The organism is Streptomyces sp. NPDC057694 (assembly GCF_042799415.1).
In the GTDB taxonomy this organism is placed as follows: Bacteria; Actinomycetota; Actinomycetes; order Streptomycetales; family Streptomycetaceae; genus Streptomyces.
On the sequence record NZ_JBHVIX010000003.1, the window covers coordinates 430,819 to 487,865 of the forward strand.

Sequence of the window (57,047 nt, forward strand, 5' to 3'; positions counted from 1 at the left end):
CGTCGAAGGGGGGGTATGTATTCACGGTTCTGGTCTGCGGGGGGGGTGGATGGTGGGTTGGTGCTCTTTGGCCGGGGTGGGGTCCGGGGAGCGGCACGGCGCGAGGTCGTACGGGGGCTACGGTGCCGGGTTCACGGCGCCAGGTTGGTGCCCAGGCGGGCGCCGGCCGGGGAGCCGACCTGCGTCACGCCGTAGTACTTGGCCGTCGACAGGCCGAGCCCGCCGCTGTTGCTCGGCACGTAGAGCAGCGTGCCGTTGCCCGTGTCCTCGCCCGCCACACCGAGCACCAGGTCGGCCCGGCCGTAGCCGGACAGGTCGGTGAGCGCGGCCGACGAACCGAGGTTGTCGTTCGTCTCGGTCGAGCCGGGGACGCCGGGCTCGTCCTGCGAGATCGCGATCGCGCCCGTGCCGGTCAGGCCGGCCGAGGAGCCCTTCAGGAGCAGCGACGTACCCGCGTTGGACTGGTTCTTGCCGCTGCGGGTGATGTCCTCGTTCGGGGCGCCGGTGAGCACGTCCGCGTAGCCGTCGTTGTTGTAGTCGCCGACCGCGACCGAGGCGCCCATGGCGTCGCCGGCCTCGGAGGCGCCGGGGACGCCGGTGGTGGACTGGTGGATCGTCGTGACCTTGGTGCCGAGGCCGGTGCCCGCCACGCCGTAGACCGCGGTGACCTGGCCGCCCGAGTGGGCCGCCGACTCGGAGGTGTAGGGCTGGCCGATGACGATGTCGTCGACGCCGTCGCCGTTGATGTCGCCGGAGGCGATGGAGCGGCCGCCCTTGACCGTGAGCGTCGCGGCCTTGCGCAGGCCGCCCGCGCCGCCCTTGTACCAGACGACCTTGCCGAGGTTCGCGCCGTCGCGGTAGTTGAGCGCGACGTCCGCGTAGCCGTCCCGGTTGAAGTCGCCGGACGTGGCGTCCTCGTAGGTCAGCTTGTCCTCGGAAGTGGTGATCATGGAGTCGCTGTCCCAGCCGTCGCCGTACCGGGCCGACCAGGTGCCGCCGAAGCCGGTGGAGGCGGCGAAGACGTCCGCCGTGCCGTCCGCGTTGAAGTCGCCGACCGCGACGGCCGAGCCGAACCGGGCGCCCGACAGGTCGTAGCTCGCGTCCAGGTTCACGCCGGTGCCGGTGGTGAAGCCCGGGCCGTACACGATGGTGTAGGCGCCGCGGTCCTTGTGCCCTGTGGTGTCGTCCTCGCCGGGCTGGCCGACGACGAGGTCGGTGTAGCCGTCGCCGTTGACGTCGCCCGTCGCTGTGGACGCGCCGAACTCGTCACCGCTCTCGCCCGCGCCCGGGATGTCCCCGGTGGACTGCGAGATGAGCTTCTTGCCGGTGGTCGTCGGGCCGGAGACGCCGCCGGGGACGATGGCGACCTGGCCGCCGCTCGCGCCCTTCGGGAGGCCCGCGACGATGTCCGAGGTGGCGTCGCCCGTCAGGTTCTGCGAGGGCAGCGCGTGGGAGATGCCCGCCGTGGCGGCCTGCGTGGCGATGCGGCTCAGCTTCGGGTACAGGTTCGCGCCCGGGCAGAGCGTGGAGTTGGTGTCCTTGTGGCCGAAGACGCGGGGCAGCGTGATGGTCTTGCCGAGCGCCACCTTGTTGCCGTCGGTGCCGAGGTCGCCGTTGGACGTCAGGGTCACCTTGTCGGTCGCCGTGAGGCCGTACTGGCCGAACTTCCAGGCGACGACCCGGGAGATCGCGTCGAGCGCGGCCTTGGTGGGCTTGGCCGACTCGAAGTTGCCGATGTAGGAGATGCCGACCGTGTCGGTGTTGAACCCGTAGTCGTGGGCGCCGTGCACCGGCAGGTCCATGCCGCCGCTGCGGCCCTCGAAGATCTGGCCGCAGCGGTCGACCACGAAGTTGTAGCCGATGTCGTAGTAGCCCTTGGCGATGTGCTCCTGCTGGATCTCGCGCAGCCGCTTCGCGGACTGGGCGCAGGGCACCGCGTTGTCGGAGTCGACGCCGGTGTGGTGCACGACGGCGGCCTTGATCTCCGCGTCGTACGACGGCGTTCCGTCGTAGTTGGTGCCGGCGCCCCACTGGGCCTGCGTGATGATCCGCGGCTTGACGACCGTCGACGGGAGGGGCGCGGGGGGCGTCTCGGACGCGGAGGCGCTGGGTGAGGCGGAGGTCGTGGCCGTGTCGCTCGGCGCGACCGAGGCCGGCGCGGAGGACTCGGGAGCCGTCGCGGTCGCCGTGGCCGTCGTCGCCGAGGGGTCCGGGGTCCCGGCCGGGGCCGTCGTCTCCTCGGAGTACGCGGCCGGCTCGATGCCCGCGCTGCGGCCCTTGGCGGAGCCGGTGCCCGGGTCGATCAGCTTGACGTCCATGCCGGAGGGCAGGTCGGACGCCTTGCCGTCGGCGTCGACGACCCGCACCTCGACGCCGTCCGCGTCGGCCTTCGTCGGCACGGACGCGGTGCCGCCGCGCAGGGCGGCCCGCTCGCGCTCGGCGCCGTCCGCGTCGATGGTCTCCTTCGGCAGCGTCGTCCACGCGCTCCAGTCGCCCGACTCCGCGTCGCGCGAGCGGAACTGGGCCGAGCCGTCGATCTTGTCCTCGGGGTCCTTCCAGGTCACCGTCACCGCGCTGAACAGCTGCGTCGACTTCTGCGGTACGACCTTGCGGTCGCTCTTCGTCTGCATGCTCACGGAGTGCACGGTCGCGGCCCGGTGGGCGGGCACGCCGTCGACGCCGGTCCCCGGGTCGGCCATCGCGTACGTGACCACGCCCGCGCCGCCCAGCGCGACGGCCCCGACCGTGATCCAGGCTCTGCGCTTGAGACTGAGCGGCTTGTACGCGTGCGCGGCGCGCGCGTCAGGCGCTTTTCCTCGCGAATGTCGCGGGCTCACTTGCCCCACCCCTTGAATAAGTCCACAGAAGAATTTCCCACCTGCCCCGCGCGTCCCGCGGGTAGTTGTCCTATCCAGCGAAAGACAGCCGGGGAACGTCACACGTTGTGCTGATGTGCTGTACGTCACTCAAGGGGTCCGGGCATAAGAGCTGTGTAGGCATATGCCTAAGAAGGGGTAAAGCTCGCCAATCACGCAGCCAAAGAATGCGTCTAACCTCGGTTTCCCCTCCCTCGCGTGGGTGAATTCACGCAGGTCAAGAGGGCCGTCGGCGATCTAGGTTCGGCAGTGATCGGCTCATGCCGCCATCCGCCCTGGAGAGGTCATGTCCTACACCTCCGCCCCCGTCCCCGCCCCCCACCCCGCTCCCACCGCCGTCCCCGCCGAGACCCTGTTCCCCCGCGAGGAGTGCGCGCCCCGCGCCGTCTACGACGCGATCCGCGACGAACTCCTCCTCGACGGCCGCAGCCGTCTCAACCTCGCCACCTTCGGCACGACCTGGATGGAGGACGAGGCCCGGCTGCTGATGGCCGAGACCGCCGACAAGAACCTCGTCGACACCGACGAGTACCCGCAGGTCGCCGACATGGAGGCGCGCTGCGTGCGGATGCTCGCCGACCTGTGGCACGCCCCCGACGCGGCCCGCGCCACCGGCTGCTCCACCACCGGCTCCAGCGAGGCCGCCATGCTCGCCGGGCTCGCGCTCAAGCGGCGCTGGGAGCACCGCCGCCGCGCCGCGGGACGGGACACCGAACGCCCCAACATCGTCGCGGGCGCCAACGTCCAGGTCTGCTGGAAGAAGTTCTGCTCGTACTTCGACGTCGAGGCGCGGCTCGTCCCGCTCGCGCCCGGCCGGCTGCACCTCACCCCGGAGATGCTCGCCGAGTACTGCGACGACCGCACCATCGGCGTGGTCGGCATCCTCGGCTCGACCTTCGACGGGTCGTACGAGCCGATCGCCGACCTGTGCCTCGCCCTCGACGGCATCCAGGCCGCCACCGGCCACGACATCCCCGTCCACGTCGACGGCGCGTCCGGCGCCCTGGTCGCCCCCTTCCTCGACCCCGATCTCCTCTGGGACTTCCAGCTCCCGCGCGTCGCCTCGATCAACACCTCGGGACACAAGTACGGGCAGGTCTTCCCCGGGCTCGGCTGGGCCCTGTGGCGGGACGCGGCGGCGCTGCCCGCCGAACTCGTCCACCACGTCGACTACTTGGGCGGCGAGATGAACACCTTCTCGCTCACCTTCACCCGCCCCGCCTCGCACGTCGCCGCGCAGTACTACACCTTCCACCGGTACGGGCACGCCGGGCTGCGCCGGCTGCACCTGGAGTCCCGGCGCACCGCGCGCGGCCTCGCCGCCGGCATCGCCGACCTCGACCTCTTCGAACTCCTCAGTGACGGCGACGAGTTGCCCGCCTTCGCCTTCCGCCTCACCGACCGGGCCCACGCCCTCGGCCTGCACGAGCGCGGCATCGCGCTGGCCATGCGGGCCCGCGGCTGGCAGGTCCCGGCGTATCCGCTGCCGACCGGACTGACCGACACCTGGGTGCTCCGCGTCGTCGTGCGCACCGGGTTCACGCCCCGGCTCGCCGCGCTCTTCCTCGACGATCTGCGCAACGCGGCGCGCACGGTCATGCGGGCCACCGTCGGCGTCCCCGCGGAGAGGGGAGCCGCGCTCGCCCTCGGCTGACCGAGGGGCGGACGGGGGCAGACGGGGGGCAGGCGTGGGGTGGGCGCGGGCCCGGGGCGCGCCCGTTCCACGCCTGCTCCCGGACGGCCGAATCCCGGAAAGGGTTGTACGAACGCGCTCAACTCGCGCTGTGAGAAGGGACATGCGCGACACCCGTGACAGCGGGGACCGCCCACCCGCTTGGTGAGTACACGGAGCGAAGCCAATGGGGGGCTCACCATGCCAGAGGGCGCGAACCACACGCCGGCCGCCGACATGCGACGGCACGCGGCGGCGTTCGTCGCGCGCGTCGCCTCGTCCCGACTGCCGCTGGACTACTCCGTCGCCAGCCTGCGCGTCGTCGACTTCCTCATCGACGGGCTGCGGAAGGGCACCACGGAACGCGGCCGTCTCGACGGCGTCCTGTTCGAACTCGGCGCGTACGTCGGCGAGGTGCTCGCCCGCCGGGCCGGTGCCGTGTGGGTGGACCTCGACGCCGGCCAGCGCGCCTACTTCGGGCAGGGAGTGGGCGTACGGATGCCGGACGGACGGGTGTGGAACCCGCTGGGCAAGGTCGTCAACCGCTACGAGGTCGGCCCGGAGGAGTCGCTGCGCACCTTCTACCTGACCCTCCCCGGCCGGACGGCGCGACGGACCGCGGAACCGGGCGGCCGGGAGTGCGCCGCGCTGTGACATTTCTGTGCGGGACGGCGCTGATCGACTCGGGGAACGTGGACGGCTGAGGCGCCGCCGTCCTGAGTGACGTACGAAGAGGAAAGCGGTTGGGGCAGGGAGGGGAGCCTCGTCGCGGGCAGGCCTTCGACGAGGAACTGGGCGCCGCCGTCGCGCGGGCTCAGACGGGCGACGAGAGCGCCTTCGCCGTGGCCTACCGGCTCGTGCAGCCGGGACTGCTCGGCTATCTGCGCGGGCTCGTCGGCGACGAGGCCGAGGACGTCGCCTCCGACGCCTGGCTGGAGATCGCCCGGGACCTCGGGCGCTTCCGCGGCGACGGCGCGGGATTCCGCGGCTGGACCGCGACCATAGCCCGCTACCGCGCCCTCGACCTGCTGCGCCGTCAGCAGGTGCGGCCCCGCTCGTCCGGCACCGAACAGGACGTGCTCGATCTGCCCGCCGTCCACAACACCGCCGAGCAGGCCTTCGAGATCCTCTCCACCGAACGCGCCCTCGCCCTGGTCGCGGGACTGCCCCGCGACCAGGCCGAGGCGGTGCTGCTGCGCGTCGTCGTCGGCCTCGACGGGCCCGCCGCCGCGCGCGTGCTCGGCAAGCGGCCCGGCGCCGTGCGCACGGCGGCGTACCGGGGGCTGAAGCGGCTCGCACGGCAGCTCGCGACCGAGGACGGCACGCACGATCAGGACGAACAGGGCGCAGAAGGCGGCGAGGAGTGACGGATGACGGTCCTCGCGCGCTGGGTGGGTCGAGATGACTGACGAACACGCCCACACCCTGGGCGAGGCGCTGGCCGCGGCGGTCCGGCCGCGACAGGCGGACGGGACGTCCGGTGAGCGGCAGGCGCTCGCCGCGTTCCGCGCCGCGCGCGACGCGGGCGCCCTCACGGCGCCGCCCCGCCGCCGCGACGACTGGCGGCCCCGGCGCGGGCGCGCACGGTGGTCCGCGCGGGCCGCCGTGGGCGCGGTCGTCGCGAGCCTCGCGGTGGGCGGGGTCGCGGTGGCCGGCATCGGCACCGTGACCGGCCCCGACACACACCGCGAGCGCTCCCGGCCCGCCCCCGCGACGACGACGTCGCCGGCCCCGGCCCCGGCCGCGCCGCGGACCACGGCTCCCGCGAAGCCGACGACCGGCGTCCTGCCACCGCGTCCGGAACAGGCCGATGACGAGCAAGCGCGTTGCAAGTCGTACGAGAACGGGCACGGCCTGAACCGGTCGGAGCGGGCGGCCGAGGGCTGCGCGACGCCCTCGGTGAGCAGTCCGGCGCCGGGGAACGCGGGGGCGGGGCACGGCTCGGGGAAGACTCCGCCCGGTCTCGCCCGTGGCCACGACAAGGACTGACCCGGGGATCCGGCGTGCGGGACGCCCTGGCACGCGGGGCCGGGCATACGGGACGGCCGAGGTCGCCACCCCCCACAGGAGAGACCCCGGCCGCCGCGCGGTACGGGTCGCGAGCGGCCCGTACTCCCTTCAGCGCCGAGGGTGCGTTTTCTGTCACACCCCGCTGTGCGCGTCGATGGTTGCCCGTTGTACAAACATGGACGCGGCGGCGTTTCAGGCCGTAGCGTGCTGATTCGCGCTGGGGGCGCACGAGACCAAGTGGGCAGGGACTGGGAGTGCTGGGGGACGACGCGGAGCTGACCGCCGCGGTGCTTGCGGCACAGGACGGGGACGAGGCCGCGTTCCGGACTGTGTACCGCGCCGTGCATCCGAGGCTGCTCGGATATCTACGCACGCTCGTCGGCGAGCCCGATGCCGAGGACGTCGCGTCGGAGTCCTGGCTGCAGATAGCCAGGGACCTTGACCGGTTCGAGGGCGACGCCGACCGGTTTCGCGGCTGGGCCGCCCGGATCGCGCGCAATCGCGCCCTGGACCACATACGCATGCGGGGACGCCGGCCCGCCATAGGCGGTGACGAGACCGAGCTCACCGGCAGACCCGCTTCCTCCGACACCGCGGGCGAGGCGATGGAGTCCCTCGCCACCGGCGACGCCATGGCGCTGATCGCCCAACTGCCGCAGGACCAGGCCGAGGCCGTCGTGCTGCGCGTCGTCGTCGGGCTGGACGCGAAGAGCGCGGCGCAGACCCTCGGCAAGCGGCCGGGAGCCGTCCGCACGGCCGCCCACCGCGGCCTGAAGCGGCTCGCGGAACTCCTCGGCACGGACATTCCGGAGACCCCGGGAACGCCCGGCCCCCTCGTCGCGCTGCCGCAGCCGAGGCAACCGAGAACAAGCACGGTGACGTCCGCCGGTGTGACGCAATCGCGTACGCGGACGCAGAAGGACATGTGATGGCCGACGAGCACTACAGGTGGCTGGACCGCGACACGGCGGAGCGTGTGCTGCGCGGAGAGCCGCTGGAGGCCGTCGGTGACGACGACGCGCGACGGGCCGGCCGGCTGACCGGGACACTGGACGCGCTGAGCGCCGTCCCTTCCGGTCCCGGCGGTGAACTCCCGGGCGAGGAAGCCGCGTTGACGGCTTTCCGTGAGGCCCGCGCCGAGTCCGCGATGGACGCCGCCGTGACCTCCGTGGGCAGTCCCGCGACCGCTGCCGGGCGGGCCGGACGGCACCGCGCGGGCGCCGCCGTCCGTCCGGCGGGCAACCGTCGGTGGGGCCGTCCGGTGCGCTTCGGGCTCGCCGCGGCCTTCGCCGCGTGCATGGTCGGCGGGGTCGCCGTCGCCGCCGGGACCGGGGTGCTGCCCTCGCCGTTCGGCGACCGGGGCAACCCGGTGCCCGCCTCCTCGGTGTCCGCCGCCCACTCCGACCGGCCGCTCTCCACGGGGTCCCCGAGCCCCACGGGCGGCGGTGACAAGACGCTGCCGGACGGCTCCGCGAACCCCGACAGGCCGTCCACCGGCCCGGACCGCAAGGAGCCGGCCCCGAAGGACAAGGGCACCTCGCCCACCCCGAAACCCGGACCGACCGAGAACGGCAGGGCGGCCGAGGCGTTGCGCCGCGAACTCACCAAGGGCTGCGTCAAGTACCGCGCCGGGCGGCTGACCGCCACGGAGAAGCAGCGTCTGCGGGACTCGGCGGAGAGATACGGACGGGGACCCGCCGACATCGCCAGAATCTGCGACCGGGTGCTCGCCGACGCCGACGACCACACCTCCGGGGCCGACGGCCAGGACGGCGGCCCGGACGGCGACGAGGACAGCGGGAGCAACGGACCCGGCAACGGCTACGGATTCGGCAACGGCCCCGGCAACAACACCCACACCAACAGCGTCGGCAGCGGCGACGACGACATTCGCTTCCACACCGTCACACCCGGCACGAGCCCGAACCCGTCCTACAGCGCGGCCCCGCAGCTCCCCACCGCAGCGCCCTCACCGTCCGCCTCTTAAGGCGTTGACCTGCGAAAACGCGGCCCCCAGAAATCCCCGTAGAAAAATCTACGCAACGGGTGTGACGTTTTTGGGGCCTGTGACGCAGTACTGAGTGAGCCGACTGGTCATCGGCCGCGCACGAGCCGGGGTTCCCCCCGTACCTTCGGCTCAGTGCCACTGGCGTGGGTGGGACACGTTCCCCCGGTCCCACCCACGCCGCTCAACATCTCCCGCCGCCCCTCCTCACCAGTAGACGACGACCTTGTCGCCGGTGCGGACCTGGGCGAACAGGCTCGCGATCTTCGCCTCGTCCCTGACGTTCACGCAGCCGTGCGAGGCGCCGGCGTAACCGCGGGCCGCGAAGTCCGACGAGTAGTGCACCGCCTGGCCCCCGCTGAAGAACATCGCGTACGGCATCGGCGTGTGGTAGATCGTCGAGACGTGGTGCCGGGACTTGAAGTCCACGTGGAAGACGCCCTCGCGGGTGGGGGTGTACTGGGACCCGAACCGCACGTCCGTCGTCATCAGCCGCTTGCCGTCCACCATCCACGACAGCGTCCTGCTGGTCTTGCTGATGCACAGCGCCCGGCCCGTCATGCAGCGCGGATCCGGCTTCGCCGCGGGCTGGCCGCCAGAGGCGTACAGCTCGTCCCTGTTCGGCTCGTGCGTCATCTTCAGCAGCCGCTGCCAGGTCACGGTGTCGGTCGTCCCCGTGCGCGGCAGCCCGCGCTTGCCCTGGAAGCCCTTGACCGCCTCGGTCGTCGAGGCTCCGTACGTCCCCGTCGGCCCGTCGAACAGCCACGCCACCTGCCGCAGCCGCGCCTGCAACTCCCGCACCTCCTGCCCCTTGGCACCCGGCGCCCACAGGGTCCTGCCCGGCTGAGCGGGCGCGGAGGCCGACGCGGACGCGGATCCGGACGGCTTGGCGTCACCGCCCGACGTGCCCGAAGCCGACCCGGACGCCGATGCCGATGCCGACGCGGACGAAGGCGCCTTGGCCGACGGGTTCGACGACGATCCCTCCACCACCTGAGCCTTACAGCCGCCGACAAGGGCGAGCACCCCGGCGGCGGCGAGAATTCTCCTTAGGACAGCTGTCCGCATGACGTCCCCCGTCTGTCGCGTCGTTCTCCTGTGTCTCTACTGATGCTTCCCGCCGCCGAAACGTTGCGAACTGCCGCTACAGTCCGTCCCGAGGGTCGATGACTACTGGTAAGTAACCGCTGGAGGCACCACCATGGCGCGCGCAACCGAGTCCGGACTGCCCATCGAGCCGGTCTACGGCCCGACAGCTCTCGACGGCTGGGACCCGGATCAGCAGCTCGGCGAACCGGGCGCGTACCCCTTCACACGCGGCGTCTACCCGACCATGTACACCGGCCGTCCCTGGACGATGCGCCAGTACGCGGGCTTCGGCACGGCGGTGGAGTCCAACGCCCGCTACCAGCAGCTCATCGCCAACGGCACGACGGGCCTGTCGGTCGCCTTCGACCTGCCGACCCAGATGGGCCACGACAGCGACGCGCCCCTCGCCTCGGGCGAGGTCGGCAAGGTCGGTGTCGCCATCGACTCGGTCGACGACATGCGGGTGCTCTTCGACGGCATCCCCCTGGACAAGGTGTCGACGTCGATGACGATCAACGCCCCCGCCGCCCTCCTGCTGCTCATGTACCAACTGGTGGGTGAGGAGCAGGGAGTGCCGGCGGAGAAGCTCACCGGCACGATCCAGAACGACGTGCTCAAGGAGTACATCGCCCGCGGCACCTACATCTTCCCGCCCAAGCCCTCCCTCCGGCTGATCGCGGACATCTTCAAGTACTGCAAGGCCGAGATCCCGAAGTGGAACACCATCTCGATCTCCGGCTACCACATGGCGGAGGCGGGGGCCTCGCCCGCGCAGGAGATCGCCTTCACCCTCGCCGACGGCATCGAGTACGTGCGCACCGCCGTCGCCGCCGGCATGGACGTCGACGACTTCGCCCCGCGCCTGTCCTTCTTCTTCGTGGCCCGGACGACGATCCTCGAGGAGGTCGCCAAGTTCCGTGCCGCGCGCCGCATCTGGGCCCGGGTGATGAAGGAGGAGTTCGGCGCCGAGAACCCCAAGTCGCTGATGCTCCGCTTCCACACCCAGACGGCCGGCGTCCAGCTGACCGCCCAGCAGCCGGAGGTCAACCTGGTCCGGGTCGCCGTCCAGGGCCTCGGCGCCGTCCTCGGCGGCACCCAGTCGCTGCACACCAACTCCTTCGACGAGGCCATCGCGCTGCCGACCGACAAGTCCGCCCGGCTCGCCCTGCGCACCCAGCAGGTCCTCGCCTACGAGACCGACGTGACCGCCACCGTCGACCCCTTCGCCGGGTCCTACGTGGTGGAGAAGATGACCGACGACGTGGAGGCGGCCGCCCTCGCCCTCATGGAGCGGGTCGAGGACCTGGGCGGCGCGGTCAGCGCGATCGAGCACGGCTTCCAGAAGTCCGAGATCGAGCGCTCCGCCTACCGCATCGCGCAGGAGACCGACTCCGGCGAGCGCGTCGTGGTCGGCGTCAACCGCTACCAGCTCGACGAGGAGGAGCCCTACGAGCCGCTCCGCGTCGACCCCGCCATCGAGGCCCAGCAGGCCGAGCGCCTGGCGCGGCTGCGCGCCGAGCGCGACCAGAAGGCGGTGGACTCCGCGCTGGCCGCCCTGAAGGAGGCCGCCGGGTCCGACGCGGACACCGCCAACGTGCTCTACCCGATGAAGGACGCCCTGCGCGCCCGCGCCACCGTCGGCGAGGTCTGCGACGCGCTGCGCGAGGTGTGGGGCACCTACGTCCCCTCGGACACCTTCTGACCTGCACTTCCTTGATCTTCTCGGTGACCGCTCCCGTGATGTGAAACCCCTGCGCGGAGTGTCGTACCCATGTGCGACACTCCGGGCATGCTGGGTGTCATCGATCTTCCGACCTATCTCGCGGGTCTCGTCCTCATCATCCTTCTCCCGGGGCCGAACTCGCTGTATGTGCTCTCCCTCGCCGCCCGCCGGGGCATCCGCACCGGCTACAAGGGGGCCGCCGGAGTCTGGTGCGGGGACACCGTGCTGATGACCCTGTCCGCCGCCGGAGTCGCCTCCCTGCTCCAGGCCAACGCCGTGATCTTCAGCATCGTGAAGTACGCGGGCGCCGGCTATCTCACCTGGCTCGCGATCGGCATGCTGCGCGCCGCCGTGTCGATGTGGCGCACCCGGCGCGAGCGGCTCGCCGCCGAGGTGTCCGGGGACGCGGCCAAGGAGGCCCAGGAGCGTCCGTTCCGCCGTGCCTTCGTGATCAGCCTCCTCAACCCGAAGGCGATCCTGTTCTTCATCGCCTTCTTCGTACAGTTCGTGGACCCCTCCTATGCCTACCCGGCGCTCTCCTTCGTGGTCCTCGGTGCCTTCGCCCAGGTCGCGAGCGTGCTGTACCTCTCGGCGCTGATCTTCAGCGGCACCCGCCTCGCCGCCGCCTTCCGCCGCCGCAGGCGGCTGTCGGCCGGTGCCACCTCGGCGGCCGGGGTGCTGTTCCTGGGCTTCGCCGTGAAGCTGTCGCTGGCCAGCGTGTAGGGCTCCGGCGGGCGGGACTCGCTCGAGTGATCCGGGGCGGATCTCCTGCACTGCCGGTTACGCTCGTGGAGTGTGACTCCCCAAGGAGGATGCCGTGGCTGCCGTACTGCACGAGATGACGATCGATGAAGCTGCCGACCGTCTGTCCAAGGCGCTGCCCAGGCACCGTGTGGAGGTCCTCAAGGGGAACATCGTCGGGACACCGCCGCCGGACGGACCGCACCAGGAAACTGTGGGAGAGCTCGTCTACCTCTTCCGGCAAGTTGGAGGGCGAGACGCCGGGGTCAAGGGGCTGCCCGGCATCGGCCTCTGGCTCGGCACCGGACCGGACGACCGCGCCGAGCCGGACTGGGCGATCGTCGAGGCCGACTACAAGGACGCTCACGTCAAGCAGAACTACTACGCCGCGAACGTCTTCCGACTCGTTCTCGAAGTGACCTCGTCCAACTGGGAGAACGACCTCATCACGAAGGTCGAGTCCTACGCCGGGGCACGCATCCCGGTCTACGTCGTCGCCGATCGCAAGCACGACCAGGTGGTGCTGTACAGCGAACCGCTGGGTGATTCCTACGCCGAGCGCACCGTCTACAAGCGAGGGGAGACGGTCCCCGTGCCGGAGAGCGTCGGCGTGACGCTGGAGCTGCCCGTCGACGTCCTCCTCGACGGTGACGGCGACTGACGTCACCCTTTCCCGACGCCGACCCCCGCCAGATACTCCACCACCCCCTCCGCCGCATCCCCGGCCCACCCGACATAGCCGTCCGGCCGCACCAGGAAGACACCGGTGCCGTACGCCTCGTACGCCGGGACCGTGACCGTGCGGACCGACTCGCTGTCCAGTTGTGGCAGCGCGGCACCGTCCACCCCCACCGCGAGCAGCGTCCAGTGCGGGCCGCGGAAGGCGTCGAAGAGGCGGATGCCGCCGGGCCGGCCGTCCGGCGCCCGGTCGCCCGCCCGCAGCGCGTCCTCGGACAGCTCCCCGCGAGTCTCCACGGTCAGCGCCGACTCCCGGTAGCCGATGCCCAGTTGGCGCAGTTCGCCGCCGCGCCGGACCGGGGTCTTCGAGCGGTGGATGCGGGTGCTGACACCGAGAATGCCCGCCGCGACCGGTATCCGCTCCTCCTCATAGGTGTCCAGCAGCGACTCGGGGGCACCGGCGAGGACGGCCGCCAGCTTCCACGACAGGTTGTACGCGTCCTGCACGCTCGTGTTCAGCCCCTGGCCGCCCGCCGGGGAGTGGATGTGCGCGGCGTCGCCCGCCAGGAAGACCCGGCCCGAGCGGAAGCGGTCCGCCAGTGCCGCCCGCGCCCGGAAGTCCGAGGCCCAGAGCACCTCGGCGACGTGCTCCTCGGCGAGCACCGTACGGGCCGCGAGGAGCTTGGCCACGCCCGCCGGCGAGGTGTCGGGGAGTGCCGACTCGTCCGCGTACTGCGCGGCCAGCTGGAAGACCCGGCCGCCGTCCGGCGCCGACGGCAGCGGGCAGAACGCCACCGTGCCCTCCGCCGCCTTCGGCCACACGTGCCAGTGCGTGTCCGGGACCGGGGCGTCGTCCGTGATCCGCACGTCCGCGACCAGCATCGGCTTCGCGTCCACCGTCTCCCCGGTCATGCCGATGCCGAGGGCCGCGCGGACCGTGGAGCGGCCGCCGTCCGCCGCCACCGCGTACCGCGCGCGGACCGTCGAGCCGTCCGCGAGCGTCGCCGTCACACCGGCCGGGTCCTGCGCGAGGTCCGTCAGCGCGGCACCGAACCGCACCCCGCCGCCCAGCTCCCGCAGCCGTGCGTACAGCACCTCCTGCGTGCGGGCCTGCGGTATCAGCCAGCCATTGGGGAACGGCACCTGCTCGCTCGGCTCGGAGCGCTCCATCATGTCCCACTCCTGGCCGGGTGCGTCGCCCTCCCAGATCCGCATCGTCGGGTACTCCGTGCCGGCCGCGCGGACGGCGTCCAGCACCCCGAGGTCGTACAGCACCTCCTGCGTGCGCGGTTGCAGTCCCTTGCCGCGCGAGCCGGGGAACAGGCCGTCCGCCCGCTCCACCAGCAGGGCGTCCACCCCGCGCCGGGCCAGATCCGCCGCCAGCACCAGGCCTGTCGGGCCCGCGCCCACGATCAGCACGTCTGTCATCGTCGCCACGTCCGTCATCGCCACCCTCTCCTTAACGTCGTTAAGTTCGATGTGCCGAGCATCGCCTTAACGGCGTTAAACTGTCAAGCGTGGCCGACGAAAAGAACCCGAAAGACGCCAAGAAGCCGAAGCTCGACAAGGCGCACGTAGCCGACACCGCCCTGGATCTGCTGAACGACGTGGGTCTGGAAGGGCTGACGCTGCGCGCCATCGCCAAGGAGCTGAACGTGCAGGCGCCCGCCCTGTACTGGCACTTCAAGAACAAGCAGGCGCTGCTCGACGAGATGGCGACCGTGATGTTCCGGCGGATGGTCGGCGCCGGAGAGGCGGGCGTCGCCCATGAGCCCCAGGGCTCCTGGCAGGAGTGGCTGATGCTCGGCAGCCGCCAGTTGCGCGCCACGCTGCTGCGCTATCGCGACGGCGCCCGGGTCTTCAGCGGCTCACAGTTCACCGGGACCGACCACGGCCCCGGCATGGAGGCGAATCTGCGCTTCCTGACGGAGGCCGGATTCGGCGCGGACCAGGCCGCCTGGGCGAGTTCCACCGTATGGATGTTCACGCTCGGGTTCGTCACCGAGGAGCAGGGTGTGCAGCCGCTGCCCGGCGAGCGGCGCCCCGGCTACGACGTGGCGGAGCGCGCCGAGATGCTGGCCGACTATCCGCTCGCCGCGGCCGCGGGAGAGCACCTGTTCACCGGGTTCGACGAGCGGTTCGAGGAAGGGCTGCGGCTGATCGTCGCGGGGATCGAGGCGCGGTACGGGGTGCGCTGAGGAGCGCCCCGGATCACGGGGCGAGCGCCCCGCGCAGCCGCGGCGTCGCCCACCGCTCCACGTACCGGTTCACCAGCCAGGCGAGGACCAGCATCGACGCCACCGTCCCCGCGATCGTGACCGACGACGGCAGCCCGACGCGCCGGTGCAGGAAGCCGATCACCACCCAGCCCAGGTGCTCGTGGACCAGGTAGAAGGGGTACGTCAGCGCGCCCGCCGTCGTGAGCCAGCGCCAGTTCGCCCAGGTCAGCCGGCCCGTGGCGATCGCCGCGACCGCCGCGAAGCCCAGCGTGACCACCGCGACGATGCCGAGCGACGAGCGCTGCGAGAAAGCGTGCGGGTCCGGCGCGTGCCACAGGCCCGCCACCGCGTAGTGCTGGCCGATCGCCCAGCCGACCGCGACGATTCCCCAGGCCAGGACGTCCCGCCGGTCGCGGTGGACCAGGTACAGGCCGATGCCGCCGATGAAGAACGGCGCGTACTCGGGCATGAGGAGCACCCCGAGGAACGGCTCGCCCGAGGCCTGGGCCAGCGCCGCCGCCAGGGTCCACACCGCGCAGAACAGCACGACGCGCTGCCGGGTCGCGCCCGGCAGCACCACGCACAGGGCGAACAGGGCGTAGAAGCGCAGCTCCGCCCACAGGGTCCAGCACACGCCCAGCACCCGGTCGGCGCCCAGTGGTTGCTGGAGCATCGTGAGGTTCAGCAGCGCGTCGCTGGGCGAGACCGTCGCGTAGGCGACCATCGGCAGCGCGAAGACGGCCGTCACCAGGACGACCGCCACCCAGTACGCGGGAAAGAGCCGGGCCACGCGGGACGCGAAGAACGACCGCAGCGGCCGGCCCCAGCCGCTGCGGCAGATGACGAAACCGCTGATGACGAAGAAGACCTGCACGCCCAGGCAGCCGTACGCGAACAGGCCACTCAGCGTGGGGAACTGCTCGCGCGGCGACGTGCCCCAGGCGGTGGCGACGTCACCGCCCCGGCCGCCGTAGTGATAGGCCGCGACCATCAGCGCGGCGACCAGCCGCAGCCCGTCCAGGGCGCGCAGCCGGCCGTCGCCCCCGCCCCGCGGGCGGGAGGGTGTCGGCAGCCGGTCCGTCCCGTCGCCGCCGGACGGTACGGCGGTCGTCGGCGCGGTGTCCGGCGTGCTGACGACCGTCTCGGTCACGGGTGCTGCTCCCTGCTGTGCGTCGTGGTGCCGCGAAGGCGGCGGCGGGTCACAGCCCACACTAGGCAGCGGCACAGCAGGAGTTGGAGCGTGGCGGGACCGGTTCGCCGACTGCTCGTGAGAACGTCATCCGCCGGTCACCCGTTGTCGGCCACCCGTTGTCAGCCGAGAAGGCGGCGCAGGTTCAGCCGGCCCCACAGCATGCTCGTCGCGAACGACAGCGCCATGACCGTGGCGAGCAGACCGACCAGGATCAGTCCCGCCACCGGACCGCTCCAGTCCGGCGACACCAGCGGCCGGACGATCTCCTCGACGAACAGCACGTGCACCATGTACGCGCCCAGCGCGGCGCCGGCCAGCTTCTGCAGCAACGGCCGCCACTTCTCCGGGATGTTGACCCGGCTGACCAGCAGCAGCACACAGATGAAGCTGACGGCCACGAACAGGTGGGCGTTCGGGATCACGTAGTGGACCTGCGTGTTGTACCAGAGGCACGCCGCCATGGCGATCGGCAGCAGGACCAGCAGCGCCTTGCGCCACCGCACGACCCCGGCCGGAATGGCGAAGAGCATCGCGCCGCCGACCGCGTACACCACCGAGTACGTGCTGAACCCCCAGGCCACGGTGGGCATTTCGTGGCCGGTGGTCTCCGTGATGGTGCTCAGCACGCTGGGCAGCACGGCGATGCCTAGCAGCACGGCGCCCAGGCCCCACGGACGCTTGCCCGCCCGGATCAGCATCGCGAACGCGAGGAGCACGATGATCGGGATGTACGTGTACATGAACCACAGGTGGTACGCGGGCTCCACCGAACCGACGAGGGAGTCCGCCGCCAGCTCGGTCATGGGCCGCTCGTTGCGGTCGCGCAGCCACGCCCACAGCAGATACACCGCGGTCCACGCGAAGAGCGGCACCGTGTTGCGCACGAGCCGCTTCCACATGCGGGCGCTGTCCTTCGGCGGCGCGCCCACGAGCACCGCCCACCCGGCTATCGCGAAGTACATCGGGACGGCGAACGGGTTGATCGCCTCGGCGACGTGCCCCGCCCAGTACGAACCGGCGCCGTTCGCCGGGTCGTTGCCCGTGGAGCGGATGAACTGGGAGCCGACGTGCCCCAGCATGACGATGGCGGAGCACAGCAGCCGCATCAGGTCGACGTCGAAGCGGTGCTCGCGCGGCGCGGCCGGCTGCACCACGACGGCCGGGGCGGCAGCGGCGGCCTGGGTCTCCGCGGTCTCGGGCGGGCTGAGGGTCGTCTCGGGTTGCACGGCGCGCCTTTCGGAGGCGGGAGGGTGAGGGACGGGGGCGGTGCCGCTCCGCGCGGTCATCGCCGGGGGGTGCGCCGGACGGTCCTGCCGACCACGCGCCGGGCCCGGCGAGCCTGGAGCTTCGCGCGGGCCTGCGGTCCGGCGCCGGGCAGGTCCAGTTCGGCCAGGCGCGGCTCGGGGAAGTAGTGGCCGGGCAGCCCGGCGAGGTGCTCACGCAGATAGGCCTCGGCCTGCTCGCGCGACTGCTCCAGGAGGGCGGGCTGCATGCAGAAGCCGATCGTGCGCACCAGCGGCGGCAGCGACGCGGGCGCCGTGCCGACGAGGGCCGCGCTCTCGCCGGCCGCCAGGTCGGGCACCACATGGTCGACGATCGCCAGCGGGACGCGGTTGCTGTTCTGGTACGGCTTCAGCCGCTCCATCACCAGCGCCGTGCCGACCCTGCCGACCGGGACGTCGTAGTACGCCGACGCCGTCACCATCGCCGTGGAGAAACAGCCGACGACCAGCTCCGGCCGGACGTGCTCGTACAGCGTCTCGGCGAGCAACGGCGCGTCGAGCACGGCGAGTCGGACCCCCGCGTCGGCGGCCGCCTTGCTCAGCGCCGCCGAATAGCTGGGCGGCGCCGTCGGGTGGGGCTTGAACACGATCGACCGGTGCCCGGCCCGTGCGGCGGCGCCGAGCATCCGGACATGGAGGTCCTCCTCCTCGTCCGCGCTGAGGATGTTGATCGCCGCCAGATACTGCCCCAACAGCACGGCGGTGGGCGCCTGTTCGCGTACGGGCGTCAGGCGCGGGTCGTCGGCGGCCTCCGCGGCGATCTCGTCGAGCACCGCCCGGAACGCCTCGTCCGGGACGACCTCGGGTGCCACGTCGAACTCGGAGAGCAGCAGCGGGCGCAGCCCCGGCACCAGGTCGAGCTGGAGCAGCCGTTGGATGCGCGAGCCGATGGACAGCGGCAGCCGCTCGCGGGTCGGGCCGTAGCTCATCAGCCCGTCCGCGTACACGTGCACGGCGCTCTCCGAGAAGATCGCGGCCAGCGCGCGGCCCGGGTTGACCTGGATCGACTCGACGGCGATCTCGACCTTCTCGCGCGGGCCGATGTCCCAGGCCAGCCGGAACGCCCGCTGCCACAGCGTCGCGTCGTCGCCGCGCGGACCCCAGACGCTGGGGTGGTGCGGGCGGATCGCCTCGTTCCAGCTGACCACCTGGTCGAAGCGGCGGACGATCGGCGCGTAGCCGTGCATCTCGTCGAGGCGCAGCGCGGTCTCCGGCACCGTCGCGTTCTGGGAGACCAGCAGGATGCGCCGGGTCCCCTCGCGCGCGCCGAACTGCCCCGCGTCGAGTGCGGCGGCCAGCGTGGCCGCTCCGTACAGCGTCGAGACCTGGAAGATCTGGGTGGTGCGGTGAGCGCTCTGTGTCAGGTGGGTGCTGTGAGCGCTGTGGGTGCTGTCACGCATGGGTCAGGCAGCCTTCCGGCCGTCACGCAGGCGGCTGAGGGTGCGGCTCCGCTTGCTGTCGATCGATCTGAGGGTCTCCTCCAGCACCTGCTCGGGCATGCGGTGGAGGGCGGCGCGGGCCTCGCGGCGCAGGCGCCGGGCCGCCGTGGTGTCGTACTCGTCCGCCTTGCCCAGGTGGAAGGCGATCATCGCGCAGTACGTCCGCACGGCCTTGGGGAGGAAGCGCTCGGCCTCGGGGTCGTTCTTCACGTCCTCCAGCAGGAGGTCGTAGGCCGGGATGAAGTCCAGCTGGCGGTCGTCCTTGATCTGGGTCAGGGAGGTCGCCACGCCCCGCCGGTAGAAGATCCCGTGCAGGCCCACGGCCGCGTACGTCTGCGCCTTCAGATGCAGGCGCCAGATCCACAACCGGTCCTCGGCCGTGCGCAGTTGGGTCGCGAAGCGCATCCCGCCGTCGTCGAAGAGATGCCCGCTGTAGATGCCCGCCCAGACGAAGGGATAGTCGACCATCGTCTCGCGGTGGGCCGGCGCTATGCCGTCCCGGGCCGCGAACACGGTGTCGCGGGCGCCGGCCGGAGGTCTTCGCACGACCCGGTCCCGGCCGGTGGCCTGGACGTGGTCGGTGCGGGCGAAGTCGCAGCCCAACTCCTGTATTCGGTCCACGAGTTCGGGCAGGTATCCGGGCGCGTACCAGTCGTCGCCGTCGAGGAACGTGAGGTAGTCGCCGTGCGCCGCGTCGATGCCGGTGTTGCGGGCCTGCGCGATGCCCCGGTTCTCCTCGTGCCGCAGCACGCGGGCGTTGGGGAGCTTCCGCGCCCAGCTGTCGATGATCTGCGGAGTGGAGTCCGTGGAGCAGTCGTCGACGATCAGGAACTCGAAGTCGGGGTGCACGTTGCCGACGAGACTTCGCAAGGTGCTCTCGGCGAAGGCCCCCACATTGTGCATGGGGACGATGACGGAAAGTATCGGCACGCGTGCCACTCCAAAAAATGTTCGAGTCTGTGGCGGGTCGTGCACAGGTTAGGGATGTTCCCGGTGTGAACGGTGACCGGAGAAGCGCCGTTGGGTGAACTCTGGTTACGAGGCAGATGAACTGTCGGGAATTCGGAAGATCCCGCGCAGTTCGGCGATGTTCGCCTGTGTCGTCTTCCACAGCGATTCCTGCGCGGCGCGCACGTCCGCCACGGCGGCGTCGGGGTCGTCGAGGACCGCGGCCGCCCGCTCCGCGAGCCGCGGCCCGAGGTCCCGGTCGTGCACCGACAGACCCCAGCCGGGGCGGTCGATGTCCGACAGGAAGTACGCGAGCTTCGGATGGGAGACGAGGCTGAGGATCGGGGTGCCGCAGCCGAACGGGATCATGCCCGCGTGCCCGCGCATCCCGATCACCAGGCGCGCCCGGCGGTACAGATCGCGGATCGCGTCGTTCGACAGCGCGTAGAGCCGCTCGACGGGCAGGCTCAGACCGTGCTCGCGGCGCAGGTCGTGCACGAACTTCTCGTCGGCCGGCATGTGGGCCGCGTACCGCACGTCGGCCCGCCCGCGCAGCTGCCGCAGCGCGCTCGCCATCTCGGCGAGGAAGTGGCCGTAGTCGTGGCCGAAGCGCAGCCCCGACCGGTCGTACGCGCAGTTGACGAGGACGGTGTCGGAGCGCGGCGCCCGCTCGGCGGGCGGCACGAGCAGGTCGCCCACCGTGGTCGGGCACGGCTGGTGGCGCACCCGGTCGCGCAGCTCCTCGGGGAGCAGCTCCCGCACCCGGTCGATCGAGCCGTGGTTGCGCAGCCCGAAGAACGCCGACCGCTCCACGAGCACCCGCAGGCTCTCGGCGAACCGGGTCCTGCGGTACTGCTGCCCGTCGAACACGTTGTAGCCGACCGCGAACACCGCGAGCGGCGCCGTGAGCCGGCCGAGGAGGGCGTCCGGCACGTTCCACTGCCAGTGGCTGGTGCTGTTGGGCGAGGTGTCCGGCAGGAAGAGCCCGCCGCCGCCCACGACGACCCCGCGCCGCGCGTTCAGCCGCTCCAGCGCCTCCTCGTCCACCAGCAGGTGCGCGTGCTGCTGGTGCCAGCGGCGCGGACCCGTGTCCGTACCGAAGCACTGACGCACGGCCTCGGGCAGCACCTTGTCGCCCGCGTTCTCGTCGCCCTCCGCGAACAGCGCGACGTGCGCGAGCTGTTCGGCGGCGGGTGCCGGGCCGGGCGCCGCGTCGGGTGCTTCGCGCGTACGTACGTACCAGGCGTGGCACCCGGCGTCGGTCGGGTCGGCGGTCAGGCCCTGGCGGGCGTAGTCGTGCGCGTCCGCCTCCCGGCCGCACAGCCAGGCCAGGCGGGCCAGCTGGGCGAAGGCGCGGGGCGCGGTGTCGGGGGAGGCGGCGGCCAGCAGCAGATGGGTCTCCGCCTCGGCGTAGCGGGACAGCGCCATCAGGCACAGCCCCAGCGTCTCGTGGCAGCGCGGCGCGTCCGCCCGGTCGTCGAGCACCGGGGCGAGGACCGCGACGGCCTCGTCGTAGCGGCCCTGCTGCCGGTACACGTCGGCGACCGTGCGGGCCAGATCGAGCGAGGGACGGCTCGCCAGCAGCGGCGGCGCGAGATGCGCGACCAGCTCGGGGTGCTTGCCGCCGGGCAGCGCGCGGTACGCGGCCCGGAACGCGTCGTCGTCCAGCTCGAAGCGGCGCCGCGCCTCGTCGGCCGGGCCGTAGCCGGGCGCGTCCGCCGGATGACTGAAGTGCAGCACCGCGACCTGCGGCGGCACCGGCAGATCGTCGTGCAGCCGACGGGTGAGGAAGTCGTAGCGGGCGTCGACCGGGACGAGGACGCCGTCCGGCAGCGCGTCCGCCGTGTCTTTCATGTCCGCCCGCTGGACGACCAGCAGCCCGTCCGGCAGCACCGAGCGCCGCTCGGCGTCCGACGCGTCGCACCACACCTGCGGCACGGCGGCCACCCCGCGCCGCAGCCGCAGCAGTTCACCGAGGTCACCGAGGACGACCATCGCCGGGTCGAGGGCGATCACGGTGTCGTGGTCCGGCAGCCGGAACACCTCCGCCCGCGAGTCCGCGCGGCGGGTGATCAGTCGCGGATGCAGCCGGCGCAGCGGCTCGAACTCGGTGTCGGGGAGCCCGGGATGGAGGACCACCACGTCCTCGCACACGGCCGGATTGGTGAGCACCAGGCTGCGCAGCAGCGTGGCCAAGGCGGGCAGTGTGCCGGTGTCGGCGTGGACGGCGAACGCGATCCGCCGCTTGCCGGTGACGGCGGAGCGGTCGTCGGCGCGGGAAAGGGTCATCGCAGGGCGGTCCTCATCGTGCTGTCGTCTCGTTGCGTCGAGTGGTCCGCGACCCACGCGGCCTCCGCCGGGCGCATCGCACCCGCGCCGGACGCCGGGAAGCCGATGAGGTCGAGGCGGGGGCTGACGTCCAGGAAGTCCAGCAGGCGCAGGACCGTGAAGGCGGTGCTCGCGTCCTCGCCCCACGCGGACTCGCCGAGCAGCGCGGGGTCGGTCAGCGGGCGGCGCAGCGACACATCGCCGATGTGCTCCTGCGCACCGGGCACGAGCCGCTGCCGGACGATCCGGCGCCAGCGCGGCGCCGCCTCGTCGAACACCAGCCGGATCCCGGTCGCCGCGGTCCACGGGGGGCCGTCCCACGGGGTGGCGCCGCGCGGGGTCAGGGCATGCAGATCGGTACGGGCGCCGGCGCGGAACGCGTCGCAGCGCACCACCACGTCGTAGCCGTCGAGCACGCCGCCGGGCACCTCGGCGCTGCTCGCGACCACGCACACGGTCCTGCCGGTGAGCAGCGCGCGCAGGCCCGCCACCCCCACCGGCGTGACGGCGTCGGGCAGCGCGGCGGGCACGGCGTCGCGCTCCACCAGCCGCCGGTAGGTGCCGTACAGCTCCGCGAGGCGGCGCACCGCGGGGTCGCCCGCGCCGTCCCGGGCCGTGCGCTGCCGGACCAGGGCGGCAAGTCGCGGGGTGAGTTCGGCGGGCGGCGCGGAGGAGTCCGCGGTGCCGTCGGACACGAGACCGGCCAACTCGTCCAGCGCCGCGCGCCGTTGACGCAGGGTGTCGATCCTGCGGACGGTTCCCGGGGCCCCCTCGCCGCCCGGGACCAGGGCGAGATAACGCTCGTACGACTCCAGCGCCTCGTCGTCGCGGCCGAGCCCGTCCAGGGCCGCGCCGTGCAGCCGCCAGGCCGCCCGGGAGCGCTGCCGCAGCCGGGTCGCGGTCCCGGCGACGCTCAGGGCCAGCTCCGCCGACGCGTCCCCGCCGGCCTCCAGGGCCCGTTCTCCGACGGTGAGCAGGGCGTCGAAGGGGTCGGCCGCGGGGCCGTCCAAGGAGGCCGTCAGGGTGCCGATCGCCTGGGTGAGGCGGGTCTGCCGGGGGATGAGCGGGCCCGGGGCCGCGAGGTAGGCGCCGCACCGGTGGACGCTGTCCGCGTACAGGGCCGACCTGGCGGCGTCGCGCTGCCGCGCCTTGAAGAGTCCCGCCAGGGGGTTCGTCATGCGCTCACCGTTCTTGTGTTCTCCCAGTCGTTCCCCCGGTCCGCGCCGAGCACGGCCGGAGGCCTGAATGTGCCGCACCGCACGGCGGCCCGGGCGGCTTTCCGGTGTCCGGCGAGTGAACTCTCCCCACGCTTGCGCTCCGCGCTCCTGGGTTGTCGTTCGTCCGCGGCCCGGTGGGGGCTGGTCGCGCAGTTCCCCGCGCCCCTTAACGGGTTGTCGGTCGGGTGCGGGCCGGTGGCCGCTTCTCGCGCAGTTCCCCGCGCCCCTGAGGCAGGCGCTTCGCGCCGCCTCCCCCCTCCCCTTGAGGCTGCGCTTCGCGCCGCCTCCACCCGGTGCAGGGGGCGCGCCTCTGATGAGATGGCGCACGAAGTGCGCATCTCAGGGGCGCGGGGAACTGCGCGAGAAGCGGCCACCGGCCGTCAGCCGACAACGAACCCAGGAGCGCGGGGAACCGCCGCCGTCGTCGCGGTCAGCGCTTCACCGACCGCCACGTCCTGCGCGCCCGCCGCGCAACCCGCCGCGCGGTGGAGTTGCGCGGCAGGAACGCCAGGCGTTGCGGAATGCCGCCGGGCAGCCCGAGCGACGTCAGGCGGCGCTTCTTGAAGTACCGCTGGACACGGCTGTCGAAGTGCTGGGACAGGAACCGTTCGGCCGCCGGTCGCAGCGCAGGCAGCACCTGCGGCTGCATCGCGAAGCTCACCGCTGTCACCAGACCTTCGAGCCGCTTGGGCGGCAGCGGATCGGCCGGCGTCTCCGCCTCCAGGTCCGGCAGCAGCGCGTCGGCGAGGACGACCGGCACCCGGTTGCTGTTCTGGAACGGCGCCAGGCGTTCGAGCAGCGTCCCGGTGCCGATGCGGGCGACGGGCAGCCCGTAGAACGCGGACGCGGTGAACAGAGCCGTCGAGAAGCAGCCGACGACCAGCGCGGGCCGGGCCTTGGCGAACAGCACCTCGGCGAGCACCGGCCGGTCGATCACGGTGAGTTCGACGCCGAGCCGCTCCGCCTCGGCCTCCAGGGCCAGTTCGTAGTCGGCCGGGGCCGTCGGGTGCGGCTTGAAGACGAGGGAGCGGTGACCGCGCGCGACGGCCCCGCGCATCATCCGCACATGCAGCTTCGTCTCCTCGGCGGGCGTGAGGATGTCCAGGGCCGACAGGTACTGGCCGAGCAGCAGCGCGGCCCCGTCGGGCACGGCCGGCACCTCGCCGCTCGCGCCGGTCAGGGAGCCCATCACCTTCAGGAAGTTCTCGGCGGGCACGATCTCCGGCCGCACGCCGAACTCGCTGAGCAGCACCGGTTCGAGCCCCGGCACCAGATCCAGGTGGAGCAGCCGCCGTACGCGCGTCCCCACCAGCGGGTCGATCTTGTTGCGGGTGGGGCCGTAGCTCATCAGCCCGTCCGCGTACGCGTGGATCGGCGCGCCCGTGAAGATCTGGGCGAACCCCAGCGCCGGGTTGACCTGGAGGGACTCCAGGACCAGTTCGAGCCGGTCGTCGCCGAGCCGCCACAGCATCCGCAGATAGCGCTCGAGGAGCGGGATGTCGTCCTGGCGCGGGCTCCAGGCCGCCGGGTGCAGCGGGCTGATGGCGTCGTTGAAGCAGAGCACGTCGTCGAAGTGCTTGCGCAGCGCGGCGAACCCGGGCATCTCGTGCACGCCCGGCGAGGTCTCGGGCACCGACGCGTTGTTGAACACCAGCAGGATGCGCCGGTCCGGTTCGTCGAAGCGGTCCGCCTCGATCGCCGCGGCGAGCGTGGCCGCGCCGTACAGCGTGGAGGCGCAGAAGATCTGGGTGGTACGGGGCATCAGGCGGCCGCCTTCGCTGAGGTGACCCGCCGCCGCAGTCTGCGCAGCCGCGCGGCGCGGTCCAGGTCCATGGTGTCGAGGACGTCGGCGAGGAGCGGCTGGGGCATCCGCTCCAGCGCCGCCGCGCTCAGCGCGCGCAGTCGCTTGGCGACGGCGGGCTCGAACTTCTCGATCTCCGCCAGATGGTGGGCGATGATCGCGCAGTACGTGCGGACGGCCTTGGGCAGCAGCTTGTCGGCGTCCCGGTCCTGCGCCGTCTCGGCGAGGACCTCGTCGAAGGCGCGGATGAAGTCGAGCTGGCGCACGTCGCCGATCTGCGTCAGCGACGTCGTCACCCCGCGCCGGTAGAAGACGCCGAGCAGGCTGACGGCGGCGAACGACTCGGCCTCCCGGTGCAGTTGCCAGATCCACGGACGGTCCTCGGCGGTGCGGAGCCCGTCCGTGAAGTGCAGCAGCCCGCGCTCCAGCAGCCGCCGGTGGTAGGCGCCGGCCCACGCGTACGCGTAGTCGACGGAGGTGGTGCGGTCGGCGGGCAGGATCGCCTCGCGCGGCACGAGGGCCTCGCCCCGCACCCCCACCGGCACCCGGGAGACCGAGCGGGCCCGCCCCTTGGTTTGCACATGGTCGGTGCGCACGAAGTCGACGCCCAACTCCTCGATGGCCCCGACGAGTTCGGCCAGGTACCCCGGAGCGAGCCAGTCGTCGCCGTCGAGGAACGTCAGGTACTCGCCTCTCGCGGCGTCCAGGCCCGTGTTGCGGGCGGTCGCCAGACCTCCGTTCTTCTCGTGTCTGACCAGGACGGCGCCGGGCAGCTCGCGTTCCGCACGCGCGAGTATCGCCGGGGTCTCGTCCGTGGAGCAGTCGTCGACGAGAATGAATTCGAAATCGTCGCGTGTGTTTGTGCGAAGACTCCTGAGGGTGTCGGGCGCGTATTGCTGCACGTTGTAGAACGGCACGATGACGGAGAGCTTGACCACCCGTCGGACGCTAAGGGACGGCCTGACATGCGGATTGGCCGACGGTTAGATGTCGGATGAACGACATGTGTCGGAATGGTGAACCGCCGCCGCCCCAGCCGAATTCCGGGGCTGATTCGCCATTCGGAGATCTGTTGTTAACCGTTTGTTGCGTTCAGGTTGGGCCGCGGCTCGGAATCCCTTTCTACGTTTCTCGACGTGCCAGTAAGCAGCAATACGAGGACCGAAAAGGCGCCCGAGGGAACGCTCAGGGCCGCCGTGCTCGCCGACTCCGACACCCGATGGAAGTGGGGCTCGCTCACCGCCGCCCGCCTGCTCGGCGACGACGCGCGGCTCGACGGATACCTGCTGCGCGGCCGCGCCACCCCGACGCCCCGCCAGCTCGACGAGGTCGGCGTCCGCGCCGACCGCATGAGCGAGGTCACCGCGGTCGAGTTCCTGCGGGAGATGGAACGCGCGCCCCAGGAGTACGACGTGGTCGTCCTCGCCCTCGTCGGCGGAGCCGTCCAGGCCGTACTGCACGGACTCGCCCACGCCTGGCGCGAGGTGCCCGACCGGCCGGTGGTCGTCACCGGCTACGTCGGCGTCGTCTACGAGAAGCTCGCCGACGGCCTGCTGCTGCGTCACGGCGCGGACGTCGTCCTCGCCAACTCGGCCTACGACGCGGAGCGCTTCCGCGCCGTGTACGAGGGAGTGGGCGCCGACGCCACCGCGGTGACCGAGTGCGCGCTGCCGTTCCTCGGCGGCACGCCCTACACGGCGGAGCACGACCCGTACACGGTCGTCTTCGCGGCGCAGCCGTCCGTGCCGGACACCCCGGCCGACCGGATGTACCTCCTCGAACGCCTGGTGCGGCACGCCAGGCAGCACCCCGACCGCGAGGTGCTGCTCAAGCTGCGCAGCAAGCCCGGCGAGCACACCACGCACATCGAGGAGATCCCCTACCAGAAGCTCGCGCAGCGCATCGAGACGCCCGCCAACTTCCGTCTCGTGTACGGGAACATGGGCGAGGTCCTGGACCGCACCGACCTGCTCGTCACGGTCAGCTCCACCGCCGCCCTCGAAGCCCTGCACCGGCGCATCCCGACCGCCCTCCTCACCGACCTCGGCGTCCGCGAGGCACTGGGCAACCACCACTTCACCGGCTCCGGCTGCCTCGTCTCCTGGGACCGGCTCGACGCGGGGCTGCGCCCCGAGCCCGACCCCGCCTGGGTAGCCCGGCAGGGCGTCGCCGCCGACGGTACGTACGGCCGCGCCTTCGACGGCGCGCGCGCCACGGTCGCCGCCCTGCTCGGCCGCGACCGCCCGGCCCTCGCGCCGTACTACTCGACCACCACCGCGCCCGGCTACTTGCCGCGCGTCCTGGCCCGCCACCACCTCGCGCCCGACGGCAGCCCGCTGCCCGGCGCCCCGGCGGCCGGCAAGGACCCGGGGGCCGTCCGGCAGATCGTCCGCCGGGCCGCCCGCGGCGCCTACCGGCACGGCGTGCAGCGCGTGGCCCCCGTCATCCGGCGGATGGGCGAGCTGTGACCCCCCACATCCCAGAACTTCCCGACCTCCCCGAACTCCCTGAAGGAGTAGCGCACATGACCGACCCGGAAGCGGTCCAGGCCGCCCCCGTCCGCCGCGTCCTCGCCGTGATCCCGGCGCGCGGCGGCTCCAAGGGCGTACCGGCCAAGAACCTCGCCCCGGTCGGCGGCGTACCCCTGGTCGCCCGCGCCGTGCGCGAGTGCCTGGCCACCCGGCACGTCACGGACGTCGTCGTCTCCACCGACGACGCGGCCATCGCGGCCGCCGCGCGGGAGGCGGGCGCCGAGGTCGTGACCCGGCCCACCGCCATCGCCGGCGACAAGGCGACCTCCGAGGCGGCCGTGCTGCACGCCATGGACGCCCACGAGGCGCTCCAGGGCGCGGCCGTGGACGTGGTGCTGCTCGTGCAGTGCACCAGCCCGTTCATCGTCCGCGAGGACATCGACGGGGTGGTCGCCGCCATCGTCGAGGACGGCGCCGACAGCGCCCTCACCGTCGCCCCCTTCCACGGCTTCGTGTGGCGCGACGCCGCCGATGAGCCACAGGCCGTCGCCGCCGAGCGGGCCGCCGCCGTGGGCGGCACCGGCACCCTCCTCACCGAGGCGCCCGCCACCGGCGGCGGTTACGGCGTCAACCACGACAAGTCCTTCCGGCCGCGCCGCCAGGACCGCCCCCAGGACCTCCTGGAGACCGGCGCCGTGTACGCGATGGAGGCCACCGGCTTCCGACGCCACGAGCACCGCTTCTTCGGCCGTACGGACCTGGTGCGCACCGACCCCGCGCGCGTCCTGGAGATCGACGACCCGCACGACCTGGCCCGCGCCCGCGCGCTGGCCCCCCTCTTCGACCAGCGCACCCTCCCCACCCGGGAGGACATCGACGCGGTCGTCCTCGACTTCGACGGCACCCAGACCGACGACAAGGTGCTGATCGACTCCGACGGACGGGAGTTCGTCACCGTGCACCGCGGTGACGGCCTCGGCATCGCGGCCCTCCGCAAGAGCGGCCTGACGATGCTGATCCTGTCCACGGAGGTGAACCCGGTGGTCGCCGCCCGGGCCCGGAAGCTCAAGATCCCGGTCCTGCACGGCATCGACCGCAAGGACCTCGCACTGAAGCAGTGGTGCGAGGAGCAGGGCATCGCGCCGGAGCGCGTGCTCTACGTCGGCAACGACGTCAACGACCTCCCGTGCTTCGCCGTCGCCGGCTGGCCCGTGGCGGTCGCGAGCGCCCACGACGTCGTACGCGGCGCCGCACGCGCGGTCACCACCTTCCCCGGTGGTGAGGGCGCGATCCGAGAGATCGCCAGCTGGATCCTCGGCCCCTCTCTCGACACCCTCGAAACCAAGTAAGGAACGCATCCCTCATGTCTGCTCTCCCCACCCTGAACTCCCGCCTGCGCACGTTCGGTTCGCGGACCGCGGGCCCCGGCCACCCCGTCTACATCACGGGTGAGATCGGCATCAACCACAACGGCAGCCTGGAGAACGCGTTCAAGCTGATCGACGTCGCCGCCGAGGCCGGCTGCGACGCCGTCAAGTTCCAGAAGCGCACCCCCGAGATCTGCACCCCGCGCGACCAGTGGGACATCGAGCGGGACACCCCCTGGGGCCGGATGACGTACATCGACTACCGCCACCGCGTCGAGTTCGGCGAGGACGAGTACCGCCAGATCGACGAGCACTGCAAGAAGCGCGGCATCGACTGGTTCGCCTCCCCGTGGGACACCGAGGCCGTCGCCTTCCTGGAGAAGTTCGACGTCCCCGCCCACAAGGTCGCCTCCGCGTCGCTCACCGACGACGAGCTGCTGCGCGCCCTGCGCGCCACCGGCCGCACCGTCATCCTCTCGACCGGCATGTCGACCCCGAAGCAGATCCGCCACGCGGTCGAGGTCCTCGGCTCGGACAACATCCTCATGTGCCACGCCACGTCGACGTACCCGTCGGTGGCCGAGGAGCTCAACCTCCGCGTCATCAACACCCTCCAGGCCGAGTACCCGAACGTCCCGATCGGCTACTCCGGTCACGAGACGGGCCTGCAGACGACGCTGGCGGCCGTCGCCCTCGGCGCCACCTTCGTCGAGCGCCACATCACCCTCGACCGCGCCATGTGGGGCTCCGACCAGGCCGCCTCGGTGGAGCCGCAGGGCCTCCAGCGCCTGGTCCGCGACATCCGCACCATCGAGGCCTCCCTCGGTGACGGCGTCAAGAAGGTCTACGAGTCCGAGCTCGGCCCGATGAAGAAGCTGCGCCGCGTCACGGGCGTCGTCGCCGAGTCGGAGATCGCCGTCGCCGCCGGCGAGCCCGTCGGCGTCTGATCCACGGGTTCATCAAGCCACGGTCGGTCCGGCGCGGTTGACGCGCCGGGCCGACCCGGCGTCCCTCGGGAGGGCCGCAGCATGTCCGGCAGAACGCTGTGCTTCGTCGAGAGCCCGGTACAGCTCCTCAACGTTCTCGAATGGGCCCACCTCGACGGCGGCCACGCCACCGTCGTCGTCCTCTCGCCCACCGATCCGATGACCCGCGGCCAGCTCCGCCGCGTCGCCGAACTCGCCCGCGAGGAAGGCCACACGGTGCGCTGGGAGGAGGCGCGCGGCGGCGCGTCCGCGCCCTTCCAGACCATCGGCGGCCTCGCCGGGCCGCTGCGCGCGGCGGACCGGATAGTGCTCGGCGACCCGTTCTCCCGCTACGTACAGCTGCTGCTCACCATCACCCGCGCCCGCGAACTGGTCGTGGTCGACGACGGCACCGCCACCATGGAGTTCGTCAGCCAGCTCGCGGGCGGCCGGCGCCTGGTGCGCTGGCACCGGCGCGGCGGCCGTCCCGGGCCGCGCGACCTCGTCTTCGGCCCGGTCGCCTCGGTGGCCCGCCGCCGGCTCACGCCGAGCGCCGGGGGCCGCAGGGCGGTCTCGCTGTTCACCTCGATGCCGGTGGAGGGGGTGCCGGAGGGGGTGACGGTGACCTCGAACCGGTACGCCTGGACGCGGGCCCGGTTCGGTCCTCCGCGCCTCACCCGCGGTGCGGACCTGGTCGGAACGTCCCTGGTGGAGACGGGAGTTGTCGACCTCGACCGCTATCTCGTAGCGGTCGCGGATCTGGCCGCCGCGCACGGCGCCACCCGCTACTTCGCGCACCGTCGCGAGAGCTCCGACAAACTCCACCGCCTCGCCACCGAGACCGGCCTGGAGGTCGTCCGTCCCGACCTCCCCCTCGAACTCATCGCCCGTCGCGGCCCCATCGGCCGTACGATCCTCAGCTTCCCCTCGACGGTCGTCCACACCCTGCCGATCGCCCTGGAGGGCACGGGTGTGAAGGTCGCCGTCTGCGAGATCGACCCGGCGTGGCTGACGGAGGGCGTCTCCGCCCATGCCCAGGGCTTCCTCGCCGGAATCGCAGACTCGGCCCGAGACGTCCGAACCGTGTAGCCCCGGCTGCGGGCCGGTGGGGGCTGGTCGCGCAGTTCCCCGCGCCCCTGGGTTGTCCGTTCGTCTGCGGCCCGGTGGGGCTTCTCGCGCAGTTCCCCGCGCCCCTGAGATGCGCACTTCGTGCGCCATCTCATCAGGGGCGCGCCCCCTGCCCATCGGAGGCGCGCGTAGCGCAGCCTCTGGGGGAGGCGGCGCGAAGCGCCTGCCTCAGGGGCGCGGGGAACTGCGCGAGAAGCGGCCACCGGCCCGCGCACGACCGACAACCCGATAAGGGGCGCGGGGAACTGCGCGACCGGCGCCCATCAGAGGCTCCGGGCCACGACGTCCCCGTAGCCGGTGGTCGCCCGGATGGTGAGCCCGGCAGCGGCACCGTCGGCGTTCCGCAGAGAGTTGCTCACACGCCCGTAGGAGGTCCCGGCGTCGAGCGTCGCGGAGACCCCGTGCGCGGCCCCGACGGTCACGTCACCGGCCTCGGTGCGCAGGCTGACCGTGCCACGGGTGGCCTCGCCGACACTCAGGTCACCCTTCATGGTGCTGATCTCGGCGTCCCCGGTGAGCCGCCCGACCGTGATGTCACCGGCCTTGAGTTCGAGCCGGACACGCGCGGCCTCGTCGAGCTTCACCGGACCCAGCGCACTCGCGAAGGTGACGTCCCCGAGCCGCCCGACCCCGCGCAGCTCGCCGGCGCCCGCCGTCGCCTCGACGTCCGAGCCGGCCGGCAGCTGCACGGTCACCTCGACGGTGCCGGACGGGCCGAAGAGCCGGTTCTCCGCGGCCGGGGCCGTGATCCGCAGCCGGCCGTCGGCGTAGCCGACCTCGATCTGCTCGGCCGCCTTCACGTCGCGGCCCTTGCCGGCGTCGGCGGGCCGCACCTCGACGACGGTGTCCGCCCGGTCGGCGGCGATGAACCGGATCCGGCCCGCGGGGATGTCGAGAACGGCGGAGATGGTGGCGGGGGTGGCGAACTTCTGCATCGCTGACTCCTTGAATCGCTGTTTCCGATGAGAGAAACGCTACGTTGCGTTCATGGGATCAGCAACGGCTTCGTTGCGTAATAGGTCAGTAATGCCAGCTCAAAGCCGCAATTTCGTTGCATCGGGCTCGCGGGTAACGCAACAAACACCACACCGAGCGTTGCAATAGATTGAGAGTGAACGCTATAGTCGCCACGGCAGACGGCGGTCAGGACCACGGACGAAGGAGACGGCGATGCCGGGAGGCAGGCTCACCCAGCAGGAACGGCAGCAGATCGCGCTGGGACTGGCCGACGGCCTCGCCTACGCCGAGATCGCCCGGCGCCTGGACCGCCCCACCTCGACCGTCACCCGCGAAGTGATGCGCAACGGCGGCCCGACCGCCTACCGCGCCGACCTCGCCCACCGCGCCACCGAGCAGCGCGCCCACCGGCGCAAGCCGGCCGCGCCCCGGGGCGCCCAGCCGTCCGCGCGGCCCGGCGGGCGCGACGACGAGGCGGTGCGCGAGTTCGAGGAGACCTTCACCACCGTCATGATGGCCTCGGGCATGCCCAAGATGATGGCCCGCGTGCTGTCCAGCATCTGCCTCAGCGACGAGGGCAGCCTCACCGCGGCCGAACTCGTCCAGCGGCTCCAGGTCAGCCCGGCGTCCGTCTCCAAGGCGATCGCCTTCATCGAGGGCCTCGGCATGGTGCGCCGGGAGCGCGACGAGCGCCGCCGCGAGCGTTACGTCGTCGACGACGACATCTGGTACCAGTCGATGGTCGCCAGCGCACAGGCCACCGCCCGGATCGTCGGCATCGCCCGCGAGGGGTCCGGCCTCCTCGGCCCGGCCACTCCGGTCGGCGTCCGCCTGGAGAACATCGCCCGCTTCCTCGACTTCGTCTCCGAGAACACCGCCCGCGCCGCGGAGCAGGCCCGCTCGATCCTCCACACGAAGCCGCCCGAGTCCGGTTCGCAAGACGCCGATGAGCCGACTCCCGGCGACTGACGGCCGAACGTCCTCCACAACCGGCCCGACCGCAGGTCGAAAGAGTCTGCATACCCCCTCTGCGCGATCGACATGCGCAGCTCCGCCAGATTTCTTACGTCAATCTGGCTGAACTTTTGTTGATCGCGCGTCAGTTGGCCCAGGCGTCGCCCTACCCTTCACAGGGTGAACCAGATGATGTCCCGAGAATCCGAGGCCGACCAGCCGGGTGAAGCCGCCGGGGAACCCGCCCCGGGCGCCGTGCTCCCCGGCACGCTGCCCGAAGCCCTGCGCGCCGAACTCATCGCCTTCCGGCGCGACTTGCACATGCACCCCGAGCTGGGCAATCAGGAGTTCCGCACCACCGCCGCGCTCAAGACCCGCCTGGAGAAGGCGGGGCTCGTACCGCGCGTGCTCGGCATGGGGACGGGGCTCATCTGTGACATCGGCACCGAGGAGGGCGAGCGGCGCGGCGGGCGCGGCATGTTCGCGCTGCGCGCCGACATCGACGCCCTGCCCATCCCGGACACCAAGGTCACCTGCGCCTACCGGTCCACCGTGCCCGACCGCGCCCACGCCTGCGGGCACGACGTGCACACCACGGTCGTGCTCGGCGCCGGACTGGTCCTCGCCGACCTGCACGACCGGGGCCTGCTGCCGCACCCCGTGCGGCTGATCTTCCAGCCCGCCGAGGAAGTGCTGCCCGGCGGCGCCCCCGACGCGATCGAGTGCGGGGTCCTGGACGGCGTACGGAAGATCGTCGGAGTGCACTGCGACCCCAAGGTCGACGCCGGGCGGATCGGCCTGCGGGCCGGGGCCATCACCTCGGCGTGCGACCGCCTGGAGGTCACGCTCGACGGGCCCGGCGGGCACACCGCGCGCCCGCACCTGACCACCGACCTCGTCGTCGCCGCCGCCAAGGTCGCCACCGAGGTGCCCGCCCTGGTCGGCCGCCGGGTCGACGCGCGCTCCGGGCTCTCCGTCACCTGGGGACGCCTGGAGACCGGCCACGCCTGCAATGTGATCCCGCAGCACGCCGAGCTGTCCGGCACCGTGCGCTGCCTGGACCTGGAGACCTGGCGGCAGGCGCCCGACCTGGTGCACGCGGCCATCCAGGAGATCGCCGACCTGTACCGCGCGAAGCCGGTCGTGAACTACGTGCGCGGAGTGCCGCCCGTCGTCAACGACCCGGCGGTGACCGAGCTGCTGCACGCCGCGATGACCGCCCGCCTCGGCGCCGACTCCGTCGAGGACACCCAGCAGAGCCTGGGCGGCGAGGACTTCTCCTGGTACCTGGAGCACGTCCCCGGCGCCATGGCCCGGCTCGGCGTGAAGACCCCGGGGGACCGGGTCAGCCGGGACCTGCACCAGGGCGACTTCGACGCCGACGAGTACGCGATCACCGTGGGCGTGGAGATGTTCACGGCCGCCGCGCTGCTGGACGCCGAGCTCGCCTGACCGTCTGCCGGGTGACGGTGCGTCGGCGCGTGCCGCTTGCGTCGTGGTCGCTCGCGCAGTTCCCCGCGCCCCTGAAGGCAGCGCTTCGCGCGCCTTCCCTGGGCGAGCGAAGCTCGCCTCAGGGGCGCGGGGAACTGCGCGAGAAGCGGCCACCGGCCCGCGGGCGAGAGGCAACCCCAGGGGCGCGGGGAACTGCGCGACCAGCCACGACGAAAGCCGCACCCGAACACCCTCCGAAATGCCCCCGTACGTCCCCGGCGTCACCCCCCGACACCCAGATGTAACCCACCCCCGCCACGATCCGATAACGGCGGAGCCCAACCGGGTTCCCCGCCCCTTCTACGCGCGTTACGCTCCGCCGAACTCAACGCCCTTCGCGGCGTGTTGACGAAGGAGCAGCCCATCATGCGTCGTACTCGTACGTCCCGGCTCACGCGGACCGCCGTGGTCGTCACCGGTCTCGCCCTCGCCGCCACCGCCTGCGGCGGCACCAGCGGGGACAAGGCGGCCTCCGAGGGGAAGAGCAAGAACCTCGGCATCGGCCTCGCCTATGACGTCGGCGGCAAGGGTGACCAGTCCTTCAACGACGCCGCGTACGCGGGCATGAAGAAGGCCTCCGACGAGTTCGGCTACAAGAGCACGGACCTGGAGCCGAACGACGGCGAGTCCGACGCCGACAAGATCGCCCGCCTGGAGTCGATGGCCAAGCAGGGCTACAACCCCGTCATCGGGGTCGGCTTCGCCTACGCGCCCGCCGTCAAGGCCGCCGCGGCGAAGTACCCCAAGGTCTCCTTCGGCATCGTCGACGACTCCACCATCAGCGCGAAGAACGTCGCGGACCTCGTCTTCAGCGAGGAGCAGGCGTCCTACCTGGCGGGCGTCGCCGCCGCCAAGGCCACCAAGTCGGACGTGGTCGGCTTCGTCGGCGGTGTGGACGTGCCGCTGATCCACAAGTTCGGCGCGGGCTTCGAGCAGGGCGTCAAGGACACCAACAGCAAGATCAAGGTGATCCCCCAGTACCTGACCGAGACCGCGGCGGAGGGCGGCTTCTCCAGCCCGGACAAGGGCAAGACCGCCGCCGAGGGTCAGATCGAGAAGGGCGCCGACGTGGTCTACCACGCGGCCGGCCTGTCCGGTCAGGGCGTCATCCAGGCCGCCGCCGAGCACAAGGTGTGGGCGATCGGCGTGGACTCCGACCAGTACGAGCAGGAAGCCCTGGCCAAGTACAAGGACTACATCCTCACCTCGGCCACCAAGGACGTCGGCGGCGCGGTCTACAAGCTCGCCAAGTCGGTGAAGGACGGCAAGCCGCTGTCCGGCGTCACCCGGTTCGACCTGAAGCAGGGCGGCGTCGGCATCACCGACACCAACCCCAAGTTCAAGTCCATCGCCGGTCTCGCGGACGCGGTCGCCAAGGCCAAGCAGGACATCGTCGACGGAAAGATCACCGTCGCGACGAAGTAGCGGCCCTCGGGTTCACGGGCGGGGCGCGGGCCGGTTCGACCGGTCGGCGCCCCGCTTTGCTGCGTCGCGGACGCATCGGATCCACCACGCGCCACCGTGCCCGACTTAAGGCTTTCAGTACAGCCCGATAACAGTGGGGAGAAGGGGGTTTTATGTTCTGTCTACGCGCGTTAATCTGCGGCGAAGTCAGCGCCGTCCGGAACGCCGTCGGTGCAGGTACGAAGGAGCTCACCCCATGCGCCGCGTTTCCCGAATAGCTCTCGCAGGCACCGCGACCATCGCCCTCGCCGGGTCGCTCGCCGCTTGCGGCGGCACGTCCTCCGACGCCTCGAAGCAGAGCGACGGCGGCAAGTCCAAGGGTCTCGCCATCTCCTACGACGTCGGCGGCAAGGGTGACCAGTCCTTCAACGACGCCGCGTACGAGGGCCTGAAGCAGTCCGAGAAGGCCTTCGGCTACAAGGGTACCGACGTCGAGCCGAGCGACGGCGAGTCCGACGCCGACAAGACCGCGCGCCTGGTCGCCCTCGCCAAGCAGGGCTACAACCCCATCGTCGGCATCGGCTACGCCTACGCGCCGGCCGTCAAGGAAGCCGCGAAGAAGTACCCGAACGTCACCTTCGGCATCGTCGACGACTCGACGGTCCAGGAGAAGAACGTCGCGGACCTCGTCTTCAGCGAGCAGGAGGCCTCCTACCTGGCGGGCGTCACCGCCGCCAAGGCCACCAAGTCGAACGTCGTGGGCTTCGTCGGCGGTGTGGACGTGCCGCTCATCCACAAGTTCGAGGCCGGCTTCGAGCAGGGCGTCAAGGACACCAACAAGAAGGCCAAGGTCGTCTCGCAGTTCCTGACCGAGACCGCGGCCGACGGCGGCTTCTCCAGCCCCGACAAGGGCAAGACCGCCGCCGAGGGCCAGATCGACAAGGGCGCCGACGTGGTCTACCACGCGGCCGGCCTGTCCGGTCAGGGCGTCATCCAGGCCGCCGCCGAGCACAAGGTGTGGGCGATCGGTGTCGACTCCGACCAGTACAAGCAGGAAGCCCTCGCCAAGTACAAGAAGTACATCCTGACCTCGGCGACGAAGGACGTCGCCAAGGCCGTGTACAACCTGGCGAAGTCGGTCCAGGATGGCAAGCCCGAGACCGGTGTCATCACCGGTGACCTCAAGTCCGGCGAGGTCGCCCTGGCCGGCTCGAACCCGGAGTTCGCGGGCAACGCGGACCTGCAGAAGGCTCTCAAGACTGCCCAGGAGAAGATCGTCAGCGGCGAGATCAAGGTCAACAGCAAGTAGCCGTAACCAGCGGGACACATCCGGGGAACGGGGTGCGGGGAGGCTGAGAACGGCGCCTTCCCTCACCCCGTTTGTCCGGATTGTGCCCAACTCGCAGTGCCGTAGGGGCTCTACGCGCGTAGCAACAGGCGTCGGCAGCCCCCTGTCCATTCCACAGGAGTGTGCGCCATCAACGCGTCCAGCAGCCCGCCGGCCGTCGAACTGACCGGCATCACCAAACGCTTCCCCGGCGTCGTCGCCAACCACGACATCCACCTCACCGTCCACAAGGGCACCGTGCACGCCCTGGTCGGGGAGAACGGTGCGGGCAAGTCGACGCTGATGAAGATCCTCTACGGCATGCAGAAGCCGGACGAGGGCACCATCGCCATCGACGGCCAGACCGTCTCGTACGCCTCGCCCGCCGACGCCATCGCGCGCGGCATCGGCATGGTGCACCAGCACTTCATGCTCGCCGACAACCTCACGGTCCTGGAGAACGTGGCGCTCGGCAGCGAGAAGCTGTACGGGATCGGGGCGAAGGCCCGGAAGAAGATCCTGGAGATATCCGAGCGCTACGGCCTCGGCGTGCGCCCGGACGTCCTCGTCGAGGACCTCGGCGTCGCCGACCGCCAGCGCGTGGAGATCCTCAAGGTCCTCTACCGCGGCGCCACCACGCTGATCCTGGACGAGCCGACCGCCGTGCTCGTGCCGCAGGAGGTCGACGCGCTCTTCGACAACCTGCGCGAGCTCAAGGCCGAGGGCCTGTCCGTCATCTTCATCTCGCACAAGCTCGGCGAAGTGCTCTCCGTGGCCGACGAGATCACCGTCATCCGGCGCGGCACCACGGTCGGCACCGCCGTCCCCGCCGAGACCACCCCGCGCCAGCTCGCCGAGCTGATGGTCGGCTCCGAACTGCCGACCCCGGAGACCTCCGAGTCCACGGTCACCGACCGCCCGGTGCTCACCGTCAAGGACCTGCGCCTGGACGCCGAGGGCGGCCGTCCGCTGCTCGACGACATCTCCTTCACCATCCACGCCGGTGAGGTCCTCGGCCTCGCGGGCGTCGAGGGCAACGGCCAGACCGAGCTGATCGACGCGATCATCGGCCTCAAGCACGCCGACTCCGGCACCATCGCGCTGGAGACCGACGAGATCACCGCGTGGTCCACCCGCAAGCGCCGCGAGGGGGGCGTCGGGTACATCCCCGAGGACCGCCACCGCCACGGACTCCTCCTGGAGTCCCCGCTGTGGGAGAACCGGATCCTCGGCCACGTCACCGAGAAGCCCAACGCGCGCGGCGTGCTGCTCGACATCAAGGCCGCCCAGGCCGACACCCGGCGCATCGTCGAGGAGTACGACGTGCGCACCCCCGGCATCGACGTCACCGCCGCCTCGCTGTCCGGCGGCAACCAGCAGAAGCTGATCGTCGGCCGCGAGATGAGCCACAACCCGCGCTTCCTCATCGCCGCCCACCCCACGCGCGGCGTGGACGTCGGCGCGCAGGCCCAGATCTGGGACCAGATCCGCGAGGCCCGCCGCGAAGGACTCGCGGTGCTGCTGATCTCCGCCGACCTCGACGAGCTGATCGGCCTCTCCGACACCCTCCGCGTGATCTACCGCGGCAGGCTCGTCGCCGACGCCGACCCGGCCACCATCACGCCGGAGGAGCTGGGTTCGGCGATGACCGGCGCGGCCTCCGGCCACCTGGAACACGTAAGCGAAGACGCCGAAGCCCCGGCGACCCGTCAGCCGGAGGACCAGTCCTGATGGCCATGAAGAACACGTTCGACAAGGAGCGGCTGCTCCTCGGGGCGGCCGGTCCGGTCATCGCCCTGGTGACGTCGGTCGTCCTGACCTCGATCGTGCTGGTGCTGTCGGGCAAGAGCCCGTTCCAGCCGTACACGATCATGTTCACGCAGGCCACGTACTCCGACGTACAGGTCCTGATCATCAACCAGGCGGCCATGTACTACCTGGCCGCCCTCGCGGTGGCCATCGGCTTCCGGATGAACCTGTTCAACATCGGCGTCGACGGCCAGTACCGGCTCGCCGCGATGGTCGCCGCCATCGTCGGCGCGAAGGTGGCGCTGCCCGCCGCCCTCCAGCTGCCGATGCTGATCATCGTCGCGATGCTCACCGGCGCCATGTGGGCCGGTATCGCGGGCATCCTGAAGGTCACGCGCGGCGTCAGCGAGGTCGTCGCGACGATCATGCTGAACTCGATCGCGTCCGGCCTGATCGGCTACCTCTACCTGCCCGACATCTTCGGCGTGCAGGTCGGCAACAACAAGACGACCGGCACCATGCACGAGTCCGGCTGGTTCCCCGGCATCAACATGGGCGCCTCGGGCGAGATCTACGGCTTCGTGGTCATCGCCGCGCTGCTCGGCGTCGTCTACTGGTTCGTGCTCAACCGCACCCGCTTCGGCTTCGACCTGCGCGCCACCGGCTCCTCCGAGTCGGCCGCGGCCGCCTCCGGCGTCGACGCCAAGCGCATGGTGCTCACCGCGATGCTGGTCTCCGGCGGCCTCGCCGGCCTGGCCGGCATGCCGCTGCTGCTCGGCGAGGCGCACACCTACAGCCTCACCTTCCCGACCACCATCGGCTTCACCGGCATCACGATCGCCCTGCTCGGCCGCAACAGCCCGGTCGGCATCGCCTTCGCGTCCCTCCTGATCGCCTGGCTCGACAAGGCCTCGCAGCAGCTCGACTTCGAGGGCTACGACAAGGAGATCGCGACGATCATGCAGGGGATCATCGTGATCGCCGTGGTCGTCTCCTACGAGTCCGTACGCGTCTGGGGGCAGCGCCGCCAGCAGCGCCGGGTCGGCATCGAGCTCGGCACCGCGCTCGCGCAGCCCACCACCGACGGCACCAACGACACCAAGAAGGAGGTGGCTGCCCGATGAGCACGGCTACGGTCCTCGACAAGAAGCCCGCGTCGCAGCCCGCACCCGGCGGCCGCCGCAGAATGTCCCTCCCCGTCACGATGATCGTCATCGCCGGGGTCCTGGCGCTGACCTCCCTGGTCCGGCTGATCACCGACGCGGACGGCATCACGAACGTCAGCCAGATGGCGACGGCCCTCCAGCTCGCCGTGCCGATCGGCCTCGCCGGTCTCGGCGGTCTGTGGGCCGAGCGCGCGGGCGTGGTCAACATCGGCCTCGAAGGCATGCTGATCCTCGGCACCTGGTTCGGTGCCTGGGCCGGCTACCAGTGGGGCCCGTGGGTCGGCATCCTCGCCGGCATCATCGGCGGCGCCATCGGCGGCCTGCTGCACGCGGTCGTCACGGTCACCTTCAACGTGAACCACATCGTCTCCGGTGTGGCCATCAACATCCTCGCGCTCGGCGTCACCCGCTACCTCTCCAACTTCACGTTCGAGGGCGTCGAGGGCGGCACCACCAAGCAGTCCCCGCCGGTCGACTCGCTCGGCACGATCACCGTCCCGGGTCTCTCCGACTGGCTGACGACCCTGAACGAGAAACACTGGTTCCTGATCTCGGACATCGCCGGCCTGCTGGGCGGTCTGGTCACGGACCTGTCCCCGCTGACGATCATCGCCGTCGCGCTCATCCCGTTCACCTGGTGGGTCCTGTGGCGCACCTCGTTCGGCCTGCGCCTGCGCTCCTGCGGCGAGAACCCGGTCGCGGCCGAATCGCTCGGCGTGAACGTCATCAAGTACAAGTACATCGCCGTGATCATCTCGGGCGGTCTCGCGGGCCTCGGCGGCGCGTTCCTGTCGATCGTCGCCAACCCCTTCTACCTGGAGGGCCAGACCGCCGGTAAGGGCTACATCGGCCTCGCCGCGATGATCTTCGGCAACTGGATGCCGGGCGGACTCGCCCTCGGCGCCGGCCTGTTCGGCTACACCGACAGCCTCAAGCTGCGCGGCGGCACGGAGAACGTGCACGCGCTGCTGCTCCTCGTCGCCCTGCTCCTGGTGATCGGTGCGGTCTGGATGCTGGTGCGGAAGAAGTACGTCGCCGGCGCGGTCTGCGCGGTCGTCGCCGTCGGCACGGCAGTCTGGTACGCCACCACGGACGACGTGCCGACCCAGCTCGTCACGGCGACCCCGTACATCGTCACGCTGCTCGTCCTGTCCTTCTCGGCGCAGCGCCTGCGCATGCCGAAGGCGGACGGCCAGCCGTACCGGAAGGGCCAGGGCACGTGACGACGGAAGCCGACTGGGAGGAACTGCGCCAGGCGGCCCGCGAGGCCATGTCCCGCGCGTACGCCCCGTACTCGGGCTTCCCGGTCGGCGCGGCGGCCCGCGTCGACGACGGCCGCACCGTCACCGGCTGCAACGTCGAGAACGCGTCGTACGGTCTCGGCCTGTGCGCCGAGTGCGGCCTCGTCTCGCAGCTCGCCGCGACGGGCGGCGGCCGCCTCACGCACTTCACGTGCGTGGACGGCAAGGGCGAGATCCTGATGCCGTGCGGCCGCTGCCGCCAGCTGCTGTACGAGTTCGGCGGCGCCGGCCTCCTTCTGGAGACGTCCGCCGGGGTGCGCCCCCTGGGCGAGATGCTGCCCGACGCGTTCGGCCCGGAACACCTCGACTGACCGTCTCGCGCCACGACTTGCGGCCGCTCCTCCTTCGGGAGGGGCGGCCGTTCGCGTACGGCTACTTCTTGTAGAACTCCCACAAGGTGCGCGGGCCGAATCGCTCACCTCCCGGGCTTCTTGGCGGGCAGCTCGCCGTGATGGGCTCAGAGGAGATCGCGATTCGTCTTGTCAACTACCTATAAGGGAGAAGGCCGGGATGTCCGAGAACGAAGCGGTGCTGGTGACCGGTGCCGGAGCGACGACCCCCGTGGGCGGCGACGCCGCGGCGACCTGGGCCGCGCTGCTGGCGGGGAAGTCCGGGGTGCGCGCCCTGGCCGAGGAATGGGCCGAGGAGCTGCCGGTGCACGTCGCCGCGCCGCTCGCCCAGGACCCGGCCGCGCAGCTGTCCCGGGTCGAGGCCCGCAAGCTGGACCGCGTCGAGCAGATCGCGCTGATCGCCGCCCGCGAGGCCTGGCGGGACGCGGGCGCGCCCGGGGCCGACCCCGTACGGGTCGCCGTCGTGATCGGCACCGGCACCGGCGGCGTCCTCACCACGCTCGGGCAGGACGACGTCTTCGAGCGGTCCGGGGCCCGCAGGCTCTCCCCGCACACCGTGCCGATGCTCATGCCCAACGGGCCCGCCGCCTGGGTCAGCATGGAGCTCGGCGCCAAGGGCGGTGCCCGCACCCCGGTCAGCGCCTGCGCCTCGGGCGCGGAAGCCCTCGCGATGGGCCTGGACCTGATCCGGGCGGGCCGCGCCGACGTCGTCGTCGCCGGGGGAGTGGAGGCGTGCCTGCACCCCTTCACGCTGGCCGCCTTCGCGCAGATGAAGGCGCTGTCGCCGCGGTCCGACGACCCCGAGTCGGTCTCCCGCCCCTTCGACACCGCCCGAAGCGGCTTCGTGATGAGCGAGGGCGGCTGCGTCCTGGTCCTGGAACGGGCCGGATTCGCCCGGGCCCGCGGCGCCCGCGTCCTCGGCACGCTGGCCGGGGCCGCGGTCGGCTCCAGCGCCGGCCACATCACGGCCTCGGACACCGAGGGCCAGGTCGCCGCCATCGAACTCGCGCTGCGGGACGCCGGGTTGAGCCCGCGCGACATCGGCCATGTGCACGCCCACGCGACCTCCACCCCGTCCGGCGACCTCGCCGAGGCGGCGGCCGTACGGCAGGCGATCGGCGACCACGCCCCGGTCGGCGCCACCAAGTCGATGACCGGGCACATGCTCGGCGCCTCGGGAGCGCTCGGCGCCCTGTCCGCGCTGCTCACCCTCCGGGACGGCATCGCCCCGGCCGTGCGCAACCTCGACGACCTGGACCCGCAGGTCGATCTCGACATCGTCCGCGGCGAGAACCGCACCGGCCGCTGGGACGCCGCCCTCGCCAACTCCTTCGGATTCGGCGGGCACAACGTCAGTCTCGTGCTCACCGCGGACCACTGAGCCCAGCGCTCTTCCCGCCCCGCATCTATGCGCGTAGAGTCAGTTCGGTCACCTGTAGCGGCCCCTGGAAGGAAGTGCCATGGACGTCATCTCCGTCATCCGTACGAAGCGGGACCGGGGCCGGCTGAGTGACGAGCAGATCGACTGGGTCGTCGACGCGTACACGCGCGGCGCGGTCGCCGACGAGCAGATGTCGGCGCTCGCCATGGCGATCTTCCTCAACGGCATGGACCGCGCGGAGATCGCCCGGTGGACCGCCGCGATGATCGACTCCGGGGAGCGGATGGACTTCTCGGTGCTGACCCGCCCGGCGACCGACAAGCACTCCACGGGCGGTATCGGCGACAAGATCACGCTGCCGCTCGCGCCGCTGGTCGCCGCGTGCGGCGCCGCCGTGCCGCAGCTCTCCGGGCGCGGCCTCGGCCACACCGGCGGCACCCTCGACAAGCTGGAGTCGATCCCCGGCTGGCGCGCGGACATCACCAACGAGGAGATGATGCGCACCCTGGAGGACGTCGGCGCGGTCATCTGCGCACCGGGCAGCGGCCTGGCCCCGGCGGACAAGAAGCTCTACGCGCTGCGCGACGTCACCGCGACCGTGGACTGCATACCCCTCATCGCCTCCTCGATCATGTCGAAGAAGATCGCGGAGGGGACGGGCTCGCTGGTCCTGGACGTGAAGGTGGGCACCGGCGCGTTCATGCGCGAGCTGGACCAGGCCCGTGAACTGGCGCGCACCATGGTCGGGTTGGGCACCGACCACGGGCTGCCGACCGTCGCGCTCGTCACCGACATGAACACCCCGCTCGGCCTGACGGCGGGCAACGCGCTCGAAGTGCGCGAGTCCGTCGAGGTCCTCGCGGGCGGCGGCCCCGCCGACGTCGTCGAGCTGACCCTCGCGCTGGCCCGCGAGATGCTCGACGCGGCGGGCCTCAAGGACGCCGACCCGGCGAAGGCGCTCGCCGACGGCTCCGCGATGGACGCCTGGCGGCGCATGATCGCGGCGCAGGGCGGCGACCCGGCCGCGGCGCTGCCCACGGCCCGCGAGACCCATGTCGTCACGGCCGCCTCCTCGGGCGTCCTCACCCGCCTCGACGCCCTCTCGGTGGGCCTCGCCGCCTGGCGCCTCGGCGCGGGCCGCGCCCGCAAGGAGGACCCGGTGCAGGCCGCCGCCGGCGTCGAACTCCACGCCAAGCCCGGCGACTCCGTCTTCGCCGGCCAGGTCCTGATGACCCTGCACACCGACACCCCCGAGCGGTTCGCGTACGCGCTGGAGGCGCTGGAGGGGTCGTACGACGTCGCGCCGGCCGGCACGGCGTTCTCGGCGGGGCCGATCGTGCTGGAACGTATCGGCTGACCTGCGGTTTTCCCATTCGGGTGAACGGGACCGGTGGACCATCGCTGGTCCCGTTCGGCATGCTGGTATCGGTGACGACCGATTGGAGCACCGCCATGAGCGCACTCGCCGTCAGCCACGACTCCGAGCAGAGCTGGGACGACCTCGTCCGGTTCTGGGCGGAGTCGGAGTGGCCCGAGGGCAGCAAGGTGGAGATCATCGAGGGGATCGTCACCGTGTCACCCACTCCCGTGTATCGCCACAACCTGATCGCGGCGCGCATCCAGCGCCGCCTCTACGGGATGCTCCCCAAGGACTTCGAGGTCTTTCAGACCCTGGCCATCGCGATGCCGTCCAGGTTGGGCATGTTCATCCCGGATCTGCTCGTGGCGCCCGTCCTGGAAGAGGAGACTCCCTCGTACATCCCGGCGGGCCTCGCCGAACTCGTCGTCGAGGTCACCTCCAGGCCAAATGCCCGCCACGACCGCATCACCAAGTGCGCCGCCTACGCTGCCGCAGGCATCCCTCTCTACCTTCTCGTCGACCCCTGGGCCCCGGACGGTCCGACCGTCACGCTGTACGGCGAGCCGCAGGGCGACACCTATCGCGCTCTGGCAACCGTGAAGTTCGGCGACGCCATCACACTGCCCGCCCCCTTCGACCTGACCATCGACACAGGGGAGTTCCCCAAGAGCTGAGTCACCCCAACAACGCCGCAACCACCACAAGCACCGGCACCGCCACCATCGTCGACAGCAGGATCGACTCCCGGGCCAGACGCTCGCCCACCCGGTACCGGCTCGCGTACGTGAACAGGTTCTGCGCCGCGGGAAGCGCCGACGTCACCACGACGTCCAGCAGCCGCGCCCCGTGCAGCCCGAAGAGCGACGTCGCCAGCGCCCAGGCCGCCACCGGCTGGCCCACCGACTTCAGCGCCGTCGACAGCAGCACCGGCACCCGGTCCGCGCCCCGGCCGCCCGGCCACGAACTCCCGCACAGCGAGATGCCGAACGCGATCAGGATCGCCGGCACCGACATGTTCGCGATCAGTTCCAGCGGGTCGAAGACGGGCGAGGGCACCGTCCAGCCCGTCGCCGAGACCAGCACCCCGGACAGCGAGCCGATCGCGATGGGATTGCGGAACGGGGTCAACAGCCGCTGCGCCCACGACAGTCGGGCCCCCGACGACGCCTCCGCCAGATCGAGGACCGTCAGCGCCACCGGCGTCACGAACAGCTGCTGGAAGAGCAGCACCGGCGCGACGAGCGAGGCGTCCCCGAGGACGTACACGGCGATCGGGATGCCGAGATTCCCCGAGTTCACGTACGAAGAGCAGAGCGCGCCGATCGTGGTGCGGCCCACGCCCCAGCCGCGTACGACACCCACCGCGATGAAGACCCCGGCCGTCGCCGCCGTGGAGAGCGCCGTCACCAGCAGGCTCGGCGACAGGATCAGCGACAGATCGGCCTTCGCCAGCATCGTGAAGAGCAGGGCCGGAGTGGCCACATGGAACGCCAGCCTGGTCAGGACCTCCCGGCCGCCGTCGCCCAGATAGCCGCGCCGGCCGATGACGTAACCGACCGCGATGACGATCGCGATGACCGCGAATCCATTGAGTACCCCCTGCACGTACTCCACCCTCGGACGCGGAAGAACCGCAGGTCAACGTTGATTCTGATCAACGTGACCCAGCCCACGCCGGGGCCGCGCCGCAGCCGGGTGCCCGCTGCCGATGAATTCCGGCCCGCCGTCCGGTCTCGACTTCCGTGGCTGCCTACTCCTCTCCTTCCGTCGTGGTCGTCGCCGGGCCGATCCGCCCCGCCGACGTGCCCGGGCTGTGCGCACGCGTCCGCGCCGCCCACCCGGGCGACGGCACGGACGGCCGGGACATCGTGTGCGACGTCTCGGGTGTCACCGCCGCCGACTTCGGCACCGTCGACGCGCTCGCCCGGATGCAGCTCGCCGCCCGGCGGGCCGGCGGACGGATCAGGCTGCGCGATCCGTCCCCTCAACTCGCCCTGCTGCTAGGGCTGACCGGGCTGGGGGACGCCCTGGGCGTCCAGCCGATCGGGGACGCCGAACAGCGGGAACCACCGCTCGGCGAGGTCCAGGAAGCAGTGGAAGCCGACGATCCGGCCTTCTGAGATCTCCAGGACCTGGATCGCCCAGGGCTTGAACCCGCCGGTGTCCGGGTCGGGCTTGTAGTGGGCGAACGCCGGTGTCCCGTTCGCCGACACCGGCAGCAGGCGCGAGCCCTCGCACTCGTGGCCCAGCGTGAGCATGAAGCCCGTGATGTCGTCCGTGCCGCGCAGCCACAGGTCGAACGGCGGCATCGTCATGACCGCGTCCTCGGCCAGCAGCTCGGTGAGCGCCTTCATGTCGTAGCCCTCGAAGGCCGACACATAGCGCTCCAGGAGCTTCTGCTGCTCCTCGTCCAGCGGGTCCGCCGTCGCCGAGTCCGCCGGGGGCGCCTGCGCGAGCGTGGCCCGCGCCCGCTGGAGCGCGCTGTTCACCGACGCCACCGAGGTGTCGAGCAGCTCGGCGACCTCGCTGGCCTTCCACGCCAGGACCTCGCGCAGGATCAGCACCGCCCGCTGCTTCGACGGCAGTTGCTGAAGGGCCGCCACGAACGCGAGCCGTACCGACTCGCGCGCCACCGCCGCCTCCGCCGGGTCGTGGACGGTCGGCAGGACGCGGGCGTCGGGCATGGGCTCCAGCCACACATTGTCGGGACGGGGGGTGAGCGCGGCCTGGGCGAGCGGGGCCGCCGCCGTCAGGTCCATCGGGCGGGCCCGCTTGTTGCCCGCGTTCAGCGAGTCCAGGCACACGTTCGTCGCGATGCGGTACAGCCAGGAGCGCAGGCTGGAGCGGCCCTCGAAGGTGGCGAAGCTGCGCCAGGCGCGGACCATCGTGTCCTGCACGGCGTCCTCGGCCTCGAACGCCGAGCCCAGCATCCGATAGCAGTACCCGGTCAGCTCGACCCGGTATTTCTCCAGGTCGTCGAGGCCGGCCCTCGTCGCGGTGTCACTCATCGTCCAACGCCCCCATCGCGGCTGTGATCGGCAGCACATCCCCAGCACTTCGCAAGCTACCGCAGCCCACTGACAACGGCCCCCGGACCGGCGAAAAGCGCAGGTCCGGGGGCCGTAGGCGAGAGTCGGGGGAGGGGAGGGGACGGTGGGGCGAACGGTCAGTGCGCGGAGACCGGCACGCCGCCGTGCCCGCGCCGCGTCCGGGCCGCGTACGTCCCCCACACGGTCAGCGCGACGACACCGAGCACCGCGGCGAAGCCGAGCCCCACCGTGCCGTCCCAGCCCGCCGCGTGGAACGCCAGGGCGCCCACCGCCGAGCCGACGCTCGACCCGATGTAGTACGCGGACTGGTAGAGCGCCGAGGCCTGCGCCCGGCCGTGCGTCGCGGTGTGGCTCACCGAGGACGACGCCGTGGCGTGCCCCGCGAAGAAGCCCGCCGTGATCAGCACCAACCCGATGAGCATGACGAGGAGTTGGGGTACGAGTTCGAGGACCAGGCCCGCCGCCGTGGTGCCCGCCGCCAGGTAGAGCGTGCCGCGCCGCCCGAGGCGTCCGACCAGCTTCCCGGCCGTCGACGAGGAGACCGTACCCACCAGGTACACGAGGAAGATCGAGCCGACGAGCCCCTGGGACAGGGAGAACGGCGCCTCCGTGAGCCGGTAGCCGATGACCGTGTAGGTCGCGCCGAACACCATCATGAACAGCGCGCCGATCACGTACAGGCGGCGCAGCAGCGGGTTGGCGAGGTGGTCGCCGACCGTGCGCGCGAGGGCGCGCGGGTGCAGCGAGCCCGCCGTGAAGTGGCGCGGCGCGGGCAGCAGCGCCCGGAACGCGAGCGCGCACGCGACGGCGATGACGCCGATGGTGCCCACGGCCACCCGCCAGCCCCACGCCTCCGCGATCCAGCCGCCGATGATGCGGCCGCTCATGCCGCCGATCGAATTGCCCGCCACGAACAGGCCGATCGCCGTGACCAGCGCCTTCGGCCGGACCTCCTCCGCCAGGTACGCCATCGCCGACGCGGGCAGGCCCGCGAGCGCCGCACCCTGCAGCACGCGCAGCGCGACCAGCACGTCGAGGCTGGGCGCGAACGGCACGAGGAGCCCCACCGAGACCGCCACCGCCAGCGACGCCGTCATCATCGTGCGCCGCCCGAACCGCTCCGACAGCGCGCTCAGCGGCAGTACGCACACGGCGAGCGCGAAGGTCGCCCCGGACACCGTCCAGCTCGCCGCGCTCGCGCTCGCGCCGAAGTCGGCGGAGACCAGGGGGAGCAGGGCCTGCGTGGAGTACAGCAGCGCGAAGGTGGCGACCCCGGCGAGGAAGAGGGCGAAGCTCATCCGGCGGTAGCCGGGCCCGCCAGGGGCCAGACGCGTGTCGCTGGGGGACGAAGGGACGGCGACCGCGGGGGTGACGGCCGCCCGGCTACTGGCAGGAGACATGTCATGAACGTAGGACCGTCCGACTCATGCGTCCAATGCATGAACACTCCATAATCGTTCCCATGGAGCATGAGCACACGTCAGCGCGGCGCGAATCGCCGCTCAGTGACACGGAAGACATCGTCACCCTGCTCGCGCCACGGCTCTCCTACTTCGCGGCGGTGGCCCGCACCGAGCACGTCACGCGCGCCGCGCAGGAGACACAGGTGCCCCAGTCGACCCTCTCGCGCGCGATGGTGCGGCTCGAACGGGACCTGGGCGTCGACCTGTTCGCCCGCCACGGCCGCACGGTGTCGCTGACCCCGGCGGGCCGTACGTTCCTCACCTCCGTCGAGCGGGCCCTCGCCGAGGTGGAGAAGGCCGCCGAGTCCGTCCGCGCCGACGCCGACCCGGACTCCGGCAAGGTCGCCTTCGGGTTCCTGCACACCCTGGGCGTGGAGACGGTGCCCGGCCTGATCCGCGCCTTTCGCGCGGAGCATCCCCGGATCCGCTTCAGCCTCGTACAGAACTACGGCGAGGCGATGCTGGAGCGGCTGCGCACGGGGGAGCTGGACCTGTGCCTGACCTCGCCGCTGCCCGACGCCCCCGACCTCGTCGCCCGCCGCCTCGACGAGCAGCGGCTCCGGCTGGTGGTTCCCGAGGACCACCGGCTCGCCGCCCGCAAGCGCGTCCGGCTCGCCGAGTGCGCCGACGAAACGTTCGTCACCCTCGAACCCGGCTACGGGCTGCGCCGCATTTTCGACGACCTCTGTACGGAGGCGGGGTTCAAGCCCCGCGTCGCGTTCGAGGGCGAGGAGGCCGAGACCCTGCGCGGCCTGGTCGCGGCGGGCCTCGGCGTCGCCCTCCTGCCGCCGCCGACCGTGCCCCGGCCGGGAGTGGTGGAGCTGACGGTCAGTGGCGGGCGCGCGGTCCGCGAGATCGGTGTGGCCTGGCTGGACGGCCACCCCGACACCCCTCCGGTCGCCGCGTTCAAGGAGTTCCTGCTGTCGCGGCGGGGGCGGTTGCTGCCGGAGCAGGCGGAGACGGAGTAGGGCCGTCCTGCCTGGGTCCGGCAATCTGTACGGATCCTTGATGCCGGATGTCTGCCTGGCGGACGAGACTGGGCGGGGCGGAGTGTGCCAGGGGGACGAAAACAGCAGGGGGCGACCGGCATGGTGGGCGGGACAGGGGACGGCAGCCGGGCAGCCGGACAACAGGCACGCCGCCCACGGGCGGCAGGCTGGGCAGGGCTGCTGCTCGCCCTGGTGTCGGGGGTGCTGTTCGCCCTCGTACCGCTCGCCGACCAGGACAACCGGGCGTACGCCGCCGCGCAGCCCTGCCCCGCCGGGGTCCGGTCGGACACCTGCACGACCGCCGCGGCGGCGACCGTCACGGACAAGGACTCCGAGCGCAGCGGCAAGAGCACCCACTACTTCCTCACTGTGCGGGACAGCGGAAGCCGGGCGACAGCCGGGCACCGGGTGCGGATGACCACGCACGGGCGGGTCTACGACGTAGTGGGGCCCGGCGACCGTGTCACCGTCGTCTACTGGAAGGGCGACATCCGAGCGGTCCGTTACGGCGGCAGCACCCAACAGACCTGGACGTCCCCCGCCCACGACGGGCGGCTGCCCGGAGCGTTCGCCGTGCTCACGGGCGCCGTGGCGTTCGGGCTGCTGTGGCTGTGGTGGTGGCAGCGGTACCGGCCCACGCCGCGCGGCGCGCCCCACTCCTGGGAGACCTTCACCGGCCTGGTGGCGGGCATCCTCGTCGCCTGCCTGGCCCTCCCGCTCGTGCTGATGGGGGACAGCGCGGAGGAGGGCCTGCAGATCGTGGGCCTCGGCGCGGTCCTGGCCCTGCCGCTGTCCGCCGCGCTGTGCCGGTGGTCGGTGCGCCGGGTGCGCCGGGGCATCGCGAAGATCGTCCCGGCCCTGGCCGCCGGGCGGCGGGTGCTGCCCGCGGCGGTGCACGGCGACGTGCCCTACGACAGGCCGGGCTACTGCTATCTGGTCGTCGGGGACGGGCCGTTGGTGGCCACTCCCGATCCCACGGGACACGTCGCTCTCGCCCCGCTCCCGGACACCCTCGCGGTGCGTCGCGTGCGCGAGCACCTCACCGGTGACCCCGCGTTCTCGACCGGCAGAAGAGGGGAGTCTGTCGTCGTCATCGAGTGCGTGGACGGCGACCGGACCGTGCTGGTCCTCGCCGGGCGCAAGGACACCCCCCAGATCCTCGGCGCCCTGCTCGAAGAGGGCCCGGGATGGGTGACACCGATCGGCCCTAGTGCGTGAGCGTCCGCCCGAACCCCGCGGCCAGCGGCATCCGCAGACCGATCGGCGGCGGCGCCGCGAGCGCGTCCTGGAGGGGGCGGGAGAACGGGTGGCCGAAGAGCGTGCCCAGCGTGAAGTCCACGGCCAGTGCGGAGACTTCGGAGCGGTGCTGGGCCATGGTGTGGCCGTCCGAGTGCACCTCGAAGCGGCACACGTCCCGGTTGGCCTTCTTCGCCCGCCCGGCGAGCCGGAACGACAACTCCGGGTCGGTGCGCCGGTCGTCCGTGCCGTGCACGATCAGCACGCTGCGGCCCGCGAGCTGTTTCACCGGTTCGGGCGGTGCCGCGACATCGTCCTCGGGCAGCCAAGGGGCGAGCGCGAGCACGGAGTTGACGGCTTCGTGGCCGCCCGCGTGCAGCGCCGCGCGCCCGCCCATGTCCCGGCCCACGAGACAGATCGGCACGTCCCCGTAGCGGCGCACCACCTCCTCGGCGGCCCACTCGGCGTCCCGCGCGAGTTCGGCCTGCGGCCCGTTCCACCCCCGGAACCGGTAGTGCACGGCATGGGTGACCAGGCCCTGCTCGCGGCCCGCGCGCGTGAGCCTGCGCGCCAGCGGCCGCAGCAGCGCCGCCGCCAGCGGCGAGGGTCCGCGGCCGGACGTCTCCTCGCCCGAGGGCAGCAGCAGCACCACGCCGCCGACCGCCCCGGGCACCGGCCCCACCGCCTTGCCGAGCCTGGCCTCGCGGGCCGGCGTCGCTCGCTCCTGCATGACAGAACAGTGTCAGAAGCACGGATGTACGCCACCCGTCCGCAGGGTCACTGTTGCGTATCGGCAGATCACGTTCTCCGCACTTTCTGGCGCGTACTCGCATCTACCCGGCGCGATCTACGCGCGTAGGAGTTAGAGTGCCGAAATGACGAGCCAGACACAGAACGCGCCCTCGGCGGAGCAGATCCGCCGCGCCCCCAAGGTGCTCCTCCACGACCACCTCGACGGGGGCCTGCGCCCCGGCACCGTCGTCGACCTGGCCCGCGAGCAGGGGTACGAGAGCCTGCCGGAGACCGACCCCGACAAGCTCGGCGGCTGGTTCCGCGAGGCGGCCGACTCCGGTTCCCTGGAGCGGTACTTGGAGACGTTCGCCCACACCTGCGCCGTCATGCAGACCAAGGAGGCGCTGTTCCGGGTCGCCGCCGAGTGCGCCGAGGACCTCGCCGAGGACGGCGTCGTCTACGCCGAGATCCGGTACGCGCCCGAGCAGCACCTGGAGCAGGGCCTCACCCTCGAAGGGGTCGTCGAGGCGGTCAACGAGGGCTTCAGGGAGGGCGAGCGCCGAGCGAAGGCCAACGGCCACCGCATCCGGGTGGGCGCCCTGCTCACCGCGATGCGGCACGCGGCCCGCGCGCTGGAGATCGCCGAACTCGCCAACCGCTACCGCGACCTGGGCGTGGTCGGCTTCGACATCGCGGGCGCCGAGGCCGGCTTCCCTCCCACCCGCCACCTCGACGCGTTCGAGTACCTCAAGCGCGAGAACAACCACTTCACGATCCACGCCGGTGAGGCCTTCGGCCTGCCCTCGATCTGGCAGGCGCTCCAGTGGTGCGGCGCCGACCGCCTCGGCCACGGCGTGCGCATCATCGACGACATCAAGGTCGCCGAGGACGGCACGGTCCAGCTCGGCCGCCTCGCGAGCTATGTGCGCGACAAGCGGATCCCGCTGGAGATGTGCCCGACGTCCAACCTCCAGACGGGCGCGGCCGACTCGTACGCGAGCCACCCCATCGGCCTGCTGCGCAAGCTGCATTTCAGGGCCACCGTGAATACGGACAATCGACTTATGTCCGGCACGTCGATGAGTCGCGAGTTCGAGCACCTGATCGACGCTTTCGGGTACACGCTCGACGACATGCAGTGGTTTTCCGTCAATGCGATGAAGTCAGCATTCATTCCTTTCGATGAACGACTGGCGATGATCAATGACGTCATCAAGCCCGGATACGCCGAGTTGAAATCCGAGTGGCTCTTCCGTCAGACCGCCTCGACCAGCGGTTCTGTCGCCGAGTAGCGAATTTCGCCGAGCAGGGAAGCGGCCGTGGATTCCGACGCGCGGCCGCTTTCCGGTGTTTGCGGACGCCTCTGTGGCGTGTTTACGGTCGTGGACCGCTCAAGCCCTGTCTACGACATACGTCAGAGGACGCATTCACGATGAAGCAGTCTGCTGTGAAGACCCTCGGTGTCGCCGCTCTCGGTGCTGCCTTCGCCGCCGCCGGTGCGGGTGCCGCGAACGCCGCCCCGGGTGTGCCGGACGCCACCGCGACGCTCGACTCCGTGACTCAGAACCTCCCCACTGAGTCGCTCACCAAGACGCTGCCCGGCGCCCCCGAGTCCCTCGCCGCGGGGCACAACGCCCTGGGCACCCTCGCCACCGCCGCGCCCATGGTCGAGAAGGCCGCCCCGTCGGTCCTCCCCGCCAACGGTGCCGACCCGGTCTCCGGCCTGCTCGGCGGCCTCCCGGTCGGCGGCCTCGCCGGTGGCCTTCCGGGCCTCGGCGGCTGATCCCGTCACGCACGAACAGGGGCGGAACCGCGAGATCGCGGGTGCGCCCCTGTGCTGTGTCCGTGGTCGCCGGGTGTGCGGGCGCTCACCAGGCCTGGCGGGTCCTGTTCTCGGCCGGGAAGAGGATCCACAGCGCGATGTAGAGCAGGAACTGCGGCCCGGGCAGCAGGCACGAGACCAGGAAGATCACGCGCATCGTCGTCGCGGAGGTGCCGAAGCGCCGTGCCAGCGCTGCGCACACTCCGCCGATCATCCGTCCTTCGGTGGGGCGGGCAAGGGCGGTCATGAGAGGCTCCTTCGCGAACCGTGGTCGAGTGGTGCTGTCCTGAGGTGCTGTCGTGAGGTGCTGACAACATCGACACTACGGTTGCGAAGCGGGCAAAACGTCAGCTCACGGGGCGATGCCGACCCTGGTAATCGTCGGGGTCCTCCCCTGAGCCGGCTCCTCCACAAGGAGGGGAATCCCCTCGGACCTGTGGCGGATACGGGCCCGGACGGCCGGCACCACGGCGAGATGGGCGACGGCCACGCCCACGGCGTTCAGCAGCACGGAGTCGATGTCCACGACCTGACCGGGCACCCCGGTCTGCAGCAGTTCGATGCCGAGCGAGATCAGCGCGCCCGCCGCGACCGTACGCACCAGCGAACCCCACACCGACACGTACAGCCGTCCGCCCGCGAGAGGCAGCAGCACGCCGAGCGGCGCGAGCAGGAGGAGGCCCTCGCCGATGCGCTTCGCCCCCTCGCGCCAGCCGAGCGCCAGATCGGCCCGGATGCCGGCCAGGGGACGCAGATTCGCCGCGCTGACCCACGGCACGTCCAGAGGTCGCAGCATGATCCAGGCGACGAGGAAGAGATGCGCGGCGAGGAGAGCGAAGCCTGCCGTACGGAAGCGGACGGCGGCCGTCTGGCCGCCTGAGCGATGGCGCTGCACGCTCCCCAAGACGCCGGGTGCGGGATGAACGGTTCCGGGTGGGGGGCGATGACGTGGGTCACGTACGGGTGTTCGGCTGACGGCCGGTGGCCGCTTCTCGCGCAGTTCCCCGCGCCCCTGGAAGCGAGCTTCGCTCGCCCAGGGGAAGGCGCGCGAAGCGCGGCCTTCAGGGGCGCGGGGAACTGCGCGACCAGCCCCCACCGGCCCGCAGCCGAACAACAACCCAAGAGCGCGCGGCCAGCGCTACCCCACCGTCCGTGCCGGAGCCGGAATCGTCCCCGGACGTGCCTTCACCGCGTCCGTGCACTCGTAGTCGCGCAGCGGATCGCTCCCCGGCCCGCCCAGCACCACGTGACCGCCGTCCTGAGTCGTCATCTTGCTGTTCGCGAACGTACAGACGATCTGGGCGAGGGCGTACGGGGAGAGATCGTCCGGCGGGGTGTTCAGCCGCAGCGCGTCGGACGGATCGCCGGCGGACGGACCCGACACCTTGAGGCGGGTGCCCACGTCCGTCGAGAAACCGGCCGCGGACTCGTCCGACGACAGCCGCCGCGAGAGCTGCGCCAGCAACTGCTGGGCGACCACGGCGCGCTCGGAGGACTGGCCGCGCTTCAGCGTGACCGTACGGTCGACCGTCACGAGCTGCGACGTGCACACGAGATAGATCTGCACCGTGAACTGGCCGCCCGCGGGCGTCTCCGTCCCGCTCGTGCTCGCCAGGGCGCAGCCCACGCGCGTGGGCGCGGCGCCGAACTCGGTGGGGACCTCGGTCGGCCGGATCCCGCATCCGGCGAGCAGCGTCGCCGAAAGACCCAGCAGGACCGACAGCCTGGTGCGCGGCCTCACTTGGCGGCACCGCCTTCCTGTGAGTCCCCGGCGCCGTCGGCGTCCGAGCCGCTCGCGTCGGCATCGGGGTCGTCGGGATCGTCGAGGTCGTCGTGCGTGTCGCGCGGCAGCCGCAGCGTGAACACCGCCCCGGCGTCCGGGGAGTTCGCGGCGGTGATCTCACCGCCGTGGATGTGCGCGTTCTCCAGGGCGATGGACAGCCCGAGACCGCTGCCCTCCGAACGCGGCCGGGACGCGCTGGCCTTGTAGAACCGGTCGAAGACGTGCGGCAGTACGTCCTCGGGGATGCCGGGCCCGTGGTCGGTCACGGCGATGACGAGGTCGCCGCCCTCCTCGCCCTCCCGGGTGTCGATGCGCACCGAGACCCGCACCGGGGAACCGCCGTGCTTGAGCGCGTTGCCGATCAGGTTGGCGAGGATCACGTCGAGGCGGCGCGGGTCGAGACGGGCCATGATGCCGCGCTCCGCGTCGAGGTCGACGGCGTCCAGCCAGGCGCGGGCGTCGATGCAGGCCGTGATCTGGTCGGCGATGTCCACGTTGTCGAGGACGAGCCGGGCGGTGCCCGCGTCGAAGCGGGTGACCTCCATCAGGTTCTCCACGAGGTCGCCGAGCCGCCGGGTCTCGCTCACCACGAGCCGCACGGCGGGCTCGATCATGGGATCCACCGACCCCGTCTCGGCGTCGAGCTCCTCCTCAAGCACCTCGGTCACCGCGGTGATCGCGGTCAGCGGGGTGCGCAGCTCGTGCGACATGTCGGCGACGAACCGGCGCGAGGACTCGTCCCGCGCGCGCATGTCGGAGACCTGCTTCTCCAGGTTCTCCGCCGTCTTGTTGAACGTCCGCGACAGCTCGGCGAGTTCATCGGTGCCCGACACCCGCAGCCGGGTGTCGAGCTTGCCCTCGCCCAGCCTGCGCGCCGCGATGCCGAGGCGGTGCACGGGTTTGAGCACGGTCGTCGCCGCGGCCTGCGCGAGCAGTGCCGAGCCGATCAGCGCGAGACCGGTGGCGATCCCCAGGGACCAGGCCAGCGAGCTGAGATCCTTCGCCTCGGGTTCGAGCGACTTCAGCATGTAGCCGGTCGGCCCGCCGTTCACCTTCGCGCCGCCCACCAGATACGGGTCGTCGTCCTGCCGGGTGCGCTGCCAGTACAGGTGGTACGCGTTCTTGTTGCTGGAGGTGACGTCCTGCTTGCGGTTCACCGCGTCCTGCAGCGCGTCCGGTACGTCGGCCAGCGTGAAGGCGTCGAGATCCGAATTGCCGACCACCTGACGGCCGTTCTCGTCCGTGCCGATGAGCAGCACACTGAAGTGCTGGCTGCTGTCGGCCATCAGATTCGCCGCGTGCTGCAGCTCGCCCTGCGTGGGATGTTCGGGCAGCACCGCCGCCCGGTTCTGCATCTCCTGCTGGAAGTCGCTGAGCGCC

50 protein-coding genes (1 of these 50 running past the window's edge) are annotated in these 57,047 nt (G+C 71.7%); 30 read left to right on the forward strand and 20 right to left on the reverse strand.

Annotation, left to right across the window (positions count from 1 at the left end; all coding sequences use genetic code 11):
• Positions 1–131: 131 nt before the first annotated feature.
• Entirely contained in the window at positions 132–2,837 is a 2,706-nt protein-coding gene (locus ACFVDP_RS11840) for an N-acetylmuramoyl-L-alanine amidase (protein WP_383487103.1), read from the reverse strand.
• A 325-nt stretch (positions 2,838–3,162) separates the two neighbouring features.
• On the opposite strand from ACFVDP_RS11840, the gene ACFVDP_RS11845 reads away from it, so the two are divergent.
• From ACFVDP_RS11845 to ACFVDP_RS11870, 6 genes are all read left to right on the forward strand, one after another.
• Positions 3,163–4,530: a glutamate decarboxylase gene (locus ACFVDP_RS11845; RefSeq protein WP_383487106.1), complete on the forward strand. Its 1,368-nt coding sequence runs from the start codon at positions 3,163–3,165 to the stop codon at positions 4,528–4,530.
• 219 nt (positions 4,531–4,749) lie between these two features.
• The gene (locus ACFVDP_RS11850; protein ID WP_383487109.1) at positions 4,750–5,202 is read left to right on the forward strand and encodes a hypothetical protein; all 453 of its coding nucleotides are present in this window, start codon (positions 4,750–4,752) and stop codon (positions 5,200–5,202) included.
• Between the two features lie 89 nt (positions 5,203–5,291).
• Positions 5,292–5,915 carry an RNA polymerase sigma factor gene (locus ACFVDP_RS11855; RefSeq protein WP_383487111.1) on the forward strand — a complete coding sequence of 208 codons (624 nt, stop codon included), beginning with the start codon at positions 5,292–5,294 and terminating at the stop codon, positions 5,913–5,915.
• A 34-nt stretch (positions 5,916–5,949) separates the two neighbouring features.
• Complete coding sequence (locus ACFVDP_RS11860; protein ID WP_383487114.1) at positions 5,950–6,537, forward strand: hypothetical protein; 588 nt, start codon at positions 5,950–5,952, stop codon at positions 6,535–6,537.
• A gap of 275 nt (positions 6,538–6,812) precedes the next feature.
• A complete protein-coding gene (locus tag ACFVDP_RS11865; protein WP_383487117.1) occupies positions 6,813–7,487 on the forward strand; it encodes an RNA polymerase sigma factor in 675 nt (224 codons plus the stop codon).
• Positions 7,487–8,545 (forward strand): extensin, encoded by a 1,059-nt coding sequence (locus tag ACFVDP_RS11870; protein ID WP_383487118.1) that lies wholly within the window; start codon positions 7,487–7,489, stop codon positions 8,543–8,545. Before ACFVDP_RS11865 ends, ACFVDP_RS11870 begins: the two co-directional genes overlap by 1 nt.
• Positions 8,546–8,770: 225 nt before the next feature.
• On the opposite strand, the gene ACFVDP_RS11875 is transcribed toward ACFVDP_RS11870, so the two are convergent.
• Entirely contained in the window at positions 8,771–9,631 is an 861-nt protein-coding gene (locus ACFVDP_RS11875; protein WP_383487121.1) for a L,D-transpeptidase family protein, read from the reverse strand.
• Positions 9,632–9,764: 133 nt separating this feature from the next.
• On the opposite strand from ACFVDP_RS11875, the gene ACFVDP_RS11880 reads away from it, so the two are divergent.
• The 3 genes from ACFVDP_RS11880 (at position 9,765) to ACFVDP_RS11890 (ending at position 12,777) form a co-directional block, all read left to right on the forward strand.
• Positions 9,765–11,354 (forward strand): methylmalonyl-CoA mutase, encoded by a 1,590-nt coding sequence (locus ACFVDP_RS11880; protein ID WP_383487123.1) that lies wholly within the window; start codon positions 9,765–9,767, stop codon positions 11,352–11,354.
• Between the two features lie 87 nt (positions 11,355–11,441).
• The gene (gene leuE, locus ACFVDP_RS11885) at positions 11,442–12,098 is read left to right on the forward strand and encodes a leucine efflux protein LeuE (RefSeq protein WP_383487126.1); all 657 of its coding nucleotides are present in this window, start codon (positions 11,442–11,444) and stop codon (positions 12,096–12,098) included.
• Between the two features lie 94 nt (positions 12,099–12,192).
• On the forward strand, positions 12,193–12,777 hold the full coding sequence (locus ACFVDP_RS11890) for a Uma2 family endonuclease (RefSeq protein WP_383487129.1): 585 nt from the start codon (positions 12,193–12,195) through the stop codon (positions 12,775–12,777).
• A 2-nt stretch (positions 12,778–12,779) separates the two neighbouring features.
• Here ACFVDP_RS11890 and ACFVDP_RS11895 read toward each other — a convergent pair whose 3' ends face one another.
• Complete coding sequence (locus tag ACFVDP_RS11895; protein WP_383487132.1) at positions 12,780–14,240, reverse strand: FAD-dependent monooxygenase; 1,461 nt, start codon at positions 14,238–14,240, stop codon at positions 12,780–12,782.
• Between the two features lie 71 nt (positions 14,241–14,311).
• Between ACFVDP_RS11895 and ACFVDP_RS11900 the strand changes: the two genes are divergently transcribed.
• Positions 14,312–14,992 carry a TetR/AcrR family transcriptional regulator C-terminal domain-containing protein gene (locus ACFVDP_RS11900; RefSeq protein ID WP_383487134.1) on the forward strand — a complete coding sequence of 227 codons (681 nt, stop codon included), beginning with the start codon at positions 14,312–14,314 and terminating at the stop codon, positions 14,990–14,992.
• Positions 14,993–15,005: 13 nt separating this feature from the next.
• Here ACFVDP_RS11900 and ACFVDP_RS11905 read toward each other — a convergent pair whose 3' ends face one another.
• The 8 genes from ACFVDP_RS11905 to ACFVDP_RS11940 form a co-directional block, all read right to left on the reverse strand.
• A complete protein-coding gene (locus tag ACFVDP_RS11905) occupies positions 15,006–16,085 on the reverse strand; it encodes an acyltransferase family protein (RefSeq protein WP_383487362.1) in 1,080 nt (359 codons plus the stop codon).
• Positions 16,086–16,324: 239 nt separating this feature from the next.
• Positions 16,325–17,431 carry an acyltransferase gene (locus tag ACFVDP_RS11910; protein ID WP_383487137.1) on the reverse strand — a complete coding sequence of 369 codons (1,107 nt, stop codon included), beginning with the start codon at positions 17,429–17,431 and terminating at the stop codon, positions 16,325–16,327.
• 56 nt (positions 17,432–17,487) lie between these two features.
• Positions 17,488–18,888, reverse strand: a complete 1,401-nt coding sequence (locus ACFVDP_RS11915; RefSeq protein WP_383487140.1) for a polysialyltransferase family glycosyltransferase — start codon at positions 18,886–18,888, stop codon at positions 17,488–17,490.
• A gap of 3 nt (positions 18,889–18,891) precedes the next feature.
• On the reverse strand, positions 18,892–19,857 hold the full coding sequence (locus ACFVDP_RS11920; RefSeq protein WP_383487143.1) for a glycosyltransferase family 2 protein: 966 nt from the start codon (positions 19,855–19,857) through the stop codon (positions 18,892–18,894).
• Positions 19,858–19,962: 105 nt separating this feature from the next.
• Complete coding sequence (locus tag ACFVDP_RS11925) at positions 19,963–22,164, reverse strand: polysaccharide pyruvyl transferase family protein (RefSeq protein ID WP_383487145.1); 2,202 nt, start codon at positions 22,162–22,164, stop codon at positions 19,963–19,965.
• Positions 22,161–23,381, reverse strand: a complete 1,221-nt coding sequence (locus tag ACFVDP_RS11930; RefSeq protein ID WP_383487149.1) for a hypothetical protein — start codon at positions 23,379–23,381, stop codon at positions 22,161–22,163. The genes ACFVDP_RS11925 and ACFVDP_RS11930 overlap by 4 nt, the downstream gene beginning before the upstream one ends.
• A 469-nt stretch (positions 23,382–23,850) precedes the next feature.
• A complete protein-coding gene (locus ACFVDP_RS11935) occupies positions 23,851–25,182 on the reverse strand; it encodes an alpha-2,8-polysialyltransferase family protein (protein WP_383487151.1) in 1,332 nt (443 codons plus the stop codon).
• A complete protein-coding gene (locus tag ACFVDP_RS11940) occupies positions 25,182–26,159 on the reverse strand; it encodes a glycosyltransferase family 2 protein (protein ID WP_383487153.1) in 978 nt (325 codons plus the stop codon). Before ACFVDP_RS11940 ends, ACFVDP_RS11935 begins: the two co-directional genes overlap by 1 nt.
• 198 nt (positions 26,160–26,357) lie before the next feature.
• Here ACFVDP_RS11940 and ACFVDP_RS11945 point away from each other — a divergent pair, with 198 nt between their 5' ends.
• From ACFVDP_RS11945 to ACFVDP_RS11960, 4 genes are all read left to right on the forward strand, one after another.
• Positions 26,358–27,689 carry a DUF6716 putative glycosyltransferase gene (locus tag ACFVDP_RS11945; protein ID WP_383487156.1) on the forward strand — a complete coding sequence of 444 codons (1,332 nt, stop codon included), beginning with the start codon at positions 26,358–26,360 and terminating at the stop codon, positions 27,687–27,689.
• Between the two features lie 56 nt (positions 27,690–27,745).
• Positions 27,746–29,041 carry a cytidylyltransferase domain-containing protein gene (locus ACFVDP_RS11950; RefSeq protein ID WP_383487159.1) on the forward strand — a complete coding sequence of 432 codons (1,296 nt, stop codon included), beginning with the start codon at positions 27,746–27,748 and terminating at the stop codon, positions 29,039–29,041.
• Positions 29,042–29,055: 14 nt separating this feature from the next.
• Positions 29,056–30,006, forward strand: a complete 951-nt coding sequence (locus ACFVDP_RS11955) for an N-acetylneuraminate synthase family protein (protein WP_383487162.1) — start codon at positions 29,056–29,058, stop codon at positions 30,004–30,006.
• An 81-nt stretch (positions 30,007–30,087) separates the two neighbouring features.
• Positions 30,088–31,113 carry a hypothetical protein gene (locus ACFVDP_RS11960; RefSeq protein WP_383487165.1) on the forward strand — a complete coding sequence of 342 codons (1,026 nt, stop codon included), beginning with the start codon at positions 30,088–30,090 and terminating at the stop codon, positions 31,111–31,113.
• A 302-nt stretch (positions 31,114–31,415) separates the two neighbouring features.
• Here ACFVDP_RS11960 and ACFVDP_RS11965 read toward each other — a convergent pair whose 3' ends face one another.
• Entirely contained in the window at positions 31,416–32,087 is a 672-nt protein-coding gene (locus ACFVDP_RS11965) for a DUF4097 family beta strand repeat-containing protein (protein WP_383487167.1), read from the reverse strand.
• A gap of 235 nt (positions 32,088–32,322) precedes the next feature.
• Between ACFVDP_RS11965 and ACFVDP_RS11970 the strand changes: the two genes are divergently transcribed.
• The 11 genes from ACFVDP_RS11970 to ACFVDP_RS12020 all read left to right on the forward strand — a co-directional run bounded on the left by ACFVDP_RS11970 (position 32,323) and on the right by ACFVDP_RS12020 (position 45,266).
• Positions 32,323–33,078 (forward strand): helix-turn-helix domain-containing protein, encoded by a 756-nt coding sequence (locus tag ACFVDP_RS11970; protein ID WP_383487170.1) that lies wholly within the window; start codon positions 32,323–32,325, stop codon positions 33,076–33,078.
• 174 nt (positions 33,079–33,252) lie between these two features.
• Entirely contained in the window at positions 33,253–34,515 is a 1,263-nt protein-coding gene (locus ACFVDP_RS11975) for an amidohydrolase (RefSeq protein ID WP_383487365.1), read from the forward strand.
• A gap of 405 nt (positions 34,516–34,920) precedes the next feature.
• The gene (locus ACFVDP_RS11980) at positions 34,921–35,979 is read left to right on the forward strand and encodes a BMP family protein (protein WP_383487173.1); all 1,059 of its coding nucleotides are present in this window, start codon (positions 34,921–34,923) and stop codon (positions 35,977–35,979) included.
• Between the two features lie 235 nt (positions 35,980–36,214).
• Positions 36,215–37,267, forward strand: a complete 1,053-nt coding sequence (locus ACFVDP_RS11985; RefSeq protein WP_383487176.1) for a BMP family protein — start codon at positions 36,215–36,217, stop codon at positions 37,265–37,267.
• 159 nt (positions 37,268–37,426) lie between these two features.
• Positions 37,427–39,016 carry an ABC transporter ATP-binding protein gene (locus tag ACFVDP_RS11990; protein ID WP_383487179.1) on the forward strand — a complete coding sequence of 530 codons (1,590 nt, stop codon included), beginning with the start codon at positions 37,427–37,429 and terminating at the stop codon, positions 39,014–39,016.
• Between the two features lie 5 nt (positions 39,017–39,021).
• Positions 39,022–40,158 carry an ABC transporter permease gene (locus ACFVDP_RS11995; protein WP_383487367.1) on the forward strand — a complete coding sequence of 379 codons (1,137 nt, stop codon included), beginning with the start codon at positions 39,022–39,024 and terminating at the stop codon, positions 40,156–40,158.
• The gene (locus tag ACFVDP_RS12000; protein WP_383487182.1) at positions 40,155–41,423 is read left to right on the forward strand and encodes an ABC transporter permease; all 1,269 of its coding nucleotides are present in this window, start codon (positions 40,155–40,157) and stop codon (positions 41,421–41,423) included. Before ACFVDP_RS11995 ends, ACFVDP_RS12000 begins: the two co-directional genes overlap by 4 nt.
• Positions 41,420–41,812 (forward strand): cytidine deaminase, encoded by a 393-nt coding sequence (locus ACFVDP_RS12005; RefSeq protein WP_383487185.1) that lies wholly within the window; start codon positions 41,420–41,422, stop codon positions 41,810–41,812. Before ACFVDP_RS12000 ends, ACFVDP_RS12005 begins: the two co-directional genes overlap by 4 nt.
• A gap of 199 nt (positions 41,813–42,011) precedes the next feature.
• On the forward strand, positions 42,012–43,232 hold the full coding sequence (locus ACFVDP_RS12010; RefSeq protein WP_383487188.1) for a beta-ketoacyl-[acyl-carrier-protein] synthase family protein: 1,221 nt from the start codon (positions 42,012–42,014) through the stop codon (positions 43,230–43,232).
• Between the two features lie 79 nt (positions 43,233–43,311).
• Positions 43,312–44,589 (forward strand): thymidine phosphorylase, encoded by a 1,278-nt coding sequence (locus ACFVDP_RS12015; protein WP_383487191.1) that lies wholly within the window; start codon positions 43,312–43,314, stop codon positions 44,587–44,589.
• A 95-nt stretch (positions 44,590–44,684) separates the two neighbouring features.
• Complete coding sequence (locus tag ACFVDP_RS12020) at positions 44,685–45,266, forward strand: Uma2 family endonuclease (RefSeq protein ID WP_383487193.1); 582 nt, start codon at positions 44,685–44,687, stop codon at positions 45,264–45,266.
• Position 45,267: 1 nt separating this feature from the next.
• Here the strand turns inward: ACFVDP_RS12020 and ACFVDP_RS12025 are convergent, their stop codons facing one another.
• On the reverse strand, positions 45,268–46,197 hold the full coding sequence (locus ACFVDP_RS12025) for an AEC family transporter (protein WP_383487196.1): 930 nt from the start codon (positions 46,195–46,197) through the stop codon (positions 45,268–45,270).
• A gap of 137 nt (positions 46,198–46,334) precedes the next feature.
• Between ACFVDP_RS12025 and ACFVDP_RS12030 the strand changes: the two genes are divergently transcribed.
• Positions 46,335–46,712: an STAS domain-containing protein gene (locus ACFVDP_RS12030; RefSeq protein ID WP_383487199.1), complete on the forward strand. Its 378-nt coding sequence runs from the start codon at positions 46,335–46,337 to the stop codon at positions 46,710–46,712.
• Here the strand turns inward: ACFVDP_RS12030 and ACFVDP_RS12035 are convergent.
• Positions 46,593–47,600 carry a sigma-70 family RNA polymerase sigma factor gene (locus tag ACFVDP_RS12035; protein ID WP_383487202.1) on the reverse strand — a complete coding sequence of 336 codons (1,008 nt, stop codon included), beginning with the start codon at positions 47,598–47,600 and terminating at the stop codon, positions 46,593–46,595. The two genes, ACFVDP_RS12030 and ACFVDP_RS12035, sit on opposite strands and share 120 nt — an antisense overlap.
• A gap of 158 nt (positions 47,601–47,758) precedes the next feature.
• Entirely contained in the window at positions 47,759–49,042 is a 1,284-nt protein-coding gene (locus tag ACFVDP_RS12040; protein ID WP_383487205.1) for an MFS transporter, read from the reverse strand.
• Between the two features lie 62 nt (positions 49,043–49,104).
• Between ACFVDP_RS12040 and ACFVDP_RS12045 the strand changes: the two genes are divergently transcribed.
• Both ACFVDP_RS12045 and ACFVDP_RS12050 read left to right on the forward strand, forming a co-directional pair.
• Positions 49,105–50,073, forward strand: a complete 969-nt coding sequence (locus ACFVDP_RS12045; RefSeq protein ID WP_383487208.1) for a LysR family transcriptional regulator — start codon at positions 49,105–49,107, stop codon at positions 50,071–50,073.
• Positions 50,074–50,193: 120 nt separating this feature from the next.
• The gene (locus ACFVDP_RS12050) at positions 50,194–51,312 is read left to right on the forward strand and encodes a hypothetical protein (protein ID WP_383487211.1); all 1,119 of its coding nucleotides are present in this window, start codon (positions 50,194–50,196) and stop codon (positions 51,310–51,312) included.
• On the opposite strand, the gene ACFVDP_RS12055 is transcribed toward ACFVDP_RS12050, so the two are convergent.
• Positions 51,302–52,060 carry an alpha/beta hydrolase gene (locus tag ACFVDP_RS12055; protein WP_383487214.1) on the reverse strand — a complete coding sequence of 253 codons (759 nt, stop codon included), beginning with the start codon at positions 52,058–52,060 and terminating at the stop codon, positions 51,302–51,304. The genes ACFVDP_RS12050 and ACFVDP_RS12055 overlap by 11 nt on opposite strands.
• Before the next feature lie 145 nt (positions 52,061–52,205).
• Here ACFVDP_RS12055 and ACFVDP_RS12060 point away from each other — a divergent pair, with 145 nt between their 5' ends.
• Both ACFVDP_RS12060 and ACFVDP_RS12065 read left to right on the forward strand, forming a co-directional pair.
• Entirely contained in the window at positions 52,206–53,354 is a 1,149-nt protein-coding gene (locus ACFVDP_RS12060; protein ID WP_383487216.1) for an adenosine deaminase, read from the forward strand.
• A 140-nt stretch (positions 53,355–53,494) separates the two neighbouring features.
• Positions 53,495–53,845, forward strand: a complete 351-nt coding sequence (locus ACFVDP_RS12065) for an ATP-binding protein (protein WP_383487219.1) — start codon at positions 53,495–53,497, stop codon at positions 53,843–53,845.
• Positions 53,846–53,930: 85 nt separating this feature from the next.
• Here ACFVDP_RS12065 and ACFVDP_RS12070 read toward each other — a convergent pair whose 3' ends face one another.
• From ACFVDP_RS12070 to ACFVDP_RS12085, 4 genes are all read right to left on the reverse strand, one after another.
• Positions 53,931–54,131, reverse strand: a complete 201-nt coding sequence (locus ACFVDP_RS12070) for a PspC domain-containing protein (RefSeq protein WP_383487222.1) — start codon at positions 54,129–54,131, stop codon at positions 53,931–53,933.
• 105 nt (positions 54,132–54,236) lie between these two features.
• A complete protein-coding gene (locus tag ACFVDP_RS12075) occupies positions 54,237–54,779 on the reverse strand; it encodes a VanZ family protein (protein ID WP_383487225.1) in 543 nt (180 codons plus the stop codon).
• A gap of 243 nt (positions 54,780–55,022) precedes the next feature.
• A complete protein-coding gene (locus tag ACFVDP_RS12080) occupies positions 55,023–55,625 on the reverse strand; it encodes a hypothetical protein (RefSeq protein WP_383487228.1) in 603 nt (200 codons plus the stop codon).
• A protein-coding gene (locus tag ACFVDP_RS12085) for an ATP-binding protein (RefSeq protein ID WP_383487231.1) crosses the window boundary here: on the reverse strand, positions 55,622–57,047 show its 3' portion. It continues 209 nt past the right edge of the window; 1,426 of the gene's 1,635 nt are visible here — the last part of the coding sequence; its start codon lies beyond the right edge, outside the window; it ends in the stop codon at positions 55,622–55,624. The genes ACFVDP_RS12080 and ACFVDP_RS12085 overlap by 4 nt, the downstream gene beginning before the upstream one ends.

Bases quoted from the DNA above. Each gene is read 5' to 3' on its own strand.
- ACFVDP_RS11970 (WP_383487170.1), top strand. From the start codon at position 32,323: ATGCCGGGAGGCAGGCTCACCCAGCAGGAACGGCAGCAGATCGCGCTG.
- ACFVDP_RS11850 (WP_383487109.1), top strand. From the start codon at position 4,750: ATGCCAGAGGGCGCGAACCACACGCCGGCCGCCGACATGCGACGGCAC.
- ACFVDP_RS12045 (WP_383487208.1), top strand. From the start codon at position 49,105: ATGGAGCATGAGCACACGTCAGCGCGGCGCGAATCGCCGCTCAGTGAC.
- ACFVDP_RS12055 (WP_383487214.1), bottom strand. From the start codon at position 52,060: ATGCAGGAGCGAGCGACGCCGGCCCGCGAGGCCAGGCTCGGCAAGGCG.
- ACFVDP_RS12070 (WP_383487222.1), bottom strand. From the start codon at position 54,131: ATGACCGCCCTTGCCCGCCCCACCGAAGGACGGATGATCGGCGGAGTG.
- ACFVDP_RS11935 (WP_383487151.1), bottom strand. From the start codon at position 25,182: ATGCCCCGTACCACCCAGATCTTCTGCGCCTCCACGCTGTACGGCGCG.
- leuE (WP_383487126.1), top strand. From the start codon at position 11,442: ATGCTGGGTGTCATCGATCTTCCGACCTATCTCGCGGGTCTCGTCCTC.
- ACFVDP_RS12040 (WP_383487205.1), bottom strand. From the start codon at position 49,042: ATGTCTCCTGCCAGTAGCCGGGCGGCCGTCACCCCCGCGGTCGCCGTC.
- ACFVDP_RS11895 (WP_383487132.1), bottom strand. From the start codon at position 14,240: ATGACGGACGTGGCGACGATGACAGACGTGCTGATCGTGGGCGCGGGC.
- ACFVDP_RS11975 (WP_383487365.1), top strand. From the start codon at position 33,253: ATGATGTCCCGAGAATCCGAGGCCGACCAGCCGGGTGAAGCCGCCGGG.
- ACFVDP_RS11930 (WP_383487149.1), bottom strand. From the start codon at position 23,381: ATGACGAACCCCCTGGCGGGACTCTTCAAGGCGCGGCAGCGCGACGCC.
- ACFVDP_RS12065 (WP_383487219.1), top strand. From the start codon at position 53,495: ATGAAGCAGTCTGCTGTGAAGACCCTCGGTGTCGCCGCTCTCGGTGCT.
- ACFVDP_RS11960 (WP_383487165.1), top strand. From the start codon at position 30,088: ATGTCCGGCAGAACGCTGTGCTTCGTCGAGAGCCCGGTACAGCTCCTC.
- ACFVDP_RS11875 (WP_383487121.1), bottom strand. From the start codon at position 9,631: ATGCGGACAGCTGTCCTAAGGAGAATTCTCGCCGCCGCCGGGGTGCTC.
- ACFVDP_RS11950 (WP_383487159.1), top strand. From the start codon at position 27,746: ATGACCGACCCGGAAGCGGTCCAGGCCGCCCCCGTCCGCCGCGTCCTC.
- ACFVDP_RS11980 (WP_383487173.1), top strand. From the start codon at position 34,921: ATGCGTCGTACTCGTACGTCCCGGCTCACGCGGACCGCCGTGGTCGTC.
- ACFVDP_RS12015 (WP_383487191.1), top strand. From the start codon at position 43,312: ATGGACGTCATCTCCGTCATCCGTACGAAGCGGGACCGGGGCCGGCTG.
- ACFVDP_RS11870 (WP_383487118.1), top strand. From the start codon at position 7,487: ATGGCCGACGAGCACTACAGGTGGCTGGACCGCGACACGGCGGAGCGT.
- ACFVDP_RS12050 (WP_383487211.1), top strand. From the start codon at position 50,194: ATGGTGGGCGGGACAGGGGACGGCAGCCGGGCAGCCGGACAACAGGCA.
- ACFVDP_RS12010 (WP_383487188.1), top strand. From the start codon at position 42,012: ATGTCCGAGAACGAAGCGGTGCTGGTGACCGGTGCCGGAGCGACGACC.
- ACFVDP_RS12035 (WP_383487202.1), bottom strand. From the start codon at position 47,600: ATGAGTGACACCGCGACGAGGGCCGGCCTCGACGACCTGGAGAAATAC.
- ACFVDP_RS11985 (WP_383487176.1), top strand. From the start codon at position 36,215: ATGCGCCGCGTTTCCCGAATAGCTCTCGCAGGCACCGCGACCATCGCC.
- ACFVDP_RS11995 (WP_383487367.1), top strand. From the start codon at position 39,022: ATGAAGAACACGTTCGACAAGGAGCGGCTGCTCCTCGGGGCGGCCGGT.
- ACFVDP_RS11965 (WP_383487167.1), bottom strand. From the start codon at position 32,087: ATGCAGAAGTTCGCCACCCCCGCCACCATCTCCGCCGTTCTCGACATC.
- ACFVDP_RS11915 (WP_383487140.1), bottom strand. From the start codon at position 18,888: ATGCGTGACAGCACCCACAGCGCTCACAGCACCCACCTGACACAGAGC.
- ACFVDP_RS12020 (WP_383487193.1), top strand. From the start codon at position 44,685: ATGAGCGCACTCGCCGTCAGCCACGACTCCGAGCAGAGCTGGGACGAC.
- ACFVDP_RS12060 (WP_383487216.1), top strand. From the start codon at position 52,206: ATGACGAGCCAGACACAGAACGCGCCCTCGGCGGAGCAGATCCGCCGC.
- ACFVDP_RS11955 (WP_383487162.1), top strand. From the start codon at position 29,056: ATGTCTGCTCTCCCCACCCTGAACTCCCGCCTGCGCACGTTCGGTTCG.
- ACFVDP_RS11880 (WP_383487123.1), top strand. From the start codon at position 9,765: ATGGCGCGCGCAACCGAGTCCGGACTGCCCATCGAGCCGGTCTACGGC.
- ACFVDP_RS11925 (WP_383487145.1), bottom strand. From the start codon at position 22,164: ATGACCCTTTCCCGCGCCGACGACCGCTCCGCCGTCACCGGCAAGCGG.
- ACFVDP_RS11845 (WP_383487106.1), top strand. From the start codon at position 3,163: ATGTCCTACACCTCCGCCCCCGTCCCCGCCCCCCACCCCGCTCCCACC.
- ACFVDP_RS12000 (WP_383487182.1), top strand. From the start codon at position 40,155: ATGAGCACGGCTACGGTCCTCGACAAGAAGCCCGCGTCGCAGCCCGCA.
- ACFVDP_RS11860 (WP_383487114.1), top strand. From the start codon at position 5,950: ATGACTGACGAACACGCCCACACCCTGGGCGAGGCGCTGGCCGCGGCG.